Raw genomic sequence first — 56,469 nt, 5'->3', positions numbered from 1 at the left:
GGTAGAGGCAGCCCTACAACAGGAAGTAGTCCCATTACCATCCCCATATTGATAAAGGTGTGCCAGAAGAAAATACTCATAACTCCAATAATGGTGACGGACTCAAATATTCGGCTGACGTTAACGGAAAGCCAGACAAATCGGAAGAATAAAAAGAGATAGAGTCCGATGAGAAGGATGGCCCCAAAGAACCCATGTTCTTCGTTATAAATTGAGAAAACAAAGTCAGTGTGATTTTCTGGAAGATAGTTAAGAGAAGCCTGAGACGACTTTCTTAATCCTTTACCAAATATCTTTCCTGAACCGATTGCAATTTTTGATTGAATGGCATTATATCCAGTCCCCTTTGCATCAGCTGTCGGATTGATGAATGTTCTAATACGATTTCGTTGATATTCTTTTAGGCCAAACTGATACATCACACCCCCACTCACAAGGCCCACAAGAGCGAGAATAAGAAGAGTCTTCCACTTTAGTTTTCTAAAAAATACCATTGTAAAGAAGATCAGAAGGATTAGGAGCCCTGTTCCTAAGTCTGGTTGAACGATAATCAAAATCGTTGGGATAAAAGCTAGGATGGCAGGCTTAATTAAGTCTTTTAGTCCTAATTCATTATCTGGAGCATAATTTCTAAAGTATCTTGCTAAGACGAAGATCACTGATATCTTCATTAACTCAGAGGGCTGAAACCTAATAGGCCCAATCATTAGCCAGCGTCTTGCCCCCATCCCTTTATGACCAAGAACAATTACTAAGATGAGTAAAACGATATTAAATAGGTAGATAGGCCAAGCAAAGCGATAGAGGTTTTGAGGGTTAATAAAGCTAATAACAAAAGCAATTACAATTGAAAGAGCATACCAACCGATCTGCACCTTAAATAAATTAGCATGCGCAGTCGAAGCAGATGCGTGAGTTGCCGAATAGAGATTTAGAATTCCGAAGAAAAAGATAACCGTACTTAAAAGAAAGAACGAGAAATCATACCTTTTAAAAAATTCTTTAATATTAGATAAATCCATTAAGCTCTCACTTTTTAATCTTCCGTTTGACCTTCATCATCGCCGTCAGACTCTTCATTCTTTTTTTCTTTTTCAGCTTTTAGCCTTTCAGCTTCTTGTCTCTTCTTTCTTCTATCAGCAAAGAAGTCAGACATAATCTTACGATCTTCCTTAGCGTAAATCTTATGAAGATCTGGCATATACTTTTTCATATATGTTGTCAGGACATTACGAACAATTGGCCCTGCAGCACCTGAACCTGAACAACCGTGTTCAACAACGGCCGCAACTGCAACACGTGGATTCTCATAAGGAGCAAAGGCAACAAATAAACCGTGGTGTCTTTGATTATATGGCTTATCAGCACATCGAGAGAAAAGCTCAGTTGTACTCATTGAAATAACTTGTGACGTTCCAGACTTACCGGCCATCTTAACTCCAGTACCTCTTACCCACCAACCGGTACCTCTTGGATGGTTAGCAACTTCATAAAGTCCTTGCCTTACATCAATTAGAGTTTGTTCACTTACTTTGGCCGTTTGAACAAGGTCTTCTTTAAAGCTTTTAATAATATCACCTTTATTATTAAAAACTTCTCTTACGATTTGTGGTTTATAGACTTTCCCACCATTAGCAATGGCCGCATAAGAAACAGCTAACTGAAGAGGTGTCGTTAACATATAAGACTGACCGATTACACAACTTACAGTTTCACCGTCTTGCCACTTCTCTCCGAAACGTTTTTCTTTCCACTCACGAGTTGGAATTAATCCCGTTGTTTCTCTAGGGAGAGCAATTCCAGTTTTTTCACCAAGGCCAAACATTCTCGAGTATTTTGCAAGAATATCAATATCAAGCTCAACCGCAATCTTATAATAATAAACGTCTACAGATCTTCTTAAAGATTTATATAAGTCAGTAATTCCGTGACCTGATCTTTTCCAGTCATTATATGTACGACGGCCTAGGCGAAAGCGAGGGCCACACATAACTTCATCTTTGGCCTTAATAATGCCTTCTTCTAAAGCAGCAATTGCTGTAAAGACTTTAAATGTTGAACCTGGTGCATAGTGATCTTGAATCGTACGATCGCGAAGAGGACGATCAGGATTATTAATGAGAGAGTTCCAATACTCTGAAGTTAGACCTTTTGAGAATTGCCCTGGATCGAAAGAAGGACGTGAAACCATCGTAAGAACTTCACCATTTCTAACGTCCACGGCCACAACTCCACCAACTTTCCCCTCAAGAGACTTATAGGCCGTCTTCTGCATATCACGATCAATAGTCAGCCTTAAGTTATTTCCAGGCGTCGCCTTTTTATTTTCAATTCCGGCAAGAATATTACTTGTACCAATTGAGCGACGCATACGTCCTCTGGCATCAACTTCCATAATTTGATAACCATCTTCTCCACGTAGATCGCGATCAAATCTTTCCTCAACACCAGCTTGTCCGATAAAGTCTCCAAGCTTATAGTCGATATTATCTCTTTTGCGATAGCGTGGAAGCTGGTTTTGAGAAATCTCACCAATATACCCTAATAAGTGAGAGCCTACTTCCTTGTCTCGATATTCACGTGAAATAAATGTTTCAACCTGAACACCTGGAAGCTTTTCGTTTTCAGTCTCAATAATTGCAACTTCTTTATTAGAGATATTCTTCTTAATACGAACAGGACGATAGCGCGCTTGTCCACGATACTTTTTTAAAGTCGAATGAATTTCTTTCTCACTCATATCAAGAATCTTAGAAAGCTTTTTAATCGTCTCTTTTCTATTATCAAGATATTGAGGAATGATAACTAAGTCGAAGCGAGGAACGTTATCAACTAGTAGTTGATTATTACGAGAAAAAATCATTCCCCTAGGGGCCTTAACCGTTTCTTTTCTTAGTCGGTTTTGAATTGAATATTGATACAGAAGATCACCTTGGTAAATCTGTAAGTACCATAAACGTATTAAAATAACCGCGAATGCAAGTGTGATTAATGTAAATAGAATGTCGGCCCTAGTCTTATGGGACCGAACTACTTCTTCTTCAGCAAACATTAGACATTATTCCCCATGAGGCCTTCACTCTTCGTTCTCCATACCTTATCAAGTAGTGAGAAGAAAATTGGAGCTAATAAAGATAAGATAATACTCTCAGGAATAAAGCGCCAAAATTTCTGTACAATATAATCGAAGCTATCAAACTTTAAGTAAAGTAATGATGAACTAATTAAAAACCAAAGTACTTGGAAGAGAAAAACTGTAAGCATTGTAATAAAGCTACTTGTAAAATGTAGCAGGTCTCTTAAGTAACCAATAACAATACAAATCAGAATTCCTGAAATCGTTCCATACTCCCATCCCTCAATAGAGAATAGAGAGTGTGTTAACTGAAGAATTAAAATGATAATTGCAAGGTATGGAGTCTCTAATTTAAAACCAATATACAGAACAAGAAGTACATTAAATGGAATCATATATTTGTTAAGGCCAAATAGCGGTAAGAACGCACTGGCCAGAACTTCTAATACAATAAGGATTAATACAGTAATCAGTAATCGAATTGGGATATCTGAAGACTTAATCATCTCCCATCTCCTTGTTGGGCATTATTCTCTAGAGCTTCCCACTCCACTCGCTTCTTATCTTGATCCTCAGAAGGTACAAGAACAGCAACTTCTTCTAGTTTTGAAAAGTCGACAGTAGGAGTTACCTCAAGGTGTTGAGTAATCCCATAACTCTCTCTTTCAATCTTTGTGATAATCCCTACCGGAATTCCGCGCGGATAAATATTTCCAAGACCGGAAGTAATAACTAAATCATTTAGACGAACAGGGTCTGTACGAACCACATATTTCATCACAGTTCGCCAACCAGAATACCCTTCTAAGATACCGTATGAGCGTGTGCGATTTACAATGACATCAACGCGGTTACTTGGATCAAGAATTGTTAAAATATCTGCAAAGTGATCTGTGAGACGATAAACGTAACCAACAATCCCATCAGAAGTGACAACTGTTGATTGCAACTTGATCCCATCTTTAAAACCTTTATCGATACGAATAACTCTGAAGTCACTTGATGAATCCCACGCAACGACTTGGGCAGAAATCATCTCGTGTTTGATTTTTTTACCAAAATTTAAGATTTGACGCAGACGTTGATTTTCTTGCTCTAATTGCTTTAACGCAAAGACCTCTTGCTTAAGAGAACCAATTTGTTCTTTAAGAGAGACATTTTCTTTCGACGCATTAACATTGAGCATATAGTCTTCAAAGAATGATGCAACATTCTTGTATGCATTTGAAATACCTCTTTGAAGAGGGGCCAAGGTGTCCATCATAACATTTTCAAAAATAGAGGCTTCTTTATAAGGGGCCTTACGCTTTGACACGCCGTAAAATGCAAGTGATAGGACAACTAGGTTAATGATTAATTTGGTTCGAGATCCTTCCGATGCAATTAGCTTCATTCTAATCCTAAGTTGCTATTTTTTTTTATATTAAAAGAGTACACAGGATTATTTAAACTGCCAATATTCTTTACGGAGTAGCATATTTAAGTGATAATATCGAAAATTAAAATTACATGGAGTGGTAAAATGTCATCTAATTTTCAGAAAAAATCATCGCAGATATTCCTGACTCTTTTCATCGGAATTATCGTTATTTCATTCATGGTTTCAGGCCCTTTCTTCAACACAGGTACACCAGACTCAATTGGTAGTGTTGCCGGTCATGATATCAAGGTACGTGACTTCAATATGGAAGTTCAAAGACAATCAGATTTTTATTCTAAGTTTATTGGTGGAGGACAACCTCTTACTTCTCAACAAATGAGCCAGTACAAAGTTTACGACAACGCGATCAGAAATTTAGTATTCCAAAAACTAAGAGTTGTTCTTGCTGAAGACCTTGGTGTTCTTGTTTCAAAAGATGAAGTGATTAACGACATTAAAAATACTTCATACTTTCAAACTAATAAGCAATTTGACATCAATAAGTACAAGACTCTTCTTTCATACAATAAATTCACTCCAGAAAATTATGAAGAAGAAACAAAAGAAAGAATTGCACAAAGAAAACTTCAAAATATTGTTCAACATGTACCTGTTTCAAAGGCACTTACTGAAGAACTGAACAAATTATATAATGAAAAGAGAAATGCAAAGATTATCACAATCAAAAATGCAAACGTTAGAAAGCTTGTAACAATCTCTTCTTCAGATATCACTGAGTTCTTAAAAGAAGAAGCTAACAAGGCAAAAGTTGAGTCTCTATTTAAAGACAAACTTCCACTACTAAGCCAACAAGAAGAAGTAAAAACAAGACATATCTTAATTACTTTTGAAAATGGTAATGAAGCAGATGCACTAAAAAAAGCAAATAAAATTAGAAAAGAAGTTAATAAGAAGAACTTCGTAGCACTTGCAAAGAAGTACACGCAAGAGCCACAAGGAAAGGCCAACGGTGGAGACCTTAACTGGGTTAAGCGTGGTCAAATGGTTCCAGAGTTTGAAAAAGCAACTTTCACACTTAAGAAAGGTGAAATCTCTCAGCCAGTTAAAACTTCTTATGGTTACCACATTATCTACGCTGAAGATCGCAAAGAAGCTGTTACAGCAAAACTAGCGGATCACCAAAAAGATATTGCAAAAGAAATTCTTCAAAAAGAAAAAGATGTTGCTCCTCTAATGAAGAAAGCAATCACAGAAGTACAAAAAGCTGCTTCAAACTCAAAAGCACTAAGTGCACTTGAAAAGAAGTACGGACTTGGTATTAAAGAAATCAATATCAATAAACTTGAAGGTGCCGGGCCAACAGGTGAACTTGATGAAAAACAAGTTGCTGAAGTTTTCACAAAAGACTCAGGTCTATTTACTTTTGAAGATGCAACACAAACAACAATTGTTGCAACGACACCTGCTAAGTCAACAGATTCAAAGGGTTATGATGTAAATTCACTTACTAATATTAGTGCTCAACAAACTCTAAAAACTCTGCTAGATAAGTTAGGTAAAGAATATACTTTCAAGCAAAATAAATACGCACAATTACCACAGTAATTTTAAATAATTTGGAGAAGTGAGATGGCCGACAAAAGCGCAAAATTTGATCAAAATGTAGATGGAAAATTCTATGTTGATGACCAATGCATCGCCTGTGATGCTTGCGTTATGGAGGCCCCTCGCTTCTTTGAAATGAATGACGATGAAGGACACGCCTTCGTAAAACTTCAACCTTCAAACGATGCAGAACTTGAAGAATGTATGTCAGCTCTTGAGGCATGCCCAGTTGAAGCAATTGGTGAGGACGGTTAAGTCCTCAATTTCTTTGCAACAACCTCTCCTCTCACCTCCTCCTAAACCACTAAAATCACATTAAATTAAATCAAATTGAATTAAAGTTATCTGCCTAAATAACCGAGTAGTATAATATGGTTATGAGGTTAAAAACCCTATTTATTCTTACTAGCTTAAGCCTTAGTGCCGTTGCCAAAAATAGCAACGACAATGCGGAGGCACGCTACCTTCAAGTTCTAACAAGTCAAAACCCAATGTTTGAAAGTGCCATGAGTGTACCAGGCGTTCAAGATATGTACTCTGAATGCTATCGATTGGAATCTGAAAAGAACACCTTTAGTGGAGTTGATCTTGGTAATTGTCTTTGGGGAAGAATTCAGGCCGATGAGGGAACCCTTAAACAAATCAATAAATTAGTTGAAAAGCAAAGTGGTAAGAAAGGCTCTGGCCGTTACCGCACAACGATGGATACAACGAAAGGAACATCTAAGGGACTTGAAACCTTAAAACAATTTCTTATCGAAAAACTAGAAAAGGCACTCTACGGGGAATTTGATAGTACAAAAGGTAAGTTTGATAAAATTGCCAGCCAGAAAACTTTCTTTGAATTATACAAAACACAATTAGGTAAGAATATTATCTCAGCGGCCACAAGCTACTGTATCGAATCAAAGAACTATGGCTACCCTCTTATCTCTGAAGATGAAGCAGAAAGAGAAAGAATCAAAAATGAAAACCTTGCAGGCCTTAATCAAACAGTTGTTAAAACAGACCCAAACACAGGTGAGCAGAAACAAGTTCTTAAATCGGCCAGTAATTGGGAAGCTTGTATTGGAAATATTAATGCTGTCTGCTACGCAGGTGCGGCCGGAGGTGAATTCAAAGTCTTCAGCCCCGACCCAAGTAACGCTCAAGGTGGGCGCAAGGTCGTTCGTGCAGATATCGTCAATGAATGTGCCAAACATGTTAAAGGCAAAGACAGTGATGAAAAAGTTGATAAGTGTGATTCCCTCGTTCGCTACTCATACCCTAGAGCGTGTAATGTTATTCAATATATTGAGTTAGCAAGACAGAGTATTACGACAACTGATGGAATCGCAAAGAAGTTTGAAAAACTGCAAGGAGCAGACAGTTTATCAAACGTAAAAATGTACGACTCAAGAGAAAACTCTGACGAGAGTATTGATGCTCTCACAACAATCTCTTCTGGGGATGCGATGGAAGCAATGGCCAAAGGTCAAAAAGAAGAAATCGCAGCAATGGAAGAATGCTACAAAGACGGCAAAATTGTTGACGGCGAAGCTTGTCAGAAATTCCTTTCGTCAAATAGAGAAGAACAATACTCCTTACTTGGAGAGCTTAAGGTTCAAGAAGAAGTCACACTACAAAAACTTAAGGATATCGAAGATAATCCAGAAGAAGTTGCAAAGCTATTAATTGAAGAAGGTTACACTGAAGATGAAGCAAAGAATCTTGCTACAGTACAAGGTGTAAAGGATCAAATTGCCAAGCGCTACGAAGCGAAGAAAGATGCTATCCTTCAGTCACTAAGTGATGAAATAAAGAAGCATACAACAAAGGGTGATGAATTTAGCGAAATCGAAGACCTTGAGACAATAGCAGCACTTGCTGAAAAAACGCAAAAGAGAGCGGAGAATTTCTCAAAGCTCGTTCACTTCAATAATATTGTTTCTTCATACCTTGAAATTCGTAGTGGTGATGAGAACGAAGACACTCAACGAAACACTCGTGCACTTGCCATGGAAATGAAGAACTCAATTCTGTCAGAAGAAAATCGTGAAAAGTATCAAGAGATGGGAGTTGACCTAGGCTCAATTGGCTACTCTGCTGATGAGCTTAATGAAAAGTTTGCATCAACTGGTATGGATTATTCTGAATCTTCAAATGATGATGCCACACTTGATGTTGGTGACATTAACACTTATCTTTTAAGTTTATTTAAGGGTGAGTAGTTTAGGTTCCAGCAGACTTTTACGTAAGCACTGCGCTGTACCCTACTTCCAATTTAAATGGGGATTGTTGCTAACTTTCACTTCGTAAAAATGTCGCTTTTGGTTATATGAGAAGTTTTGTTGCTAACTTTAGCGAAGCTAAAGTGTCGCTAAGTACAAAGTTTTTTTCTCCTGAGACACATCCTGCGGCAAAAGTGCCCCAAAGGGCAGTTTTGAAGCAGAGATGAATGTGACCCAAGAAACAAAGAGCATAGCTCGCGTGTTTCGGTCATGTAAGAAAGATTGTTTGCTAACTTTCACTTCGTGAAAGTGTCGCTTTTTTTGCGACATCTTTCCCATTGCTCCTGAGACAACAAAGCCGGGCTTGAACCCGGCTTGTTGAAATAATTTTTTAGCTAAAGATTGGGGAGCTGGCGTAGCGTCCAATAGTTTGCCTGTGGGCAAACAATGACGCTACTCCTCATCCATAATAGCTTTAACAGATGACTTAGTTTCGAAAGCGATATCTTGATCGTCTTCTGCATCAATATCATCAACTTCGTCAAAGCTTTCATCCGCTTCGATATCCATCTCACGAAGAACATCAACGAATGACTTATCATCACTAAGATCTTTTAAGACCTCATCGATTACTTTTACAGGATATTTACCAATAATCTCTTTTACGTATTTCTGAAGCATTCCCTCTTCAAGAATAGAGATTTTGTTTTTGATCTCTTTCCAATACCCAATATAGTGAAGACGACAGAAACCAGCTGTTGTTGCAGGGTTATCACATCCCTTTGCTAAACACTCGTCTGTATCACCAAGGAAGTAGTCTAAAGTTTCAGCAAGTCTAAATACTTCTTCTACCTTCTCTTCTTCTGTCGATGGAAGTGGAGTCTTTTTAATAACAACTTCTTCTTCCTCTTCTTCAGGAACAACTTTTTCCTCAACCTCTTCGACTTCTTCAACTTCTTCTTCAAAAAGTTCAGGCTGAAGCTCAACAACTTCTTCTACTTCAACTACTTCTTCAACAATCTCTTCCTTCTTAGCTTTTGCTTTAGTTGGTTTCGTCGTTGCTTTCTTAGCAGTTGTTTTTGCAGCAGCTTTTTTAGTTGTTTTCTTTGCAACTTTCTTAGCAAGTGCTTTAGTCGCTTTCTTTGCTACTTTCTTTGCTGCAGCTTTTGTTGTTTTCTTGGCTACTTTCTTAGTCACTTTCTTAGCTGCCTTTTTTGTAACTTTCTTAGCTACTTTCTTTGCTGTTTTTGGGGCAGCTTTCTTAGTTGTTTTTTTGGCTACTTTTTTGGCCGCTTTCTTAGTTACTTTCTTTGCAGCTTTTTTAGCTGTCTTTTTCGTAACTTTCTTTGCTGCTTTCTTAGCTACTTTTTTTGCAGTCTTTTTAGCTGTTTTTGGAGCTGCTTTTGGAGCTGCTTTTTTAGTAGTTTTCTTAGTTGTCTTTTTTGCAACTTTCTTCGCAGCTTTTTTAGCTGTTTTCTTCTTAGTAGTTTTTTTGGCCATGCCTACTTTCTCCAAGATTTTCTTTAACATAACAAGTTAAAACCGTATCACTTCTCTTTCAATTGAACAACTATCTACTTTAAGCTCTTAAGCTCATTAGCAGCGATAACCACTCTTTGAATCTCTGAAGTCCCTTCATAAATTTCTGTAATTTTAGCATCACGGAAGAATCTCTCAACCGGATACTCTTTTGTATAACCATTACCACCACAAACTTGAATTGCTTGAGTTGTAATCCACATTGCAGATTCAGCAGCAAAAAGCTTAGCTTGAGCTGATTGTAGTGAGTATTCTTCACCATTATCTTTTCTGCGAGATGCTTCCCAAATCAGAAGACGAGATGCAGCAAGTTTTGTACTCATATCAGCAAGTTTAAACTGAATTGCTTGAAGAGCATGTAGAGGCTTTCCAAACTGAACTCTTTCATTTGAGTAGTGCTTAGCATAACGGAAAGCAGCTTCACCAATACCTAGGGCTTGAGCAGCAATACCAATACGTCCACCATCAAGAGTATTCATGGCAATTTTGAAACCTTTTTCATATTCACCAAGTAAATTCTCTTTTGGAACTCTTACTTTGTCGAATGCAATTTGAGCTGTAGAAGACCCTTTGATCCCAAGCTTTTCTTCACATTTCATAACTTCGAAACCTTCCGAGTCACACTCAACGATGAATGCAGAGATTCCTTTGTAGTTATCTGTCTTTGAAGTTTTTGCAAAAACAACTGCAATATTTGCTTCTTTACCATTTGTAATAAAGTTCTTAGTTCCAGTGATTTCATAGTAATCACCTTTATCTTCTGCATAAGTTGTTAATGAACCTGCATCTGTCCCAGCGTTTGGTTCAGATAGACAGAAACAACCAATATGCTCACCTGAAGCAAGTTTTGGAAGATATTTTTTCTTTTGCTCTTCATTACCAAAGTTTAAAATCGGGTAAACACAAAGAGATGTGTGAGCTGAAATTAAAACACCAGTTGAAGCACATGCGCGAGAGATCTCTTCAACGATAATTGAATATGAAACGTAGTCCATACCTGCTCCACCATACTCTTCTGGAACATATGAACCTAGGAAACCATTTTCACCAAGCTTACCAACAAGCTCAGTTGGAATCTTTTCATTCTTATCAATAGAAGCAGCAAGTGGTGCAACTTCACTGTCTGCAAATTTAGAAACGAGGTCTCTAAGTTCTTGGTAGTCACTTAACATCATTTATTATTCCCCTTTAAATACAGGTTTTCTTTTTTCAACAAAAGCCGCACTCCCTTCTTTCATATCGTAAGAAGAGAAAATATCACCAAAGTGGCGAGCTTCAATATCTAGACCTTGTTCAATAGTAAGGTCATTACCTTCATTCATAATTTGTTTAGAAATTGCGATAGCATTTGGTGAATTCTTAGCAATGCTTTCTAAAGTTTTCATTGCCTCATCAAGCATTTCTTGTTGTGTTTCAAAAGAGCGAACAACAAGACCAATTTCTTTTGCTTCATTAATATCTACATTACGTCCAGTGTAGATAATTTCTTTAGCACGATTGCGACCAATAAGCTTAGCAAGTCTTTGTGTTCCACCAAAACCAGGAACAAGACCTAACTTTACTTCAGGCTGACCAAATACTGCAGTATTTGTTGCATAGATAAAGTCACATGCCATGGCCATCTCGCAACCACCACCAAGTGCAAAACCATTTACACAAGCGATCACTGGAATATTTAAACCTTCAAATAGAAGCGTTACATCTTGACCAAGAGTTGAGAAGTCATGTCCTTCATCAACACTCATATCACTCATTTCTGCAATATCTGCACCAGCAATAAATGCCTTCTCACCTGCACCTGTAAAAATCATCCCCTTAAGGTCATGACCTTCACTTAGTGAAGATAGGAAATCCTTTAGCTCGTGAAGAACTTGAGAGTTAAGAGCATTATATTTCTTTTCACGGTTAACTTTTAAAACACCAAAGTCACCCATTTTTTCAAATGCGATTGTTTCGAAATTAGTATTCATAAACACCCTTTCCAACTTTACGCCCAAAACGGCCAGCTGTTACGTATTTCTTTAGAAGTGGACAAGGACGGTACTTAGTATCTCCTAGGCCATCGTGAAGAACTTCCATAATTGCTAAACAAGTATCAAGACCAATAAAGTCAGCTAACTCTAGTGGACCCATTGGCTGGTTACAACCAAGTTTCATGGCATCATCAATTCCCTTAGCTTCAGCCACGCCTTCATATAAAGTGTAGAAAGCTTCGTTAATCATTGGCATAAGAATTCTATTAACAGCAAATCCTGCTACATCGTCTGCACGTACAACAGTTTTTCCCATTTTAGTTGCAGCTTCTTCTACTGCATTAATTGTTTCAGCACTTGTCTCAAGTCCCGTGATTGTTTCAACAAGCTTCATTACTGGAACTGGATTCATAAAGTGCATTCCTGCTACTTTCGCTGGGCGAGAAGTTGCAGCAGCAATTTCAGTAATTGAAATTGAAGAAGTATTCGAAGCAAGAATCGCTTCCGGTTTTGCAATCTCATCTAATTGCTTAAAGATTTTAAATTTAATTTCTTTGTTTTCAGTTGCAGCTTCAATGAATAGGTCGCAATCTTTAAGATCGGCCATATCCGAAGTTGCTGTTAGGTTTGCAAGAGTTGTCTCAACATATGACTGCTCCCACTTTCCTTTAGTAACACCTTTGTCTAATTGCTTTTTGATAAAGTTGTAACCGAACTCAAGGCCCTCGGCCGAGATATCATACATAAAAACTTTATAGTCATTCATGGCGGCAACTTGAGCAATCCCACGCCCCATTTGCCCTGCTCCAATAACGGCAATTTGTTTAATCATTGTGTCTCCTTTGTATTGGCATTGAAAGTACCTAATTTATAAGGGATCGTCCATTAAATTACTGGTAAATAGGGCCTTATTTGGTCCTATGGACCACCCAGTGCATACAATAAATTATAGTGACTTATCGTGTAAATTTAACTTTTCCCTTGCAAAAGGGCCCTTGGCAGATTATAAAAAGGGGCTTATTAATTAGATGTTGAACAAGTTAAACGTAGGAGTCGATTGTGGCAAACCACAAATCTGCAAAGAAAAGATCTAGACAATCAATTGTTAGAAACGAAAGAAATACTGCAAGAAAAACTGCTGTTAAATCAGCTGTTAAGAACGTAAGAAACGCTATTGAAGCAGGTAAAAAAGAAGAAGCATCATCTCTTCTAGTAACTGCACAAAAGCTTCTTTCTCGTCTTTCTAAGCACGGTGTTATCAAAGGTAACGCTGCTGGTAGAAAAACGTCTAGACTAGCTAGCCAAATCAACAAACTTTAATCTTTTACGAAAGTTTGAATATATAAAAAGCGGAGAGACTTCTCCGCTTTTTGTGTTTGTGCTCATTTTTCAATATTCTTAATAAATTCTTATATTTCTAAAGACCTAAGTATTCTCTTCTTAGACAGTCTCTTAGCCAAAAGTCCTTAGACTTGGCCATAATCTCAAAGTTAATCATCTTTTGCTGAAAATCGATCAATTCGTTAAAGTCCCACTTGCGAGCAGCAAGTTGAATTCCTCTATCGTACTTGCTTGGCGACTTCTTAGCTGCCAAATACGAAGGATCAATAACTTTATTCACGTGTCCCTGAAAAGAACGGAAGAAATCGAGGTAGAGTCCAAAATCATCTTCAATTAGAAGTAGGTTTAAATAAAACCTTTTAAGATTTGATTGATTGAATAAATCGGCCTGATCAAAGAAGTCTAACTTCTTAACCTTAATTAATGACTTCGCCTTTTCAAGAGAGATTGCTCCCCTTTCATCAACATGGTGAGAAAGAATATGACAACAATTGAAATAGTCACTGGCATTATCTGGAACCGACTTCTCGATAAAGTTTTTAATTTGCGGTGAGATTTGAAAACCAAAGTACTTTGCGAATACATCGAGGTATTGGCCAAAGTGCCACGGCTTTGGAGCACTTAAGGAAAGTGCAGTTAAGTCATCTTTTGGAAAACCTTTTGGAAGCCTTCCCTTCGTTATAAAAATAATCGACTCATTAATTAAATGGCGATTATTATTAAAAGTTTCGAATGCATTTGCCTTAATATCTTGAGCATCAATAATGATGAATGGGCCAGAAGGGCCAAATAAACCACCTCCAGCTAAAAGCTCTTGCTCAATAAAGTCGAGACTAAACTCATGCGGCCAAAGTTTTTTTGCTTTCTTGGCCAAACTGTCACAAATAATTTTTGAGGTAAATTCATCTGGGACACTTAAGTGGTAGACACCTTCAAAAGCTTCCAAAATAGAAACAATCTTATCAATTCCGCTAAGTTCAAAGCTTTGCTTTTTAGAAGGCATAAAGAAGTACCTCTCTAAAATCTTCTCCAAAGTCCTTCGCATCATCTGCAAGAGACTTTTTAAATGTTCCCCTATTCTTAACACTTCTTAAAGGCGCAGAACTATCGATTCCTCCAACAGTGTTTTCAATGATATATGAACTATTGATAGAGAACTTCTTTGAGAAGATACTACGTGGAAATTGAGAATGATCTAATTTATAAAATGATTCATAGAATTTAATTTCTTCAAAATTTGGTTTTTTAAAGACACTAACTTCAACTTCAAAATTATAAGCACCTTCCGTTGAAAGATAGAAGGCATTCCTATTTCCACCAAGTTGATTCTTTTGATCATCACTCATCAGGGTATCACCCTGCTCTCTTACTTCCTTACCGGCCATTTTCTTACTTGTAATTTCCGCAAGTAAAATAGCATCACTGCGATAATTCTTTCCGGTACGAACTCTTAAGTTACTAAATGAAGATAATGTTTCAACGATTTGATCGGTATAGATTTGCGAAAGGCCAGTAATTCCCGTGTGATTCTTAACAACAAAAACTGTTACACTGTGAACACCTTGTGCCTCAAACGGATTACTTGAGTCACTAAAACGATACCCCGCACAAGAGCTCAATAAAACGACGCTGATAAGTATAAGAAACTTCATATTACTAATATGCCTAGGATTAATGGAATCGTCTATTACTTTGACTGTAAGAGCCTATTTAATATATGATGCATGCTGTGAAAAACCTCAAAGACATCCTCAAAGATATTGATACTGACGGGCAATTAGCACGTTACAAGAACTATGCTCCAAAGAAAAAAGGACTTGGAAGTGTGGATCTTTTTGACTTCCTCGATCTTTCAAATTCATGGGATAAAATTGTTGGTCCGAGGCTTTCACAATTTACAATTCCACTAAAGCTTAAGCACAAGTCACTGACAATTTTAACTTCTCACCCTGTCTATGCTCAACAACTAAAATATATGGAAACAGAAATTATCAAATCGATTGGTAATGTTCTGCCACAAACAAAAGGCCATATCACAAAAGTATTCTTCCAAGTTGATAATCAATATTTCACAAAGAAGAAGTCTGCAGTTGTTAAGAAAGAGCAAGTAAAGAAAGAAGTTGAAAATAGACTGCACCCTCAATCGCCCGAATACAAGGCCATTATGCAGGCAGCAGAGAATGAGTTTAGAGATATTGGTGACAAGGACCTTAAAGAATCGCTAAAGTCTTTATACTTTCAATTACGAACGAAGAAGTAAATAGATTGAAAAGGAACTGGCCTCACTTACCTTCTCAACTTGATACTTAAGTGAAAGCTCATCAATAACTTTGATACTGTCTTTATCCTCACGGCAAACAAAGAAGAATTTTCCATTAGCAGATAAAAGCTCAACACCTCTATTCAGAAGGCCCTTTAGTTGTCCATCTTTATACTCTCGGCAAATTCTTGCTCTTTCATCTTTTGGTGAACGGCCACTGGCGTGATGAAAGTATGGAGGATTCATTACAATTAGATCAAATCGATCTTGAGACTGTTCTAAGTTTTTTAGAATGTTACAAATATTGATATTGAAATCTGTATTAGGAAAGTATTCACTTACTTGGCCAATATTATTTTCAAGGTGCTTTCTGTAATCCTCTTGTAGTTCATAGAAATCAATAGAGCTCACCTTGAGAGAAGGGTCATCCATTAATTTTTGAATAATCTCAAGAGAGATAACACCACTGCCACAGCATAGGTCTGCAACTCTTCCAGGACTAATAGAGTTTTCAATAAAATAGTTAACGACGAGATTTGCTAGTTCAATTGAATCACGTGAAAAACGATAAAACTCAGGTTGAGAATAATTAGTAATTAATTCCATGCCTATCTAAAGTTTCGAGAATACTTTGAATATCCTCACCTTCACGAATAATCTTTGCACTAAGGCCAGAGATAAATACGATTGTTGAAGATTTACCACTTGGAACTAAAAACTCTGAACTAATGAAATTAGTTTCGGGACAATGTTTTTGCCAAAAAAGATTTGCCTCATCAGTATCACTAATTGGATCTTCTCCAGTTAGATTTAAACTCGTAGAAGTAATAAAGCCGGGAAAATCCTTTATGCATTCATCTATTATTTCATTTTGAATTACTCGAAAACATATATAATTTGTTTCATCAAATGGGCCTGATGGAAAACTAATCTTCAAACTGGCCTTAGGAATGCCTACCGTAATTTGATACTTAAAAAGCTCGTCAAATAATTCATCTAAGCTTTCAGATCCGCTAAAGCTTTCTACTAGGTTCTGTATATCATTTGTTAAGATACTTAAGGGCTTATTTATTGAAGTTCCCTTAATTTTAGCGATTAGCTCATAAGTCTCAATTTCAAATGGGTTTCCACCAATTCCCCATACTGTATCAGTGGGATAGATAAAGATATTTTTCATAGATCGACCATTATATTCTTAATTATATTTTCGTCCCTTTGACCTAGATATAGTAAATGAAACGCAATCCAGCTACTATTTTTTTCACTTAGCCTATTGGCCAAATATGTTCTTTCAATGCTAAATATTGGCCTTTCAAAAAATGAATCTTTCTTAACAAGCTCTCTTTTAAAAACAGGATTTCTTAGTCCCACCATTAACGCCATCATCTTCTCAAAATTATAGGACTTATATGAAGTTGCGACTTTATTAATTAAATCATCTCTCTTCTTACCAATATTGGGAATATTATATTCAAAAAGAATAATCCCATAATCATCGAAGCCTTGCATAGCTGGTGTATTAAAATAACGCTCAACAAGTTTCTGCTTCATCTTAAAGTCGTCAAGCTCTTGAACCCAAAATGGAGCGAGCTTAATTCCAAATTTATAACTTGATAGATCAAACTCCAGAGCAGATCCAAATGTTTGATTAAGAAGCTGTGTTAACTTTAATCGACTATCTCCTGTCGAGATATGAGTAAATTTTTTAAAAAGCATTAATTTATAAACTTCATCTATACTTGAGCTATTTACAATATCAAACACTCTCATCAGAGCGGCCTCATAACGAGCTCTGACCTGCTTTGGAATATTATCATTGATCCATACAGGGTAAAGTTCAATATTCCTCTTTAGGAGGTCAATGATGACTCCAGTGAGCCACTCTCCCTTATTAAGAGAAGACGCTATTACAATCTCTAGCACAAGCTGATGAAAATTACTTCTTTCTAATTTTTTTAAAAACTTTTGATGAGCAATATTCTTGCTATTAAATTTAATTTTGAGGGCCTTTTCTAACTCTTCGACCTGCTTAATTGAGCGGACCTCGCTCTTATTCTGCATAATAATATCAGAATAGAATAACTCCTGACATTTGGCCTGAAACTCAATCCACTGATTTGAAGACTGACCAGATGTTGTAAAGGCATAGATTAAATTAAATTCAAACTTTGAGATATTTGAACAATTAGCTGGCGGTGATTTTACAAACTCCGGTTTATATTCAACACCACTCAAAGATAAGTTGTAAGAAATATTAACGTAGTTTAAAAATATCTTTTTTTTTTATCTGCTTGAAACTCTTGTGCCAAAACTGTTGTTGTTGGCATCTTGAATTGCATCTGAGAGAAAAGGTCTTTCCCTACTAATTTCGAATAAAATTTTGAGATAAAGAAAAGTAAAATAATAAGAACACCAATGGCCACATAAACGAAGCTATAGTCACTTTTTCTTTTCTTCTTTTTGGATTTACCTGATTTTTTCTTAGTTTTCTTTTTCTTAGGTCGAGGCATTTCAACGGCCTTCATTGGCTGTATATCGTCCTCTTCTTCATTTAAAACGGGTGCTGACTTAGGTAGTTCGGCCAGTTTTTCGCTCTCAAGAGCAAGTCTAGCATCTTCAGCAATATCATCAAGGTCCGACTTAACTTCAGAATCTTTCTGCGCACTGGCCTCTGCTTCAGCTTCCGCTACTAAAAGATCAATTTGGCTACCAGTTGAAGCCTCTTCTTTAACAAGAGAAATTGTAGATTGAGTGCTACCAATATCAGGAAAATCGAGATCATCATCACTTGGTAGAACAATTTCTTCTTCCTCTTCAACATTCATGGCCTGGGCGACCTCTGACATACTTACGCCAGTGTCCATATCCTTTAGAGGACTTGTGCTTGCAGGAGCTGCAGGAACGTCATGCTGTGGAAGAGTGTTATTGCTATAATCAATTGGCTCAGGAAAATCGAGATCACCATCTTCAGGTAATACAATCTCTTCACCATCTTCATTTGTATTAATTGAAATTATTCCACTCGCAGAAGTTTCAACTTCTGGAGTTGAAGGAGTCGCTGGAATTACCTCTTCTGAGTCTTTCATTTTATCAACGATACCAGTGGTCTTTACTAGCTTTGTTACACTAGAGGCCACTTTCGTCTTTGCTTCAGAAACTGGATTGAAATTCTGCTCTTCTTCGCCAAATAAGTAACGATTCAATAAGTCGTCTTCTTTAATCCAAAACCAATAACCATTCCCACTACAGATTTCATCTTCGTCTGTAAGTGTTCCGTCTTGAACAAATTCGATAACTTTTTGTTTCGAAAGTGGGCCAAGAATCTTATTTGATTTTGTGCGAATTAGCCAATTTCTATTGTCCATCATCATCTATTTACTACATCCTATAGAAAAATTCCTATGAATCCTTTTAAGTCCTCGTCATTAAACTTTAGCCCAAGACTGTAAACCGCATGTGGGTCATTAATTAAATCCTCACCTTCGATTTTACCATAAAGTACGTTCCAAAGTTGTAAATCTAGACCAACACGAATATTTGGCCCTACATCTTCACGATAATCAAAAACTTCTAGTGTCGATACCAGACCATAATCATCAAAATTATAATCCACAGCAAATCCACCATAAGATTCAATTAGACCACCACGGAACGTCCAATTATCAATTCGACGTCCAAGCTGAAGGTTAAGAAGAACATCATTATACTTTCTCTTCTTCTCATCAACGGTAGTTGTTGTTCCACCAACTGTTGTTTCCGTAACTTTTCTTCTCTCTGGCCCAAACTCAGCCGTTGTTACACCAAGTAAGTAGAAGCGACCAGGTGAAGGAAAGATTCTAAGTTCAGCAGTTGTGTCAGTTTGCCCTGTCCCTGTATTTGCACCAGTGTAAACAGAGAATTGAGTGCGGATACTATCAACACGTCCAATAACTTTTTGAACACTTGCTAGAGTTGTTTTAACTTCATCAGCAATCTCTTCTTCAACTAAGAGCTTACCAACAGTCCCCTTTCCATCTTTAATATCTCTTACAAGATCTTGGAGGTCGGCCATCATGCGATCTGTTTTCTTTAAGATTTCCTTCACGTCTGCTACAGCACTTTCTGGCTCATTAGCATCTGTTTGAAAAGCAATCTGATCAGAGAAGGCTTCTAAGTTATTAACAATATTTTGAATTTTTTCATTATTGCGTCCAACGATATCATTTAGCTTGGCCGTCATCTCACGAGTATTTTCTAGAGTAAGTTGAACATCGCGAATGATCTTCTTCATGGCCGGCTCGCCACCTTCAGGAACAAATGACTCTTTGATACTACCAACAAGAGTCTTCACATCATGCATAACTTCAGTTGCATCTTTTAAGAGAGTTTCAATCCCCGCTTTTTCTTCTGCAATAATCTCTGAACCATCTGGAAGTATTTCTTTTGAGTTTTCAATATAAATCTCTAGATACTTATCACCAAGGAAACCAACAGAACGAATCTTAAGCTTTGATCCTCTTGTAATCCCTACTCTTGAAAGAACTTCAAAAGTAATTTCTGCTTTATTTCCAATAAGGCGGATATCCTTGATACGACCGGCATTAATACCGGCAACCTTAATTGGTGTTTTTGGAAAAATACCAGATGCATCGCTAACTGTTGTGTAGTACTCATTATATGTTCCAAATCCCGATTGATTTGAAGTTACAACAAGTGACATGACAACAACTGCTATCATGGCAGTTAGGGCCATCAGCCCTACTTTAAATTCATTCATTTTAACCCTCTTCCCTAGGCTTAGTACTTACAGATTAATAAACTCTTGCACGAGTGGGTGCTTTGAATTTCTAAACTCTTTTGCAGGTAAGTACTCAACAATATTACCACGATTTAGGAAGGCAACGTAGTCGGAAATTTCCAGCGTTGCTTTTACATCGTGAGAAATAATAATTGACGTTAATCCTATATCTTTATGTTTATGGCTTGTATCGACGATTAAGTCGTTGACCATTTTTGTCGTAATTGGATCCAGACCAGTAGTTGGTTCATCATAGAGCATTACTTGTGGACTCAAGGCAAGTGCTCTTGCAAGACCTACCCTTTTCCTCATCCCACCTGAAAGCTCACTTGGTAATTTATCAAATGAAATTTCTTGAAGGCCCACTGATTTAAGTAAACCAAATACCTTCTCTTCAATTTCCTTAGGACTCATTTTTGTGAACTCTTCTAATGGAAAGGCTACATTTTCATAAGTAGTCTTAGAATCAAATAAGGCCGCATATTGAAAAAGCATTCCGTAATTTTGGCGAAACTTTCTGAGCTCATCTTCTTCTAAGAGAGAAAGGTCTTTACCTAAAACTTCAATCTTTCCAGAAGTTGGATGATGGAGTCCTAGGATATGTTTTAAAAGAGTCGACTTACCAGCTCCTGAGAATCCCAGAATTGTTGTAATACTTCCTCTTTCAATATCAAAGCTAAGATCATTTAAAACTGTATGCTTTCCAAAAGTCTTAGTTAAGTTAGATATTTTTACTGACGAATCTTTAAAGTGTAACATTTTACATCACCTGCACTAAAAAGCTCGTTAAGAAATAGTCAAGAACGAGTACGGAGATCATTCCCCAAACAACAGCTAAGTTTGTTCCCTTACCTACACCTTGGGCCCCTTTCGTAACAGAGAAGCCAAAGTATGTTCCAATAACAGAAATAACAAAACCAAATACAGTTGCTTTAATAACTCCTTGGAAAATGTCTGAGACATACATGAACTGACCAAGCTTTGAGAGATAAATTGCATCATCAATTTTTAGCGCAATTGTTCCGACGATATAAGAACCAATATTTCCAACGAGTAAAAAGAAAATCGAAAGAAGCGGAAGAGAAAGTGTTCCTGCAACGATTCTTGGAACCGCAAGAAATTGAACACTACTAATTCCCATAACCTCAAGAGCATCAATTTGTTCTGTTACCTTCATCGTTCCAATCTGTGCGGCCATTGCGGCTCCAGCACGTCCTGCAACGATGAGCCCTGTTAAAACAGGTGCAAGCTCTTTTGCTAAAGTAATAGCAACAACCGGTCCAACTAATGAATCAACATTAATTAACTTGAAACCGAAATAGGTCTGATAGGCCATAACCATTCCTGTAAATGATCCGGCCAAGAAAATAATGAATAAACTTTTATTGCCAATGAAGTCCATCTGCTCAAAAAATAATTTAAAGCGATAAGGCCTTCTTGTTGCCCAATAGAAAAAGCTAACGATAAAATTCATTATCGTACCAAGGCCCGCTATATTTTTAATAAAGATGCGACCTAAGTTTTCATTAAAGATTACAAAACTTCTAAGTAAATAATTCATTACTGAAATTTTAAAGGAAAAAGAGTGAAACTGCTACTTACTGTCGATAAATTTTGGGAATTCTTTCTGTTAAGTGAATGAACACTTCATAAGGAATTGTCTTAGACTCAAGGCAAATATTAGAGAAGTTCTCACCTTCCTGATCCCAAACCACAAACCTCTCCCCATTTTTTATTTCGAGGTCTTGATTATTAAACAAAATTTGTCCCATATCCATATTCACTCGTCCCACAATCTGGCCGACTTCACTACCGTGTCTTAGGTGAACATTTTGATAACGAGTTGAGAACCCATCACCATAACCGAGGGCAAATATTCCGACGACCCCATCCGTTGGACATGGAGTTGCTCCATAGCCTATTGGGGTTCCACGATCAACTTTAAAGCTATTAATAAAAGTTGTTTCGAGCCTTGAAATTAACTTTCCTTGCCAACAGCTTAAATGACTATATTGAGGAAGAAGTGAAGTTGGCCCATACATCATAAGCCCTGGTCTTACATGAGTTTCTTCTAGACCTACTTTCTGCTCGATTGCACCAGAGTTTGCTAGTGAGGACTTATCGATTTCAATTCCTGCGGCAGTTAATTGAGATTTTAATTCTCGCCAATTTTCCTTCTGCGCAAGATTTCTCTTATTCTTTATCATTGATAAACTTGAACTCGAGAAGTGAGACATTAAATGATAAATACTTTTTCTTCCGGATGCTTTAATTAGTTTAACCACTTCATCAACTCGATCAAGCCTTAAACCAAGACGATTCATTCCCGTGTTAAATTTTAAACACAGTGGAAAGTATCTAAAGTCTTCCTGCTCTAAGAAGTACTTCAAGTTTGATTCATTAGATAAAACTGGAATGATGCGGTTATTGAGATATATATCAGCTGCTTCTTGAAGATCGAGATTCACGTCAGAGAAGACGTAAACTTCAAACTCTCCGTTTGGTATTTCTTCACGAAGCCTTAAGGCTTCACCAATACTAGCACAACCAAATTCTTTTATTCCCAATTCAAAGTATGCAAATTTAACGATAGGAACCATTCCGTGGCCATAGGCATTTGCCTTAACCATAAAAAGGGCCTCATTACTTGGACAAATTTCTTTTAGTAGTTGATAGTTACTTGCAAGATTTGAGACGTTAATCTCCATGCAACTTTTTATTCTCATAACGTGCTTTCTTGAAACGATCTCTTAGTTTTCAATTTCCTTGCAGTTGTTACCATTGAGTATTGAGAATATGGAACTTCAAAAACATTTAAAGACATTGAAAGAATTAAACTCTTATCTTTACCTGAGAAATACTTTGCTAAACGGATATTCTTACAAAGATCCTTCGTTGCCGCAAAGCTCTCATCAAAGAAGTCATTTTCAACATCTAAAATAATTGATTCAAAAGAGATATTATAAATATTTGATAAATTAGTTACCTGCGATAAGTTAATCTTCATATCGCGCCAAAATGTTTCCCAATCAAAATCAAAGTCAGATCTTAATTCTAGAAGGTCTGTAATTTCAGACGTATCGACTGCAATTAAGTTTCTCCCATGAGTTGTTTGAGAAATTTGCCCTAATAGCTCAAATGGCCCTTGAGCACTTGCGACTGCTGCCGAGTGAGTATTTGCATTCACGAGTTGAGAATAAACGCCACTTAACAGAGACTCCACCACTTGCCAGTTAAAATTAAATAAATAATCGCGGTCCACTTCAAGTGCGACAACAGTTGTAATATCTTCAGCGTTAGCAGACATTGCAAGAGTGACAACAGGATTATGAACAAGGTTAGAAACAATATTCTTAACCATATTCATTCCATTCTCATTAACACCGTTTAGTTTAATATGACCTAGCCAGATATCTGGGACATTAATATTTTTCATCCCATCGTACTTAACAGCACATAATTTATTTGTTTTACGATTAAGATCAAAGACAGTAATGCTTGTTACGAATTCTTGTGGTTCAAATACATTTGCAACTAATGATTTAAAGTCACTATTATCCTTATTAAAGTTTATCGAATCACAAACTTCAAAAAAGTCCTTTCCGTATAGAGTCTTTGTTCTTTCACTTTCAAGACTAGCAACTAATGCTTCTTGCTTATGACGATACTTATCGTGGAAAGTTTCAAATTGACTCACCTGTCTCATTAGTGCTGTTTTGCGATTGTATTGATCGAGAACACCACGAACCTGAACAAGCAGATCGAGTTCTGTAAAAATTGAGCCAAGACTTTCAATTTTTGCAACAGACTTAAGGTCAGAATTTGAGGCTACGATGAACACCCTTTGAACTTTCTTTAGCTCTGGGCGATCAAATAGAGATTGGCCTTCATAGTCCACATCTTGAGCGCGCACTAAAACTAAGTCATATTCTCTTTGAATATGAGATATTAGAAATGCATTAGCATCATCAAATGAATCGATAAGAATATTAATATTTTTAAAGATTTTAGAAAATCCCTTACAATCTTCAATCATTGAAGAAAGAATGGCTACTTTTGGACTAATCATTGTCATGGCGCAAAAACTCCTTCTAAGGACATAACATCGTCTAAAATCGTATCAAAATACAAGGCTTATAGCAATTTTAAGAGCTCTTCTACTGTATTTATTTCTTGAATTTGGGCCTGAGTTAGAAATAGATCACTTTTTTCATAGCGTGGAATTCGTTTTTCATAAAGATCCTTCATGAAATCCATACCATTCTTTGCCAATGGGCGATTACCATCTTTTTTAAGCCTCTCCCAGCACTCTTCAAAAGTACTTTGAATATAAACAAGTTTTCCGCCAATTTCAGAGATAAAATCAACAACATCTTGCTCATCAAGTGCACCGGCCCCTAGTGAGATAAGGTAGTCATCTTTCATATTCTGGTGAAGAAGCTTAATCATATCAATTTCGTCTTTGCGAAATTCATCGATTCCAATGTCTTGGATATACTCAGCTAGTGAGTCATACCCAGTCCCCATGCGATTAAAGATTTCCTCATCTAAGTCAAATACTTGAAATTGATCATCCTTAGATAATTTCTCACCAAATGTTGTTTTGCCGGCTCCAGAAAAGCCCGTTAGAAAGATTCTCATAAGTAAAAAAGTACACGATTACGTTCATAATGTCCTAATTTTCTTGCCTTTTGGCCCTTCGCAATATAAACAGAGAGTTCAAATGACAGAGGATAAAATGCAAATCGTAAATAAAGATAATACATTCTTGAAAGACTCAACGATTCTTATCTCTCGTGTTGGTGACGAGTTTGAAACTTACCAACTAACTGATAAGAATAATGAATGGGTAAAATCAATTCTTGATGGCATCACAAAGGACTTCGATCCGGAAGTTAAGCCTGAAGGCTTTGAGCACTTAAATGTTGAGCTTCAACTAAAGAATGCTCGTGACTATACTTTTGGAGAGCACCTTATTGTAAAAGGAAAAGCTTCTGGAGCCTATACAGCAACTTGTGTTCGCTGTTTACTAGACACTCCACAAGAGTTTGAAACTGAATTTACATGTGCTTTCATTAATAAGAGATATGAAGACGACCCAGAGTATGAAGAAATCGACGAAATTTATATTTCAGATGAAACGGCCGATATGTTTTTTCATGACAGAGGTAAGGCAGATTTGAGAGAAGCAGTAGCTGAAAACTGCTTTTTGGCCATAAATCACTACCCAGTTCATGACGCAGATTGCAAAGGTCTTTGCCAAACTTGTGGAGTCGACCTAAATACAGACAGTTGCGGACATAGCAATTAATTTGGCCTAACTTTTAGGCTTGTAATAATGAAGTGAGTAAGGTAATAAAGTAAGCTCATAATTGTAGTTAAAAATTGAAGTTGAATATAACGGAGTAGAAAATGGCAGTACCTAAGAAGAAGACAAGTGTTTCAAGAAAAGGCCTAAGAAGAGCTGGACAAACACACAAGCTTTACGCGAACAATGTAGTTGTAGCTGATTCAACAACTGGTGAACTAACGAAGAAAGGATGTATCTCTCCATCTGGTTATTGGAAAGGTAAGAAAGTCTTCGCTACGAAAGCAGATAGAGAAGAAGTAGAAGAATAAGATAATTTATTATTTTTCATATAAGAAAGCCCACTCGTCGAGTGGGCTTTTTGTGTTTTTACAGGGTTCCAGCAGACTTTTACGTAAGCGATGCGTTGTCTCAATAATGCCGTGCTTACGTAAAAGTCTGCTGGAACCTAATAAAAATCAGTTTGACCCATCAAACTTTCTTTTAGTATAAACTAACTACACAAACTAAGAGAGAGACACATGAGATTACTTTTAACAATTGCATTCGTTTTTAATACATTTGCACTATCACCTCTAGATGAAGCACTTTCCAAGCTCATCAAAAAACACAACTTAACTTCCCTACCTGAATCACAATTACAAAATCAAAATGAAGTGATTCTAGGTTCAAGATTATTTGCAGAGGTTCGCCTTAGTGGAAATAAAGATATTACATGCATGCATTGTCATCATCCAATGCTGGGAACAGGAGACAATATTCCATTCTCGATTGGTACAGGTGGTGCAGGACTTGGAAAAAGTCGCATTCAAGACGGTAAAGGCCTCATTATCAAGCGCCATGCACCAGCATTAATCAATCTTGGCTACGATGAAATCACAGATATGTTTTGGGATGGAAGAGTTCATGTTGACTGGACTAAGGGAGAATTCAAAACTCCAAGTAAGGAACTTAATGCTAAGACAGAATTAAATAAGAAAATTCGCAATGCTCTGGCCGCGCAAGTTATCTTTCCACTTCTTTCAGTTGAAGAGATGTTAGGAAAGAATAATGAAATCGCTTCTCAAAAAGGTGACCTTGCAAAATGGGATGCATATGTTGATCGTCTTTTAAATGGCTCTAAGAATGCCATGTACCAAAACCTTTTTAAGAGAGCATATCCGAAAGACTTCAAGGCCGGTAAAATTGATATCTCACACGTCGCCAACGCACTTGCGGCCTTCATCACAAGAAACTTCAATCTTGTTGATACGCCTTATGATGAATACTTAAATGGTGATCTTAGTGCATTAAATGATTCTGAAAAAAGAGGGCTTAAAACTTTCTTGGATAAAGGCGCTTGTATCAATTGCCACAGTGGCCAGCATTTAACAGACTGGGATTATAAATCAATTGGGTTGCCTCAGATTGGGCCAATTAGCGCAACGTCCACTCTAAATGACAAAGGACGATTTGAAGTAACAGGCAATAAAGCGGATCAATATAATTTCAGGACACCACCCCTTAGAAATATACACTTATCTGCTCCATATATGCACAACGGTGTTTACGAGACCCTAGAAGAGGTTGTTGATCACTATAATCACACTCGCCCAGCAATAAAAAACTATATTGTTAACGAAGTAACTCAAGGTCATTACGAAGAAAAAATCGTTAAAGATGAAAATTTTATTAACAATAAATTGCGATATCAGTTAATAAGCGATGACGATATTAGGCGTCCTCTACAGCTAACGGAGGATGAGAAGGCAGATCTTGTTCAATTCCTAAAGACAGGATTGTCTTCACGCCGTCTACAAAGGCTTGAAGAAGCTTCCAAACTTTTAAAATGAACATAGGGCCACAAACGTGGCCTTTTTTTGTAAAATTGACCGAAAAACACACAGTGTCAAATAATAACGCCCCTGCCCTTCCCCATCATTGTTATACTCAATAAAATAGGCGCAATTTTTTATTACCAAGATTAGGAATTTAAATGGATATTAAAGTAAAAATTAAAGGAACTGGAATCTACGCTCCAAAAGAAGTTAGAACAAATGTCGATCTAGAAAGTATGGTCGAAACAAGTGATGAATGGATTTATGAAAGAACGGGAATTCGTCAACGTCATATTTGCTCAACAGAAGGCGGCGAGTGGCCAAGTGATATGGCCTACCATGCAACTCAAGATGCATTAAAAGCAGCAAACCTTGAACCGAATGATATTGATATGATTATCTTCGCTTCAGTTACTCCAGATTATAAACTTCCAAATACAGCTTGTATTCTTCAACAAAAATTAGGAATCACAAATAAGTGTGCGGCAATTGATATCGCAGCAGCTTGTTCTGGATTTGTTTACGGTTTAAATATGGTAACAGGACTGATTCGCATGGGTGCAATTAAGAATGCACTTGTTGTTGGCTCTGAAATGCTATCAAGAGAAGTTAACTGGGAAGATCGTAACACTTGTATTCTTTTTGGAGATGGTTGTGGTGTTGCTATTGTTGGTGCAAATGAAGATGGTGATGATTCAGATATCCTATCACTTGAACTAGGTGCAGATGGTGCAGGGAAAGAATTCTTTGACCAACCAGTTGGTGGAGCAGTTGATCCAATCACAGCTCAACACTTAAACGAGAGAACTCACTATATGCAAATGAAAGGTAAAGAAATGTTCCGTGTAGCAACGAGAACTCTTGCCGAAAATGCAAAGAAAGTTTTAGAAAAAGCAGGTAAAGACCTTGAAGAAGTTGATTGGTTAATTCCTCACCAAGCAAACGTGAGAATTATCGAAACAACTGGAAAGCTTCTAGGAATTAATCCTGAAAAAGTTATTGTTAATATTGATAAATATGCAAATACATCAGCTGCAACTGTTCCAATCGCAATGCACGAAGCAATTGTTGATGGAAGAATCAAGCGTGGTCAGCTATTATTGCTAGATGCATTTGGTGCAGGTTTAACTAGTGGAGCAACTCTACTTAGGTATTAATTAAGGTTTTATATTATGAAAAAAGTTGTTTTGATTTTCCCTGGTCAGGGATCACAATACGTAGGAATGGGAAAGAGTCTTGAAGGACACCCATCATTTGAATTACTTGAAAAAGCAAACAGTGCTCTTGGCTACAATCTTTCAAAGATTATGCTTGAAGGCCCTGAACAAGAGCTTACACTTACTCAAAATACACAACCAGCAATCCTAACTTACTCAATTGGTCTTTTTCAAAAAGCTAAAGAGATTTTAGATGAAGCTGGCGTTGAGGTTTCATGTGTACTTGGACACTCTGTTGGTGAGTACCCTGCTCTTGTTGCAGCAGGTGCGCTAAGCTTTGAAGATGCTCTAAGATCTGTTCACAATCGTGGAAAGTACATGCAAGAAGCTGTTCCTGCGGGAATGGGAAAAATGTATGCCGTTATGAGAGTTCCTGCTGAAATCGTTGAAAAGGCATGCAAAGAAGTTTCAACAGAAGGTAACGAAGTTATGCCTGCCAACTTTAATGAGCCAGGGCAAATCGTTATTTCAGGACATGCAGATGCCTGTGACAAGGCCGTTGCTTGGATCTCAGAAAACTTCTCAGACCCACATAAGACAGTTGAATTAAAAGTTAGTGCACCATTTCACTCTAGCCTAATGAAGCCGGCCAGAGAGAATATGGCAGCATTTTTTAATGACGTAACTTTTAATAAAACGACAATTCCTTATATTGCCAATATTGACGCCAAAAAGTATCAAATTGGTACAGACGGTGAAGTTGTAAAAGAGAACCTGATCAAGCAAATTGATGGTTCAGTTCTTTGGACTCAAAGTTTTGCAAGCCTAGACGATGACACTCTTTGTGTTGAGGTTGGGCCAGGACGAGTTCTAATGGGACTAGCAAGAAAGATTAACCGTAACATCAAAGTTATCTCACTTGATAAAGAAGGTGCTTTTGATGAGCTTAAGGAAGCTTTAAACTCATAGGAGCAAATATGATTGCAACTTATAATGATTTAAAAAATAAAAGAGTATTAGTAACTGGCGCAAGCCGTGGTATCGGGCTAGATATTGCAAAATCACTAGCTGCCCAAGGTGCTCACGTAATCTTCAACTACCGTGAAGGGAAAGAAGATGTAGCTAAAGAAGTAGAGTCTCAACTTAAAGAGCTTGGTGCTTCAAATGTAACGGGACTAATGTTTGATCTTAATAATGAAGAACAAATGAAAACTGCCGTAAATGACTTCGTAAAAGAGTTTGGTCCAGTTGAAGGTCTTGTAAACAACGCTGGTGTTTCAAAAGACACTCTTCTTCTAAGAACAAGAAAAGCAGATCTTGACGCAGTAATTGATACAAACCTTAAGGGTGCAATCATGCTAACAAGTATCTGTTCACGTGGATTCTTAAAAGCTGAAAATGTATCGATTGTTAATATGAGCTCAGTTGTTGGTCTTATGGGAAATGTTTCTCAAACGGCCTATGCAGCATCTAAGGCAGGTTTAATTGGCGCAACGAAGTCAATTGCGAAAGAATTAGCTAGCCGCAACATTCGTTGTAACGCAATCTGTCCAGGTTTTATTCAAACTGATATGACTGATGCCCTTGAAGAAAAAGCGAAAGAAGCCTATATTGCTTCGATTCCAACTTCACGCTTTGGGTCAACTGAAGATGTATCAAATCTTGTGTGCTTTCTACTTAGCCAAGCGTCAGGATATATTACTGGTGAAGTTATTAAAATTGACGGTGGACTTTATATCTAGAAAAATATTAATATACTAAAATTAAATTTTTATATAAGAGAGAGAAATTGAGTTTATAACTTAATATATTTATTAGGAGACAAATATGGAACAAAAAGTAATTCAACTAGTAGCGGATCAAACAAAAATCGATATCGCAAAAATCAATGCTACAACTTCATTCGTAGACGATCTAAACCTAGACTCACTAGACATCGTTGAACTTATGATGAAAATGGAAGACGAATTTGATATTCAAATTCCAGAAGAAGATGCAGAAGGTCTTAAGTCTGTTCAAGACGTTGTTAAGTACCTAGAGTCTAAGCAATAATCAAAAATTAATTCTTAGATAAAAAAAGCCTGCATATTGCAGGCTTTCTTTTTATAAATTTTTACAACTTTTAATCTGAAAAGTTTTGTAATCGTACTTAATCTCAACCTTCTCTTTTGACTTAATTGCCTTTTGAAAGCACTTCGCATCTTTTTTACTCGCTCGGTAAAAGGGAGCACTCTCCACGAAGCTAACAGTAATTTCATCTTTCTCTAACTTAAAAGTTGAGACATGGTATTGTGATGTGGCCAGATTGGCCGCATAAGTAGATACAAAGCTTAGTAATGTACAAAGAATTATTTTTTTCATTTTACTTATTCCTAAAGAATTCTCTTCTCATAATTTGCTAGTAGTTCCTTAGCTGCCTTTGATCTTGCTTCACGGCTCATCATATTGGCCGCAGTTTGTGGGTGATATGATTCCCTACTAGCAATTCCAAAAGCAGTCTTACCTACACTCACAGCATCTAAACTTGGAGGAAAGCCCACATGATCGACCTTAGAAGCATCTGCTCCCATTGTCTCTAGCCACTCATTAACATGAATCGGTTTTGAAGCAATAGCAGGATCAATGATCATCTTTGAAACTCCGCCTCTTCCATTATCAACATAAACAACAGGTGCCGTATGATAACTCCAGTAAGGATATTGCTGATTAGGAATTTTAAGTTTTCCTGATGCCCAGGCCTTATCTGCGATAACACCTTCTTCTTCAAACATATTAACCATAAGTTCTGAACGAGCATAGCATCCGTCTTGTACGTACTGCCAGGCCATCCCTTCCATTGCACGGGCCTTCTTAAAAAGCTCATTTGCTTTTTGAATCGAGATAACACCACTAGCACGTGGACGATAGTCTTGAACTTTTTCATATGAATCAGCAGCATAGTAACTATCACCATCGCGACAGCTATTCTTTGGTAAGAACTGGCGATTGATATACTGGCTATTGATATTTCCGTTTACGACATCAACAAGATGAACGAAGTCTAAATTATCTCTTTCGCGCACCGATTGCCTTCCAAGGCCGATAATATCTCCCTGAATAGCTTTTGGACAATGAGGAAGAACTGTTTTTAGGTAGTCGCTAAATCCAGCATCCTGCATGCTGAAGAAAGTTGTGGAGTTGTGCCCCATCGCTTCAGGTGCCTTTCTTTGAACAGTAAGACGTGACTTCTCATACTCTTCATTTCTCTCAATAACAGCACCACCAAGAGTACGAGCATACTTGATATAACTATCGTTCTTAGTGAACTGAGCATTACCTCTCGTATCGCGAGAGTAATTGATAGGCATATACACATTACGAGCTGGATCAAAGATTATGTAGTGATTATCGCCACACTTTTTAATAGTACACTTAGTGGCCATCTCACACTGATGATTTTTGTTATTATTATCTTGGACCCACATCTTTGTGTATGCTTGAGTCACCTTTTCATTTTGATTTTCAATATCGTCTTCAACACCTTCTAAGATATTCTGTAGGCTATCCCTAATTTCTTCTTGGGAAGGATCAATATTTCTAATAAGTGAGAAGATAGATTTTTGGGCCTCATCCATTGCTTGGATACGAGCGGCCGGTGTATCAAATTCTTGTACTGCTCTTTGAGAAACAAATTGCTTACTATTGGCATTATGAAAAATAATTTCTTTTCCATCGCTAATCGTCCTAACAGGAAAAAGCTCAGTTTCCTTGGTGCTTCCATTGCGATAAATCCCAAATAGGTGACCACTTTGATTTCGCTGAAGAACGACCTGCGAGTCACCATCTTCACAAATGACAACCGGAACTTCTGCGGGAGCATTACAGCTGTCAAAGCGCATATCATTGGCAAATTCAACGGAAACCTTTGCGCCAAAAGTGTAAACAGATAAAATTGATAAAATTAATAGGTTAATCTTTTTCATGGCAGTCTTATCGTATAAGTCGTTAAAAATATTAAGTTATTAATGATAAAAATAGATATAGCGTTCAACCTATTGAAATTGCGTTAAATATTAAACAGTAATCCTTGAAAAGCGTAAAAATTAAGACCCTCTACGCCTTGTCAAAATGCCTGCAAAATTATCAAATACTAGGAAAAAAACTTAGAAGAATTGAATAAAAAATAAAGGAAGATAAAGGAATATATATGAGTAACAGAAGTAATAAACGTGTTGTTATCACAGGCCTTGGAACAATTTGTGGTTTAGGTCAAAACACGCAAGAAGTTTGGAATGGTTTAATCGAAGGTAAGTCAGGAATCTCAGAAGCTGAAAGCTTCCCTATTCCAGACCTTGCAATCAAGATTGCCGGTGAAGTTAAGAACTTCGAATTAGATGAAAGTATCATGGAAGCTCGTGAGGCAAAGAAATATGACCGCTTCATTCACTTTGCACTTCATGCCACAGAAGAAGCGCTAAAAGACTCAGGTGCAAACCTAGAAGATTTTGATAAGTACAAAGTTGGTGCAATCCTAGGTGTTGGTATTGGTGGTTTCCCAATCACAGAAGAAACAGCGAAGACATTTGTTGAGCGCGGCCCACGTCGTATCTCACCTTTCTTCATTCCAGCAATTATTCCAAATATGGCATCAGGTGTTCTAAGTATTAGACACGGCTTTATGGGAGTTAACTACACAGTTTCTTCAGCATGTGCATCTTCATGTCACGCTATTTCAAATGCAGTTGAGGAGATTCGCTCAGGACGTCACGACCTGATGATTACAGGTGGTACTGAGGCTGTTATCTGTAACCTTGGAATGGGTGGCTTCATTAATATGAAAGCTTTCTCAAAGCGTACAGACGAGCCAACAAAAGCTTCTCGTCCATTTGATATAGATCGTGATGGTTTTGTTATGGGTGAAGGTGCTGGTGTTCTAATTCTTGAAGACTATGATAGTGCCGTTAAACGTGGTGCTAAGATCTATGCTGAGATCGTAGGTCATGGTGCAACTTCTGATGCTCACCATATTACAGCTCCACATCCAGAGGGAGACGGCGCTTATGGTTGTATGAAAAAAGCAATCGAAGACGCTGGGATAAGACCGGAAGATATTGATTACGTAAATGCACACGGAACTTCGACTCCACTTGGAGATGTTGCTGAAACTGGTGCAATTAAAAGAGTTCTTGGAGAAGAACACGCTAAAAAAATTAATGTCTCTTCAACTAAGTCAATGACAGGTCACCTTCTTGGTGCAGCAGGTGGTGTTGAAACTGTTTTCACAGCTCTTGCCCTTCACCACGGGATCATCCCTCCAACAATTAACTTAGACAATCAAGATCCAAAATGTGATCTTAACTACACTGCAAACACTGCAGTTAAGAAAGATATTAAATACGCCCTAAATAACTCATTCGGTTTTGGGTCGACTAACTCTTCACTAGTTCTGAAGAAAATTGAGGATTAATAAATGTTTCATAAAAACGCCAATAGCTTAGAAAAAATGGATGAGGAAATTTTCTCATTAACAAATAAAGAATTAGCAAGACAAGAAGAAGGATTAGAGTTAATCGCTTCTGAAAACTATACATCAAAAGCTGTCATGGAAGCACAAGGTTCTGTGCTAACAAATAAGTATGCTGAAGGTTTACCAAATAAGCGCTACTACGGTGGTTGTGAAGTTGTTGACTCTGTTGAGCAACTTGCAATTAATCGCCTTTGTGAGTTATTTGGATGTAAGTTTGCCAACGTACAACCACACTCTGGTTCTAGTGCGAATATGGCCGCATATTTTTCAATCATTGCGCCAGGAGATAAAATTCTTGGAATGGATCTTTCTGAAGGTGGCCACTTAACTCATGGCTCACCTGTTAACTTCTCAGGAAAATATTTTGACGTGAAGTTTTATGGATTAAATCCTGAAACAGAAATGATCGATTACGATGACGTAAGAAGAGCTGCTAAAGAGCATCAACCAAAAGTAATCGTTGCTGGTGCATCAGCATACCCAAGAACAATTGACTTCGCTAAGTTTAGAGAAATTGCAGATGAAGTTGGAGCATACCTAATGGTCGATATGGCACACATTGCAGGACTTGTTGCTGCTGGCCTTCACCCTTCACCATTTCCACATGCCCATATTGTGACATCAACAACTCACAAAACATTACGTGGACCACGTGGTGGGATCATCCTGACAAATGATGAAGAACTTGCAAAGAAGATTAACTTTAATGTATTCCCAGGAATTCAAGGTGGACCTCTTGAGCATGTTATTGCAGCAAAAGCAGTTTCATTCAAAGAAGCACTTGATCCACAATATAAGGATTACCAAAAGCAAGTTATTACTAATGCTCAAGCACTAGCAAAGCAACTTACTGATCTTGGAATGGAGATTGTTTCTGGCGGTACTGACAACCACCTAATCCTAATGAAGACAGACCCTGCCGGTGTAACTGGTAAGGTTGCTGAAAAGGCCCTAGAAGAAGCTGGGATTACTTGTAATAAGAATATGATTCCAGGTGACAAGAGATCTCCATTTGTAACAAGTGGGATTCGTCTTGGAACACCAGCTCTTACAACTCGTGGAATGGGTGTAGAACAAATGAAACAAATTGGAACTTGGATTGTTGAGGCACTTAAAAATGCAGAAAATGAAGCTGCCCTAAAAGACATCAAAGGCCAAGTTGAAAAACTTTGTAAAGAGTTTCCTGTTTACTAATTTCAATACTTTATGGAGGGTAGTTTCCTGCTATCCTCCTATATTAAAAAAATCTTACTAATCTTCCGATAACTAAATGTGATTTAGTATATGGGGATATTGTGAGAAAGTTTCATTCAAAATTTATTTCGGCCATTTTAGTTTCAACTCTTTTGTCGTCTTGTGCTTCAACAGTCGATCAAATTGAAATGGCGTACGATCAATACTCTGCCGCAGTTTCTCGCTATATCGCTTCAACGACAACAGATTACAATCCATCTAAGTTTGAAATCAACAAAGACAACTTGTACAAGCTACAAGAATCTGTTGAAAAGAATCTCGTGTGGCGTATGGAATTTGCTAAGGCCGAGAAGAAGAAAGGGCAGAACTCCTTAAAATTTATCTCTCCATACTTCGATTCAAATCAAAAGATCACTGCTGAACTTAATACATTTTTAAAAAATATTTCATGGGTAACTGATCCTACAACTCGCTTTGAGATTCGTACAAATCAAATGACTCAAGTTGAGCAACGTCGTGAAATTTATTTCACAGGAAATCGTAAACTAAAAAGACGTGAACGCGATGTGGACTATGCCATTGTTAACCCTTACGACCTTAAAGGGAGTGAGATCATCAAGGCCTTAAAAGTTGGTTATATTGCTAATATTGCAATCTATGAAAATCATCTTCTTTTAAAAAATAAAATTCGTGAAACACTTAAAAACGAAAAAGATATAACATTACATAAAGAATTAGGTGATTATCATAAGCGTCTCGTTCAAAAACTTGTTAAGTCCCCTTCTCATAAAAGGCTTGCTAGACTTGCAACAATTTATCGAGATATTAAAATTTTTGAAGAAGTAAAAAATAAAACGAGAATTTCTTATTATATCAATCCGCTTATTGAAGAAACACTTGTCTATAATGAATTGATTAAGGCCTATAATAAAAAGAAGAGATGGAATGAAATACAACCTTCAATCCAAAACACAATTTCTTCAATGGCCCTAAAAGATAAGAGCTACTATGTGGGTTATTTTAACAAGGCCATTAAATTTGAGAATTTAAAAGGTGGCCAGGTAACTTACATTGGAAAAACAGAGAAGGCACACTTGGCCTATCAGCTGCGACCAATGGATATTGTCTTTACCCATAATAAGAATAGCTTTAATAACGCTGTTGTAGATCGTTTTTGGGATAATGTTGGTATTTGGATTGGCTCTTGGGATGAAATTGTAAAGCTTGGCCTATCTAAACATCCCCTCGTCATCAAATATCGAAAAGAGATTCAATCTAAGAAGCTTAATTTTATTACGACAACACGAGAAGGCATTAAACTTAAAAGCATCGATTCAATGTATAACCAAGATGACCTTGCAGTTATCAGAAAGAGAAAGCTCTCTTATCAGGAAACAACACAAGGTATTGTTTTGGCCCTGAGTAATATTGGCAAGCCATATGACTACAAGATGAATCCAGCAGATACAAGTCGCGTCTCTTTTGCGCAGCTCGTCTTTGAGTCCTTTCCACAGATTAAATGGGATAAGTCTCATGCCTATAAACAAGAAGCTGTTTCTCCATATAAAATTACACAGCGCACAGGAGAGAATCAAGACTTCTTCACTGTTATGTTGTATCGCGACGGTATCGAGGTACTAGAAGATCTTGAAGATAACTTTAGGCAGATCTCTTCCCTGCAGTAATTATTCACACCTCTAAAATGAGAATATGCAATGCATTCATAATATGCTAGAAATAGATATGTATTGCCCAAGTTGCCAAACACCAAACACAAAAGTTATTGACTCGAGACACCTTTCCGATGGACTGGCAGTTCGTCGTCGTAGAGCATGTCTTAACTGTGACTTTCGTTATACGACTTATGAGAAGCTCCAGCTTCAAGTACCGGCACTTGTAAAGAACGATAAAAGACGTGAGCCTTATAACCGCGAAAAAATTTCGAAAGGGATCAACAAGGCCTGTCAAAAAAGACCTTTAACTACGGCGCAAATCAACCGATTAATTGACGATGTCGAAATGACTCTTTCGCAAATGAACAATATTGAAGTTCCTGCTAAGATCGTTGGTGAAGTTGTTATGGAAAAGCTCTATGAGTTAGACCCAGTTGCCTACGTTAGATATGCTTCTTTCTATTGGAACTTCAAAGATATTGATGGATTCATTGAGAGTTTACAAAAGAGCATCGGTCAATTTGGAAATTTAAAAGAAAAGTTTTTATTAAATAAGGATTCAACTAGTGAAAAACCAAGCATTCAACAATAAGTCAGCAGCACGTCGTTTTGCTTTTAAATTTATCTATAAATTATTTTTAAAGGACTTCAAAGCAGAGCTTGAAGAGTACAAAAATGATATTGGAAAACTGAAAGCCGATATTGAAATGTTTGAAGAATCTTATATGAAAGAAGATGAAGAACACCATGACAATGATATCAACCCAAGTGTTCAAAACTTTGGTAACAAACTTATCACTGGTGTTATTAAAAACTTTCCAGAGATCAAGGAAACTGCTTCAACTTACATTCTAAAAAGAAGCTTTGACTCTGTTGATGCTATTGAAAGAGCTATTCTTTGCCTTGGTACTTACGAAATCAAATTTGAAGAAACTCCAAATAACGTAGCAATTAATGAGTATATCAATCTTGTTAAGAGTTACGGGAAAGAAGAATCAAAAAGCTTTGTTAACGGTATCCTAGATAAGATCAGTAAAGCGCAATAACAATGGCATTGAAACACGAACTCTTCACATTGATAAATGAAAGGATTGGCGCAGTCATTTGCCTTTATGATCAACAACAAGAGAGTTCGTCCCAAGTCCTTGAGGCCATGAATCACCTCGTTGATGGCACACTAGAAGAAAGAATCTTAAAATCAAAGAATAAGGACCTAATTAAAGATGGGGCAAGTCACTTCTTCTTTTCAAAGAACTATGGTGAGCAACTCAATATCATCTTTAGCTCAATCCCTAACACTCCATCTCAAAACGAGTTAAAGCAATTTATTAGTGTGCTAGATGCTCAGAAAAAAACTCATATTGAGGAAAAAGAGATTGTCGTGATAAAACCAAAAGGACACGCCTTTAAGTTTCATCACCCATCATTTCAAGTAAATCATTTTGAATACTAGCGAATAACAACTGTCGCTTGAGAGATCTTAGACCAGAAACGCTTCTTTTCTTTAAGGTTACCATTTGGTGCTTTTCGGCCAGTAATCTTCTCTAGAGTTTCAGAAATTTCTCTGTGAATATCAGAATACTTATCTTTTTGAATCATTGATAAAAGAGGCTTCTTAGCTTTTTCAAATTTTAAATCCCCTATTGTCGTAATAATCTCTTTTACAATATGGGCCCTCTTAGTCGATTTAAGCTTTTCATTAATATGATAATTTCTCTTATCATATAACATTGCCCAAATATTTGGAGCAAGATCAGTAAGGTTCATTCTCTTCACATTCTCAAGTGCTTGATAGCGAACGATTAGAGAATTATCTTTTAAAGACTGCTTGTACACATCTTTATAGTCAGTTTGGTTTAATGCTAGAAGTGACTTTAATGCGGCCATTCTCATGACCCAATTAGGGTGCTTTGCAAACTTAGAAATAAAAGGTGCTGACTTCTTGCCCATAACTCTACCAAGTAAGAAAGTGGCCATCCAACGATTCTTCTCAGGATACTTTTCGTCTTTCATTACATTGATAAGGGCAGCAACAGACTTACCTTTAAGCTTTAGAACTTGCTTCTTAAGCTTGTCCATATCAGCTGATTTTAAATTGTATTTGAATTGTCTTTCGAGTTTCTGCGTTAGCACCGCTTGATGCGCTTTATGATTAACAGCAGAAAACGAGTTAAAACTAACAATTAATGTTGCAATAAGAAGTAGTTTTTTCAAAAGACATCCTTGTCTAAGTTATTCTATTTTTTTAAAGATTAATTTTAACCAAGCATTTTTTCAAATTCGCTCAATAGCTCTTCTGCCGACTTTTGCTCTGCCGCTTCATTTTCAGGAGCTTTCTCCCCTGCAACTTCAGCTGCAGCCGGTACAGGAGCAGGAGCCTCTGCTTCTTCAATTGGCTCAGGTGCTGCTTCCATTGTCGCTTCTTCAATTGGCTCTTCAAAGAACTCAGGAGCTTCGTCCATTAAATTTTCAGGCGCAGGTTCTGGAACCTCAACAGGTTCAGGAGCTTCAACTGGTGCTTCATCAGGAGCAACAACTTCTTCTGGTTCAGGAGAAAGATCGACTTCAGGTTCAGTATCAGGAGTTAAGTCAATTTCAGGAGCTGGCGTCGATGGAGTTCCTCCACCTTCTGCTAATTGTGCCTTAAGTTGTTCGTTTTCTTGTTTAAACTTTCTTAGGTCAGCAAGATCACCTTCAATCATTTCATATTCTTTGAGTCTTGCCAGTAGCTCATCTCTTTCAGATGAAAGAGCAGATAATTCTGCACTACTATCACCTGCTGATGCACTTGCAGCTTTCAATGTATCAACTTGCGACTTAAGCTGGGCAATTTCAGAATTTAGATTCGTTATGATCTGAGCAGAGTCAGAATTATCTCCCGATTGCTCAACTGCACCTAGTTGTGCTTCAAGATCTCTAATAAGAGAATCTTTATTTGCGATCTGTCCATTTAGTGCAGCGATTTCAGCATTCTTACTTGCTAACTGAGCACCATCAACATTACCAGTTGGTAGGCTTCCACCAGGAACAACAGAAGGAATCCCCTCTCCTGTCTCAAGTCCACCACCTCTAAACAGAGAAGACTTTAATGCATTAGAGTTTTGAATAACTGAGTCGAGATAGCTTTTTAAAACATTCGCTGGAATTTGATGTTGTAATTCCTGCATACGTTTTCTTGTATAAAACCAATAAACGACGATGACACAAATTAAAAGTATAAGAATAGAGAATAAAATATAAAAAACGTTGTCACTAACGTACATCATTTCTCTTGATAATCTCGTGATAGAATTCGTCACTTTTTAATCCTTTTAATATATAAACCTTTGATTATTTTAACATAATCAGCGCCATTTAAAAGATATGAAAAAATAGCAAAAATGAACCTATAATGTAGGAAATAAATAGAGTCTTTTAGTCGGAAACCATTTCATTTAGCTTCTCATAAAGTGGATTTCTGCCCACAATAATTGTCTTTGAGAAGATATTATGATCATGACCATTATACTCAGTTACTTTAGCACCTGCTTCTGAACAAATGATTTTTCCTGCAGCAACATCCCAAGGAGCAAGTCCCTTTTCCCAGAAGCCATCAAAAACCCCACGAGCGACATAGCACAGATCAATCGCCGCCGAACCTAGTCTACGAACAGCAGAGATATTAACCATGACTTTTTTAAATTTTTTGAACTCATCATTGAATGGCTTTCCCTTTTCGGTAGCAAAGCCTGTTGCTAAGAGAAAACCACGGTCTCTCGAACGAGTTTTCTTAAGTCGAGTTTTTTCTTTCCCTTTAATGAGATAAGCCCCATTACCCTTTGTTGCGCAGTAGAACTCCCCTTTTTCAGGAATATAGATGACACCAACAACAGGTTGTAACTTGTAAGTTAGAGAAAGGCATACACAGTAGTGCTCTAATCCGTGGACAAAATTATTTGTTCCATCTAGTGGATCAATAACCCAAAGGTAGTCACTATCTTGATATTCTTTAAGGTGCTTATAATCACCTTGGTACTTATGGTAGAAGTCTTCTTCGGCCAGCACAGGAATATCCGCTCGAAGTTTATAGAGTTGATTAATAATATAGCCTTCTGACGCATGATCAGCTGCTGAGACTGCTCCTTGAGCATCTTTGTAGCTAATCGAAAGATTTGAAAGATCTTTTTGAAAAGGTTTTAAAATTCTTCCGGCACCACGTGCAATTTTTATTAATTCGCCTTCAATGGCAATAAGTTCACTCTTAGTAATCTTCTTCATCCTGTCTCTTTTTAATGACGGCCTCTAAGTCAGACTCAGAAAGAGGCTCCTGACTAGCAACGGTATAATTTTCTGTAAGCCACATTCCTAAATCAACCATCTTACATTTTTCACTACAAAATGGGCGGAACTCACTTGAATAATAATCAAACTCTTTTGAGCATTCAGGACATTTAACCTTTAAAACTTTTGTCACCAAATTTCTCCGTAAAACTCATTAACTAATTTTTTAATCTCTATATCTTCAGTATATGCTACTTCGTTGATAGTTGAAATATGCCTAATGCCATTAAATGAACTTGTAGTGAAACAACTATCAAACTCATGTAACTCGGCCGCATGAACACGCATCTCTTTTAGGGGGCGTCCTAGCTTTTCTAGCATGAATTTTACCCTCTCAAGAGAGATTCCATCAAGTACACCAAACTCCGCAATTGGAGTTATATAATCATCCCCTTTCTTGAGAATGATATTGGCCGTCGGAAGTTCCAAGATATAAGACTCAGGATCAAGCAAGAGGACATCATCATAGCCTTGTGCAAGACTCTCCCTTCTTAACTGAAATTGGTATTGATAATTACTGCGTTTTAAAAAGTCGGGAAAGTTTTGATCTGGATAATAGCAATGGGAATTCAACTTTAATGAACTTTTAAGCTGATCCTTTTCAACGGCCCATATCCAAAACTGTATTGCTCCAGAAAGCTCTCGATAGAAAGTAATCCTTAAGTAGGCATAAGGGATTGAACTGAAGTCTCCAAGTATTTTTGCCGTGGCAAGCTGAACTTCATCAATAATTGAGCTATCAAAATCTTTAGGCCAACAATATTGAAATGACTTTTCCAGTCTTTGACGATGCTGATCCCAAAAAATCGCCTTGCCACCTTTAACAAGAATTGTCGTAAAGAAAGAATTCCCCCAAAGATTTCCCTCATTAATTAATGCATCACGTGCAGTTAAACCTTTCTTAGAAAAATAGATTACTTCCTGTGCCATAACTTCCCTTATTGTTTCAATCCATGATATCTAATTTTTATGATGAAAAATAGTAGCGATAATATTTCTAATGATATTTTAATTATTGGTTTTGGCTCTCAAGCAAAGTCTTGGTCATTAAACCTTAGAGACTCTGGTAGAGAAGTTACTATCGGCCTACGCCAAAATAGTAGCTCAATTTCTTTAGCAAATAAAATGGGTCTACCAACAATTGATATTACAAATAGCAAAATTGCTAATTTCAAATTTATCATCATCCTTACACCAGATGATACCCATGAAGAAATCTTAACTTCTCTTCAATTCTCTGATACGAATTTTAAGCAAAGATTGGTTTACGGTCACGGCTATAGTGTTATGTACCAAGGCCTACGATCAAAGCTTCCTACACATGAGCACTTTCTTTTGGCCCCAAAGGCCATTGCAAGTGAACTAAGATTTGGTTATGAAACGAAGGCCCCTCTAACAGCAGTTGTAAATTGTGATGATGAGAGCCTCTTAGATCTTGCAAAGGATCTAGGGATTTCTGTTGGCCCAATCGTGAGTAGTTTTGAAGAAGAAACAATCTGTGATCTCTTCTCTGAGCAATCAATTCTATGCTCGGTTATTCCACAGGCCGCAAGACTGTCTTTTGAGACTCTTGTAGATAAAGGCCATTCGCCAGAGATTGCCTATATTGAATGCTGGCATGAAGTTAAACTCATTGCCGATGCCATGATTAAATTTGGACCTACAGAGTTTATGAAACTAATCTCTCCAAATGCCTTCATGGGTGGTGAAATGGCCAAGTCATTGATATTTGATGACGAGTATCAGAACAAGCTCAATAAAATCTATGAAAATATTAAAAATGGCTCATTCGCACGTGAAATTCTTCATACTGATTTCCAAAAGCAGCTCTCTCAGGTTATAAGTGAGTGGAATAACTTAGATATCACCAAAGTTTACAATAGCTTTGGAAAGAAATTGGTTCATGGGAATGAAGAAGCTAACAACTCGAAAAATTAGAAAATCAAAACTTTCTGAAACAAGAAAGTCACTTCAAGTTCTTACTTGTTACGATTATCAAACTGCTCAAATGTTAAATGAAACACAACTTGATATGATTCTTGTTGGCGACAGCCTTGGTAATGTTGTTCTTGGTTACGATACGACAGTTCAAGTTAGCCTAACAGAGATGGCCATCTTTGGAGCAGCAGTAAGAAGAGGTGCACCAAATAAATTTGTGATTGTTGATATGCCTTTTGGTACTTATACAACTTTTGACAAGGCCCTTGAGAATGCGACTAAGCTCTTCCAAGACACTCAGGCCGAGGCCCTTAAACTTGAAGGAGCCTACCCTCATCAACTTGATATCATCAAAAGATTAACTCAATCTGGAATTCCAGTCATGGGACATATTGGTCTGACTCCTCAAAGTGTTCACGAGCAAGGTGGCTACTACACTCATGGCAAAGATGACTCAGATAAAGCAAGGCTATTAGCAGAAGCAAAGCTTTTAGAAGAGGCCGGCTGCTTCTCGATCGTTCTAGAATGTGTAACAGATGAGATTGCCACAATCATTACAAGAGAGCTTTCAATCCCGACAATTGGAATTGGCGCAGGAAAGAATACTGATGGACAAGTTCTAGTTATCAATGACCTTCTGAAAATGGGGCCTGGAAAATATCCAAATTTCTGTACACCTATTGCTAATTTCTTTGATCAAAAGCTTAAGCTAATAAGTGAATATATTTTAAAGAATAAGAACGCGGATAATACAGACGATGCTGACCTACACCATTGATAGTGGTAACACATTTTTAAAAATTGGTGTATTTCAAAACAACACTCTTACAGATGTTAAGAAGTTAAGCATTCATAATTTCGATTTTACCTTTAAAGAGAATTCTTCTGTCATCTATTCAAATGTTTCTAAAGAAATAAACCAGCTTCTTCCATTATGTGCAATTAATGCAAACGATCTAATTAAAGATTTCAAAACATCTTATGATCCAAAAAAACTAGGAATTGACCGTAAAGTTATTTCTTACTTTCTTCAAAAGAGGTTTCCAAATGAGAAGCTACTTCTTGTTGATATGGGAAGCTTTATCACATTTGATGAAATTAATAATGGAACTCACCTTGGTGGCCCAATTTTTCTAGGTTTGAATAATTACTTAAAGTCATATCCTAAATTTTCTGCCAATCTACCACTACTTAACGAGATCAAACTAGAAGATATCGCCAATACAGAGCAGGCCATTTCACATGCCTATGTAGCCTATAGTGAAATGATTATCACTCAAGTGAAAAAATATAATCAACATCGAATTATTCTCACGGGTGGAGACTCTGAAAAACTAAAAGACTACGGTGAAATTCAGAATAATCTCATTCATCAAGCTCTATTTAGCCTACAAAATTCTTTTTAAAATTAGCTGGAATTTCAATGGCACGATACTTCTTACCATTAGATAGACGTAGCCAATAACCTTCCTTAACATCGCCATCCATCACGATATTAATAGGCTTCATCGACACGATATGATCGTAATTTATGTAGATTAGTTCTAGTGTATCACCTAGTGCTTGAACGTCACGTTGTGAGATGATTGAGAACTTACCAAATTTCATAAACTTACCTTTGTTACTTATTACATAGGCCTTCCGAATACCTTCAGATATTTCAAATTCAATGGCCTAAATCCTTAAAAACATATATAAGATAGACACATAGTATTAACAACCAGAAAGTTAAATATATGAAAATATTAGTAGGTGTATGTGGCTCAGTTTCCGCTTACAAGTCAATTGAATTTGTAAGAGGACTGGTAAAGAAAGGCCACGAGGTAAAGGTTATCTTAACAGGCGGAGCAACGAAATTTGTTCAGGCAGACCTCTATACTTACTTAGGTGCAAATGAAGTTTATAGTGCTCAGTCTGATTTCAGTGGCAGTGTGGAAACAAAGTCAGTTCTTCATATTGAACTAGCGAAATGGGCCGACTCTCTTCATATCTACCCAGCAAGTGCTAATACTATTGCAAACCTTGCCATGGGAAAAGCCGATGATCTACTAACATCTGTTTTCTTAGCTGGATGGGATAAGTTTCAAACTGTTATTTATCCGGCCATGAACACATCGATGTGGACCAATCCAATTACGCAAGAAAATATTGACCTTCTTGGACGTTTAAATAAGCAAAGTAATATCTTTATCTATCCTCCAGCTTCTGGAGAACTCGCTTGTGGAGATATTGGAGCTGGAAAGATACCAGCGGTTGAAGAGGTCTTAGCAAATTTTGATGCTATCAACCCTTCAATTAATCAAGAATCAAAACACGTAGTGATTACAGCGGGTGCAACAGTTGCCCCAATCGATCCCGTTCGTTTTGTCACGAACCCATCATCTGGAAAAACAGGATATGAGATTGCGAAAGAATCCCTTCGCTTAGGATATCAAACCACAATCTTACTTGGGCAAAACTCTTGTCCGGAGTTTCAATACCTAAGAAGTCTACCAGGAGTTAAGATTATCTCTGTTCGTACAACAGATGAAATGTATGAAGCAGTTCTTGCTCTTGATAATCAATTTGATACTTATATCTCTACGGCGGCCATTAGTGACCTTAAATTTAAAACAGCAGAAGGTAAGCTTAAGAAAGAGGCACTCTCTTCAAGTCTCGAGTTTGAAAAGGCCCAGGACATTCTTGCACATGTTGTTGCCAATAAAGAGGATCACCAAACGATCGTAGGGTTTGCCGCAGAGACAGATCTTTCAAAAGAAATTTTAGAATCAAAGTATAATCGCAAGCCAACAAAGCTCTTAGTGGGTACACATGTAAATAGTGGCCTTTGTAAAAGCGCAAGAAAAGGCTTCGGAAATAATGAAGCTAACTACACAATCCTTAACGATGGTGAAATTGCCTTTACTGGTGAGCTATCAAAAATCGAGTTAGCAAAAGAAATATTTAAAAGGATTAAAGCTTGAAGTTAATTCAAACGCGATCAGATTTAATAGCAACAATGAAGGAAGTGTCTCACGATTCACTTGGCCTTGTTGCGACAATGGGTAACCTCCATGCAGGCCATATGAGCCTCCTGACAAATGCTCTTGAAACTTGTGAAAAAGTTGTTGTGACAATCTTTGTTAACCCAAAGCAATTTGGAGAAAACGAAGACCTCGATAGCTACCCTCGTACCCCGGAACAAGACCTTGAACTGATTAGAGAAACTGCTGGCGATCGTGTTAACGACATCATGGTTTTTCTTCCAAAAGATAATAGTGAAGTTTATCCAACAGGTTTTAATACGACTGTAACTGTTGAAGGAATTACCCAGAAGCTTTGTGGACAAAGTCGCCCTACTCACTTTAGTGGCGTAACGACTGTTGTTTACCAACTCTTCACTTTAATAAAACCAAGCCAGGCCTTCTTTGGGCAAAAAGATTACCAACAAGTTTGTGTCATTAGAAAAATGGCCCATGACTTAAACCTTGAAATTGATATTAAAACCGTACCAATTAAGCGTGAAGAAAGTGGCCTCGCCCTTTCATCTCGTAATGGTTACTTAACAATAGAAGAAAAAGAATACGCTCTTCTTCTTCCTAATAAACTTGATGAATTAGAAAATCTTCTAATGAGAACAACTTGGGTCGATGCTCAAGCTCAGTTAAATGAAATCCTTGAAGAAACACTAAAGGATTCTAAATGGGACTATCTTGAAGTTCTCGATAGCGCCAATCTAGAAGATGTTGAATCAAATACAAAAGAAGTTGTTATCGCAGGTGCTTACTTTGTAGGAAGTAAACCAACACGTCTCATCGATAACAGATTAGTGGAAATTACTTATGCTTGATAATGAATTTTTTATTTCACGTGAGGCAAAGGCCTCTCTCGTCTCATTAGTTTGTCCAAAGTTCAAAGAACATGCGACAGAAAAAGATACTCTCCGCTCACTTGGAGAGCTTAGAGAACTAATGCGTACACTGGATATTGAAACTGGTGAACAGTATATTCAAAACAAGAAGACTGTTGATCCTGGAACAATCCTTGGAACAGGTAAACTTGAAGAAATCGCAATGGATGCAAAGGCAGAAGGCTCAACGCTACTCGTTTTTGACTGCGAATTAACTTCATCTCAAATTAGAAATATTAAGAAGCTAACTGGAATGTCAGTAGTTGATCGTTGCCATATTATTCTTGAAATTTTCTCTGAACATGCACGAACGAAAGAAGCTCGTATTCAAATTGAAATCTCACGTCTCCAATATATTCTTCCACGCCTTGCTGGTTTCTGGTCTCACCTTGGCCGTCAAAAAGGTGGTATTGGTGTTCGCGGTGGTGAGGGTGAGCAACAGATTGAGCTTGACCGTCGTATCATTCGCGAGCGCATTGAGTTCTACAAGAAAGAACTTAAGGAAGTTGAAAAGTCTCGTATTGAGCAAAAGAAAAAACGCTCAAAGAAGGCAATTACAACGGCCCTCGTTGGTTATACCAATGCTGGAAAGTCGTCTCTTATGAATCGTCTATGCCGTGTAAATGTACTTGAAGAAGATAAGTTATTTGCCACTCTTGATTCAACATTTAGAATGCTAAACCCAGATACGAAGCCACCAATGATCCTTATCGATACGGTAGGTTTCTTATCAAACCTTCCAAACACTCTTATTGATGGTTTCAAGACAACTCTTGAATCAGCACTTGAGGCGGATCTACTTATTATCACTTGTGATATCAGTGATCCTAATTACGAAAAGCATCTTGAAGTAACAAATAACGTACTTGATGAACTAGGCCTAAGTGATAAAGAGCGTTTCATTGTCTTTAATAAGAAAGATAAATTAAATGATAAAATCACAGAAACGATTATTAAGAGAAAGCATCCAAATAGCTTTGTGATCTCAAGCTTTAATACAGAAGAGATCGATGAATTACGTGAATATATCGTTAACTTCTTCCTTGAAAAGCAAAATAACTACGATCTCTTTATTCCATATGATGCAGGAGCGGCCCACTCAATTGTCGTTTCAAAAACTAACGTCATTAGAACAAGTAATCACGAAAAAGGGATCTACTATCAAGTAAGAGTACCTGACTTTATTTATAACCCATTAGGGTTACAAAAATTCGAACTAGGACCTCACGATCCCCTTCTAGACGAAGTCTAAGTAAAAAATTAAATATAAATTTTACTATTCCGAAGAGCGAGTATGAACAAAATCATACTCGCACTAATTCTATCTATGTTATCTTGGTCTGCTCTTGCTGGAGTAAAAACGATCGACGTTGAAGCTTACTTTAAAACAGATATGGACTTCATGTTTTCCATTAAAAATAAGAGTTACGATAAAGTTATTCTCGACTGTCAGGGTTTTATCAATGGGCTAAATCTTTACAGCTCTCGCGGACATGATATTTTTACACTTCCAGGTTATGGGCATTGCATGGCCATTCATAATGAAATTATTAAGAATATCAAAAATGAGAAAAAGTCTTGTTTGGTATTAAATGATAAGGAAGGGCAAATTGTTGTTCTGGACAACAAGTGCCCAGAACAAAAATAGAAGACGCTTAAGAAATTCTCTTAATTAGGTGGTAACCAAATTGCGTGCGAACAACTGGAGAAAGCTCTCCTACTTCTAGAGCAAATACAGCTTTTTCAAATGGTGCCACCATCATCCCCTTACCGAATTCACCAAGATCTCCACCCTGCTGACCTGAAGGACAATTCGAAAAGTCTTTTGCAAGCTCTTCAAAAGTTTTTCCATCTTCTAACTTCTTTAATAAATCTTTCGCTTCATACTCTTGATCAACAAGAATGTGAGCACAACGAATCTTAGACATAGTTTTTCCTTTGAATATATTTTTTAAGAATGAAATCGCCAATAGTATGTTCCTATGATTACGAGAAGTATGATGGCCAGGCCAAGATACATGTATAACTCATCCCTCTCCATTAAAGTCTCCACAAATTCGATCAAGATTTGAAAGAAGATTTGCAATATCGAGAGGTGCCTCAATAACACGCTGAGCTCCCTCTTCTCCTTTTGTCACAAGCTGAACCACAGGAATATTCTGACAGAATTCTGATTCAATTTTCCCTATTGTATCGGCCGTAATTGTTGAAAGATCCACGAGAATGACTTCAGGCACAATATCTCTAATAAAGTGAAAGGCCTCTTCTTCATTAGAAAGAGTGAAGAAATCTCCGCCAACTTCCTTACCTAACGCCTCGATAGCTGTGATCATCATTTGGTTATTAGACAAAAAGAATAGTTTTTTAATTTTCACGATTAAGCCTTCATATGTTACATTTAATCAATAAGAGTAATGGGAGTCCACATGTCTAGCCGCATTAAAATTATTGATAACCTATCCAATTCTACCTTATATGAGTTTTCAATGGAAGACGCAGATCGTGCTTATCAAAAATCTGAAGAGCTAGAAGAGATGGGGCTTGATATCAAGCTAGTTATCCCTTCTGTATCACAGACTCTTATCGAATCCCTTGGCGCCTCAAGTGAAACAATTGAGAAATTAAAAGAAATGATGGATGAAGAAATTGCCTCTCATATCAACGAAGAAGATGGTGGTTGCTCAATTTGTCTTCCCGATGGAAAGATCCACCAATAAAGATCGTCTAAAATTCTTCGTTTAGAAGCGCTTCCATCTTCTTTGTGCTCTCTTGCAGAGACTTAAGAGATTCCATTGCCTTTTTTAGCTCAGGATTATTATCCACGGCCTTGTTAATATCTTCTTGTGATATTGCCTGCCCTGTTTTTTGAGCGGCCTCATTAATTGAGTCTTCAAACGCTTTATTGTAATCACTCTTCGTCGACAATTCATTATTTACGGACTCTGAGCTGGTCTCTTTAGAACCATCATTATTAGAACCTGAAGTGGAATTAGAACTAGCTGTTTCAGAAGAGCTTGAAGAGGTATTCATAAATGGAATCTTAGGAAGATATAACCCTCCAAGAACTCCACAGTCTTCAACTCGATTTGAGTCATTAACAAAGAGATCAACTTCAAAGCGTTTAATGATAGTCTTTCCACCATATGCATTATCACTCATACGACTAAGTTCAAGATTTAACTTAAGCTCTGCACGATGGAAGTCTTGTCCCTCAACTTTATTCACATAGAAATTTGTAATATACATTGATGAAAGAACGAAACTCGTTGAGCTAATCTTATCCCCTATTGTGTACTTGGCCTTACCATCAGGTCTTACAATCTCATCCAAGATAAGGTCATTCTCTAACTTACCTAGCTTAGCTAGAGACCTCTTACAGGTCCCAGGTTTTCCCATATAGGCCTTAATAGCATTGGCATAATTATTTAACTCTGTTTGATTAATTGCTGTTTTTGTCGACTTCATTTGAGTCTTCATGAAACGTGCGAAACCAAGGGCAATGATGGCCAAGAGGCCTGCGGCCATAACAATTTCAAGCAGGGTAAAACCAGAGTTATTTTTAGTTAATTTATGCATAAATATATTTTAGGGGAATACCGGATTTAATGGAAGAATGAATATTAGTCCGTATTAGGCGTGTGTTTTCGAGGGGTTGGCGTATCCGCGACTGGGTTTGGTTCGTTGACCTGTGCCTTCTTTCGGAAGTTTCCGCGATCGGCTGCGCCTACGCGGGCTATTTTTGAGAGTTGCTTACCGCGATCGGCTGCGCCTACGCGGATTATTTTTGAGAATTGCTTACCGCGATCGGCTGCGCCTACGCGGGCTATTTTTGAGAGTTGCTTACCGCGATCGGCTGCGCCTACGCGGGTTATTTTTGAGAATTGCTTACCGCGATCGGCTGCGCCTACGCGGATTATTTTTGAGAGTTGCTTACCGCGATCGGCTTCGCCTACGCGGGTTATTTTTGAGAGTTGCTTACCGCGATCGGCTGCGCCTACGCGGGTTATTTACCACAAACAAAAAAGGCTACCTTTCGGTAGCCTTATATATCTCTAATTTAAGATATTCTTTTTGCAACCACTTCGTGATTGCGGTGCTCCTGTTGCGAACCGCTCGGGCCTGAACCCTCGCTCTCGACACCAATCTCTAGCTAAAGAGATGGGGAGCTAGCATAGCGTCCAATAGTTTGCCTGTGGGCAAACAATGACGCTATTCTTTACCTAGGTTGAAGCCCTTAAGAACGTCACCAAGAGTTGCAGACTTAACTACTTCTTGTTGCATTCCCTGAGTATCAGAGTTTAGAGCAGACTTCATAGAAAGAGCGATTTTCTTCGCATCTTTATCTAGAGAGATAACCATAGCTTTAACTACGTCACCTTTCTTAACTACGTCTTCTGGCTTCTCAACTCTATCTTCAGATAGTTCAGAAATGTGAACTAGACCTTCGATACCAGTTTCAAGTTCAACGAAAGCACCAAAATCAGTTACTCTAACGATTTGAGCTTCAACGATTGTACCAACTGGAAGTCTTGTTTCAATTTTCTTCCAAGGATCTTCTTTAAGTTGTTTAACACCTAGACAGAATTTTTGGTTTTCTTTATCAACTGAAACTACAGCAGCTTCAATCTCGTCACCAACTTTATAATCGTCGTTTAGGTTGATATTTTTCTTAGTCCAAGAGAAATCAGATACGTGAATTAGAGCATCAACTTCTTCACCAAGGTCAACGAAGATACCAAATTCTACGATTGATTTAACTTTACCAGTAACTTTTGAACCTACAGGGAACTTAGCTTCTAGAGCATCCCATGGGTTTTCTTGAAGTTGCTTGATACCAAGAGAGATTCTCTTGTTTTCTACGTCAACTTCTAGTACTTGAGCTTCAACGATTTCACCTACAGTGAAGTGCTTCGTTGGGTTCTTGATAGAGTTTGTCCAAGACATTTCAGAAACGTGGATTAGACCTTCGATTCCGTCGTCAAGTTCAATGAAGATACCGTAATCTTTAACAGATACGATTTCACCTTTAACTTTTGTACCAGCAACATACTTCTCGTGTGCAGCTTCCCAAGGGTTTTCTTGAACTTGCTTAAGACCAAGAGATACTCTTTCTTTTTCTTTATCAAACTTAAGGATCTTAACTTCGATTTCGTCACCAAGAGTAAGGATATTTGATGGGTGCTTAACACGTCCCCATGACATATCAGTGATGTGTAGAAGACCGTCAATTCCACCTAGATCGATGAATGCACCGTAATCAGTGATGTTTTTAACGATACCTTTAACAACCATTCCTTCTTCAATTTGAGAAAGAACTTCACCACGTAGTTTACCTCTTTCTTCTTGAAGAATAGCTCTTCTAGAAAGAACGATGTTTCCACGTTTCTTGTTGAATTTGATAACTTTGAATTCCATCTTTTTACCGATGAACTTATCAAGGTTTCTAGTTGGTCTAACATCAATTTGTGAACCAGGTAAGAATGCCTTAACACCGATATCAACAGAAAGACCACCCTTAACTTTTGCTACAACTGTACCAGTAACTGGAGTACCGTCTTCACATGCTTCAGAAATTTTATCCCAAGCTTTAAGGATTTGAGCTTTGTCCATTGAAAGAACTAGGTTACCTAGGTGAGACTCTAGTTTATCAAGATAAACTTCAATTTCGTCACCAAGTGCAACTTTTAGAGAACCATCGTAGTTAGTGAATTCTCTTTTTGGAACAAGACCTTCTTGCTTGTATCCAATGTCAACAAGTACGTAATCAGGTGAGATGTTTACAATTTTACCTTTGAAAACTTCACCTTCTGTAAATGTTGGAGTTTCTGTCGAATCTAATAGCTTCGAAAACTCTGTTTCATCTCTTGTCTCAACGTCTTCGCCAAGAACAACTTCGTAACCTTGCATCCAAGATTGTTTTAGATTGTTTAAATCTGTCATAATTTACCTCACGGCAGACAACTGAAAGTGTCCAATCAGTGCCTTAATTTTTGATATCTAAAGGCAAGGCCTTTAGTGTAAATCTCTTCTACTGAAGACAATTTACTTTAAAATGATTTTGCGCATCTTATTATTTACGGGGCCCTACGTCAACAATAAAAACTTATTAATTATAGAACCTTAGGCGTTTATTCAGGTGTTTCTCGTACAGTTTAAATAGGTTATATTTATAACCATCGATACCGTGCTCATTCCAAAGCTCATCACGAGACTTTAGACATGATTCCTTGTACTTAGCATTGTTTTGGACAATATCCTTAACCTTGGCCCTTAGCTCTCTGGCGTCACCCTGGCGATAGGTAGCAAGTGAGCCATGATAGATACGGTGTAACTCTTCGGTTGTGGCATTTCTTGGCACGGCCGTAGGAATTCCCTTTAAGATTGCAAGAAGTGCATAATCCTCAATTGGCGACTTTGATGTGTATGAAATCCAAATATCAGAGCGAACTTCATAAATATTGTCGTGCTCATGAAATTCAACATAGTTTTCAAGTTTGTACTCAGCAATTCTATCCTTAATAGGATTATAGAGGATATTTCTCTCCCATTTTCGATTTGAGAAAATATGCAGCTTAAACCTCTTTGGTAGCTCATTATCTAGATTTAGCGCCCACAAAGATTCTAAGCATACAGAGAGGTCGTTTAATTCAACTTCATGATCGTTTACCCAACAAGAAAGGTGAATGAGATTCTCTTCATCAAAAGTATATTTTTTTTCAAAATTAATCTTATCCACACCAAGTCCTGAAGAATAAATCTTGCGAATAGGAACATCCATATGAGTGTTGATAGAGTCGATCATCTCTCTAAAAGGAATGAAGATGAGATCAATCCTTCCTATCAGACGGCGATACCAAAATTGCTTGTAGAATTTGCTAACTTCAAAGTTGATAGTGAAAAAGAGCGCAGTTAGGTTTCTCTTTCTTAAAAAAGAGGCCAGAGGCCATAAGAAATTAAGTTGGTAGCAGTGTACGATATTAATATCGTAACGCTTTATTATGCCTCTAAGCTTTGAAAGCTTGTACCAATTCCATACACGAAGCTTTGTTGTCCCTGTATGAAAGATACAATCTATACCGGCCTTCTTACATTCACGATGAAGGAATGAATCCTTTAGGCAGTAGATAAAGATATTATGGCCTATTTCTTTTAACAAAATACTATCTCTTAAAAGCATACGCTCCTTCGAACCTGAACTATAGGTTGGAGAAACGTAGAGAATATTCTGTTGTTTTCTAAAAATATTAACCATTAATTTTACTTACCAGTATCCTTTCCTGCTTTATGAGAGATTAGCTCTCCTTTAACTGTTCCAATTTTAACCTTTGCAGAGAACTTAAGTACAGTTCTACTTTCATCTGTTGAGATCCAAAAGTTAATATCTCCCGACTTCTTTAAAACACCAGGAAATTCAGTTTGTGCCGTAATCTTATAAGCCTTATATGATTTTCCCATCACTGTAATATTTTCGATCTCGTCAACAGTTGCCTTAAGAAGCCAGGCCTTACCTCTTGTGATAATTGGAAAGTCAAAACTTGTTCCAATTTCCATAGGAATACCACGAATAAAATAAAGGGCCGAAAAAGAATCAGTAAAGTAACGTGGTAGATACTCAACTTTTTTTACTTTTTTAGTCTTCCCTTTCTTTAATCGGTTATAGAAGAAATACGTCTTTAATTCATCGTGATCAAATAGCTGAAGATCATCAACAATTTGACCAGACTCGCGTTGCTTCATCTCATATTTCAAAGAAGAAAACTTCCCCTTATCAGCATCAACATAGACATCAAGAGTGTCTTTAAGTTTATAAATTCCTTCAAAATATTCAGCAGATTCTAAAAGTGCATTTACATGAAGAACATCTTTATCACCAATCTTTGCCATTGGTTGCGTACTAATTGTCGCAATACCGGCCTTAAAGATTGACCAACTAATTTCATATTTAAATTCTTCACCGACAAAGAAGATAGGCTGGTAAGTGTCCCAGTACTTTTTAGATTCTTTATCGAAATTTAAAAAAACTGTTGGGTAGTCTTCACTTTCTTGAGGGTTAACCTTTTTCTTTGGAATCTCTTTGACTATAGGCTTAGCTTTAACGACCTTTTCTTTTTTCTTTTCAACTCTCTCAATTTTCTTCTCTTCAATGGAAGAAGAAAATGGAGGTGGCGTAGGCTTCACCTCTTTAGCTTCGGTAGTTTTAAATTTATCTAGGGTCTCACTTTCTTCAGAAGAGAAGATCTCCACAAGATCCACATCGTCACTATCACTTTTCATGAGTGCACCTGCACAACCGAAAAGGAGTAAGGCAATAAGACTTAAAGAAAAAATATTTTTCACTCTAACCTCTAACAACCGAGTTGATTTTATCTTTTACAAATTGCTCGCCTTTTATAAATTCGATACCAATTTGTAGGTAGTGAATTTTATCACTACTTGAACACCTCTTCATTTTAACAATATCTTTCTCAGTTGTAAGAATGATGGCATCCTTTTCTTGTGCTAATTCGACAAGTCCATCTAACTCACTAACTTTATAGAGGTGGTGGTCAGGGAAATTAAAATCGTCAACTATATTTGCATCAAGTTGCTTAACTAATTTTAAGAATGCTTCAGGAGAAGCAAGTCCAGAAACGCAGATTACACTTTTTCCCTTTAGGTCAGTCAAAGCATAGTCTTCTTCGTGAAGAAGATTCTTAATTGCACTAGGTGCATATTTAAAAAATCCACTTGGTGTATTTGCTTTACAATTATCTAAAATATATGACTCAAGAGTATCAAGTTTTTCTTCGCTAACAAGATCGGCCCTACCGAATAAAACAATATCAGCTTCTCTTAATGCACTTACACCTTCTCTTAAATATCCTCTAGGGGGACAGTGATACTTTGACATTGGTAGAAGAGAATCAAAGAGTACAATATTTAGATTGCGGTTAATCTTTAAATGCTGAAAGCCATCATCTAAAAGAACAACATCCGCCTTTTCTTCTTCATAGTATCTTCTTAAGTTATCACTTCGATCTGCACCAACGACAACACTTGCATTCTTTAAGTTACGGCTCAGAACTAGGGCCTCATCACCAAAGACAAATGGATTCTCGCTGATCTTCTTACCTGTTTTAATTATTCCACTCGATTTCTCAAGCTCACCTTTGTATCCTCTTGTTAAAACCATCGTCTTCTTATTTAGAATATCATTCAAATAATTTCCGATCCAAAGAGTAAAAGGAGTCTTACCCGTACCACCAAGAGAGAGGTTTCCAATACTAATGATAGGAACTTCAAATGATGACGATTTCAAAATACCCATCTTAAATGCAAATCTTCTTAGGCGATAGATCCACTCCCATAGAAAACTAATTGGAGTAAGGGCCACAGAAAAAAAGTTAATGAGTTTTATATTAATATTATTCATGATTCCTCATTATAAATAAGCACTTTTAATTTTTTCGAGAAGATATTGAGAAACTTCGATATCCTCACCTTCCGTTAAGTCTCTTAGCTTCTG

The 56,469-nt window shown here is 37.3% G+C and carries 63 protein-coding genes (2 of these 63 cut by a window edge); 26 read left to right on the top strand and 37 right to left on the bottom strand.

Going from position 1 to position 56,469, the window contains the following annotated elements:
- The 4 genes in view from rodA to mreC are tightly spaced (at most 14 nt apart) and all read right to left on the bottom strand, a layout consistent with a single transcriptional unit that may run on beyond the window.
- A protein-coding gene (gene rodA, locus ABMA78_RS07445; RefSeq protein WP_392858542.1) for a rod shape-determining protein RodA crosses the window boundary here: on the bottom strand, window positions 1-1,022 show its 5' portion. It extends 91 nt beyond the left edge of the window; 1,022 of the gene's 1,113 nt are visible here — the first part of the coding sequence; the start codon lies at window positions 1,020-1,022; the stop codon falls past the left edge of the window.
- A 14-nt stretch (window positions 1,023-1,036) separates the two neighbouring features.
- On the bottom strand, window positions 1,037-3,052 hold the full coding sequence (gene mrdA / locus ABMA78_RS07440; RefSeq protein ID WP_392858541.1) for a penicillin-binding protein 2: 2,016 nt from the start codon (window positions 3,050-3,052) through the stop codon (window positions 1,037-1,039).
- Window positions 3,052-3,582 (bottom strand): hypothetical protein, encoded by a 531-nt coding sequence (locus ABMA78_RS07435; RefSeq protein WP_021268664.1) that lies wholly within the window; start codon window positions 3,580-3,582, stop codon window positions 3,052-3,054. The genes mrdA and ABMA78_RS07435 overlap by 1 nt, the downstream gene beginning before the upstream one ends.
- On the bottom strand, window positions 3,579-4,469 hold the full coding sequence (mreC, locus tag ABMA78_RS07430) for a rod shape-determining protein MreC (RefSeq protein ID WP_392858539.1): 891 nt from the start codon (window positions 4,467-4,469) through the stop codon (window positions 3,579-3,581). The genes ABMA78_RS07435 and mreC overlap by 4 nt, the downstream gene beginning before the upstream one ends.
- Before the next feature lie 129 nt (window positions 4,470-4,598).
- On the opposite strand from mreC, the gene ABMA78_RS07425 reads away from it, so the two are divergent.
- The 3 genes from ABMA78_RS07425 to ABMA78_RS07415 all read left to right on the top strand — a co-directional run bounded on the left by ABMA78_RS07425 (window position 4,599) and on the right by ABMA78_RS07415 (window position 8,272).
- Entirely contained in the window at window positions 4,599-6,062 is a 1,464-nt protein-coding gene (locus ABMA78_RS07425) for a SurA N-terminal domain-containing protein (RefSeq protein ID WP_392858537.1), read from the top strand.
- Window positions 6,063-6,086: 24 nt separating this feature from the next.
- Window positions 6,087-6,317 (top strand): ferredoxin, encoded by a 231-nt coding sequence (locus tag ABMA78_RS07420; protein WP_021268351.1) that lies wholly within the window; start codon window positions 6,087-6,089, stop codon window positions 6,315-6,317.
- 122 nt (window positions 6,318-6,439) lie between these two features.
- Entirely contained in the window at window positions 6,440-8,272 is a 1,833-nt protein-coding gene (locus tag ABMA78_RS07415; protein ID WP_392858534.1) for a hypothetical protein, read from the top strand.
- Window positions 8,273-8,410: 138 nt separating this feature from the next.
- On the opposite strand, the gene ABMA78_RS07410 is transcribed toward ABMA78_RS07415, so the two are convergent.
- The 5 genes from ABMA78_RS07410 to ABMA78_RS07390 all read right to left on the bottom strand — a co-directional run bounded on the left by ABMA78_RS07410 (window position 8,411) and on the right by ABMA78_RS07390 (window position 12,616).
- Window positions 8,411-8,698 (bottom strand): hypothetical protein, encoded by a 288-nt coding sequence (locus ABMA78_RS07410; RefSeq protein ID WP_392858533.1) that lies wholly within the window; start codon window positions 8,696-8,698, stop codon window positions 8,411-8,413.
- Between the two features lie 27 nt (window positions 8,699-8,725).
- Entirely contained in the window at window positions 8,726-9,772 is a 1,047-nt protein-coding gene (locus ABMA78_RS07405) for a hypothetical protein (protein WP_392858531.1), read from the bottom strand.
- 74 nt (window positions 9,773-9,846) lie between these two features.
- Window positions 9,847-10,986 (bottom strand): acyl-CoA dehydrogenase, encoded by a 1,140-nt coding sequence (locus ABMA78_RS07400; RefSeq protein ID WP_392858529.1) that lies wholly within the window; start codon window positions 10,984-10,986, stop codon window positions 9,847-9,849.
- Window positions 10,987-10,989: 3 nt separating this feature from the next.
- The gene (locus ABMA78_RS07395) at window positions 10,990-11,781 is read right to left on the bottom strand and encodes an enoyl-CoA hydratase-related protein (RefSeq protein ID WP_392858528.1); all 792 of its coding nucleotides are present in this window, start codon (window positions 11,779-11,781) and stop codon (window positions 10,990-10,992) included.
- Window positions 11,771-12,616 (bottom strand): 3-hydroxybutyryl-CoA dehydrogenase, encoded by an 846-nt coding sequence (locus ABMA78_RS07390; RefSeq protein WP_392858526.1) that lies wholly within the window; start codon window positions 12,614-12,616, stop codon window positions 11,771-11,773. The genes ABMA78_RS07395 and ABMA78_RS07390 overlap by 11 nt, the downstream gene beginning before the upstream one ends.
- 227 nt (window positions 12,617-12,843) lie before the next feature.
- On the opposite strand from ABMA78_RS07390, the gene rpsT reads away from it, so the two are divergent.
- Window positions 12,844-13,104, top strand: coding sequence for a 30S ribosomal protein S20 (gene rpsT / locus ABMA78_RS07385; RefSeq protein WP_021268462.1), 261 nt, complete (start codon window positions 12,844-12,846; stop codon window positions 13,102-13,104).
- 97 nt (window positions 13,105-13,201) lie between these two features.
- Here rpsT and ABMA78_RS07380 read toward each other — a convergent pair whose 3' ends face one another.
- Both ABMA78_RS07380 and ABMA78_RS07375 read right to left on the bottom strand, forming a co-directional pair.
- A complete protein-coding gene (locus tag ABMA78_RS07380; RefSeq protein WP_392858525.1) occupies window positions 13,202-14,158 on the bottom strand; it encodes a hypothetical protein in 957 nt (318 codons plus the stop codon).
- The gene (locus ABMA78_RS07375; protein ID WP_392858522.1) at window positions 14,118-14,777 is read right to left on the bottom strand and encodes a hypothetical protein; all 660 of its coding nucleotides are present in this window, start codon (window positions 14,775-14,777) and stop codon (window positions 14,118-14,120) included. The genes ABMA78_RS07380 and ABMA78_RS07375 overlap by 41 nt, the downstream gene beginning before the upstream one ends.
- 77 nt (window positions 14,778-14,854) lie before the next feature.
- On the opposite strand from ABMA78_RS07375, the gene ABMA78_RS07370 reads away from it, so the two are divergent.
- Window positions 14,855-15,385: a DUF721 domain-containing protein gene (locus ABMA78_RS07370; protein WP_198011897.1), complete on the top strand. Its 531-nt coding sequence runs from the start codon at window positions 14,855-14,857 to the stop codon at window positions 15,383-15,385.
- Here the strand turns inward: ABMA78_RS07370 and ABMA78_RS07365 are convergent.
- The 10 genes from ABMA78_RS07365 to ABMA78_RS07320 are packed head-to-tail and all read right to left on the bottom strand — an operon-like array spanning window position 15,368 to window position 24,803.
- Complete coding sequence (locus ABMA78_RS07365; protein WP_392858519.1) at window positions 15,368-15,991, bottom strand: methyltransferase; 624 nt, start codon at window positions 15,989-15,991, stop codon at window positions 15,368-15,370. The genes ABMA78_RS07370 and ABMA78_RS07365 overlap by 18 nt on opposite strands.
- Window positions 15,975-16,562: an L-threonylcarbamoyladenylate synthase gene (locus ABMA78_RS07360; protein WP_392858517.1), complete on the bottom strand. Its 588-nt coding sequence runs from the start codon at window positions 16,560-16,562 to the stop codon at window positions 15,975-15,977. The genes ABMA78_RS07365 and ABMA78_RS07360 overlap by 17 nt, the downstream gene beginning before the upstream one ends.
- On the bottom strand, window positions 16,559-17,620 hold the full coding sequence (locus ABMA78_RS07355; protein WP_392858514.1) for a hypothetical protein: 1,062 nt from the start codon (window positions 17,618-17,620) through the stop codon (window positions 16,559-16,561). The genes ABMA78_RS07360 and ABMA78_RS07355 overlap by 4 nt, the downstream gene beginning before the upstream one ends.
- Before the next feature lie 29 nt (window positions 17,621-17,649).
- Entirely contained in the window at window positions 17,650-18,756 is a 1,107-nt protein-coding gene (locus tag ABMA78_RS07350; RefSeq protein WP_392858511.1) for a hypothetical protein, read from the bottom strand.
- Between the two features lie 14 nt (window positions 18,757-18,770).
- A complete protein-coding gene (locus ABMA78_RS07345; RefSeq protein WP_392858510.1) occupies window positions 18,771-20,141 on the bottom strand; it encodes an MlaD family protein in 1,371 nt (456 codons plus the stop codon).
- Window positions 20,142-20,168: 27 nt separating this feature from the next.
- Window positions 20,169-20,921, bottom strand: a complete 753-nt coding sequence (locus ABMA78_RS07340; protein WP_392858509.1) for an ABC transporter ATP-binding protein — start codon at window positions 20,919-20,921, stop codon at window positions 20,169-20,171.
- 1 nt (window position 20,922) lies between these two features.
- Window positions 20,923-21,723, bottom strand: a complete 801-nt coding sequence (locus ABMA78_RS07335; protein ID WP_392858507.1) for an MlaE family ABC transporter permease — start codon at window positions 21,721-21,723, stop codon at window positions 20,923-20,925.
- A 37-nt stretch (window positions 21,724-21,760) separates the two neighbouring features.
- On the bottom strand, window positions 21,761-22,888 hold the full coding sequence (gene alr, locus ABMA78_RS07330) for an alanine racemase (protein WP_392858505.1): 1,128 nt from the start codon (window positions 22,886-22,888) through the stop codon (window positions 21,761-21,763).
- On the bottom strand, window positions 22,885-24,237 hold the full coding sequence (locus tag ABMA78_RS07325; protein ID WP_392858503.1) for a hypothetical protein: 1,353 nt from the start codon (window positions 24,235-24,237) through the stop codon (window positions 22,885-22,887). Before ABMA78_RS07325 ends, alr begins: the two co-directional genes overlap by 4 nt.
- 59 nt (window positions 24,238-24,296) lie before the next feature.
- Entirely contained in the window at window positions 24,297-24,803 is a 507-nt protein-coding gene (locus ABMA78_RS07320; RefSeq protein ID WP_392858501.1) for a shikimate kinase, read from the bottom strand.
- A gap of 82 nt (window positions 24,804-24,885) precedes the next feature.
- Between ABMA78_RS07320 and ABMA78_RS07315 the strand changes: the two genes are divergently transcribed.
- From ABMA78_RS07315 to acpP, 7 genes are all read left to right on the top strand, one after another.
- Complete coding sequence (locus tag ABMA78_RS07315; protein ID WP_392858499.1) at window positions 24,886-25,473, top strand: YceD family protein; 588 nt, start codon at window positions 24,886-24,888, stop codon at window positions 25,471-25,473.
- A 101-nt stretch (window positions 25,474-25,574) separates the two neighbouring features.
- The gene (gene rpmF / locus ABMA78_RS07310; RefSeq protein ID WP_103217831.1) at window positions 25,575-25,781 is read left to right on the top strand and encodes a 50S ribosomal protein L32; all 207 of its coding nucleotides are present in this window, start codon (window positions 25,575-25,577) and stop codon (window positions 25,779-25,781) included.
- Between the two features lie 210 nt (window positions 25,782-25,991).
- A complete protein-coding gene (locus ABMA78_RS07305; protein WP_392858497.1) occupies window positions 25,992-27,302 on the top strand; it encodes a cytochrome-c peroxidase in 1,311 nt (436 codons plus the stop codon).
- Window positions 27,303-27,445: 143 nt separating this feature from the next.
- Window positions 27,446-28,444, top strand: a complete 999-nt coding sequence (locus ABMA78_RS07300) for a beta-ketoacyl-ACP synthase III (protein WP_392858494.1) — start codon at window positions 27,446-27,448, stop codon at window positions 28,442-28,444.
- Window positions 28,445-28,459: 15 nt separating this feature from the next.
- Window positions 28,460-29,413 carry an ACP S-malonyltransferase gene (fabD, locus tag ABMA78_RS07295; protein WP_392858493.1) on the top strand — a complete coding sequence of 318 codons (954 nt, stop codon included), beginning with the start codon at window positions 28,460-28,462 and terminating at the stop codon, window positions 29,411-29,413.
- Between the two features lie 8 nt (window positions 29,414-29,421).
- Window positions 29,422-30,186 carry a 3-oxoacyl-ACP reductase FabG gene (fabG, locus tag ABMA78_RS07290; protein WP_392858491.1) on the top strand — a complete coding sequence of 255 codons (765 nt, stop codon included), beginning with the start codon at window positions 29,422-29,424 and terminating at the stop codon, window positions 30,184-30,186.
- A gap of 85 nt (window positions 30,187-30,271) precedes the next feature.
- Window positions 30,272-30,496, top strand: coding sequence for an acyl carrier protein (gene acpP / locus ABMA78_RS07285; protein WP_021268262.1), 225 nt, complete (start codon window positions 30,272-30,274; stop codon window positions 30,494-30,496).
- A gap of 51 nt (window positions 30,497-30,547) precedes the next feature.
- On the opposite strand, the gene ABMA78_RS07280 is transcribed toward acpP, so the two are convergent.
- Both ABMA78_RS07280 and ABMA78_RS07275 read right to left on the bottom strand, forming a co-directional pair.
- Window positions 30,548-30,805: a hypothetical protein gene (locus ABMA78_RS07280; protein WP_392858489.1), complete on the bottom strand. Its 258-nt coding sequence runs from the start codon at window positions 30,803-30,805 to the stop codon at window positions 30,548-30,550.
- An 11-nt stretch (window positions 30,806-30,816) separates the two neighbouring features.
- Window positions 30,817-32,406 (bottom strand): protein-glutamine glutaminase family protein, encoded by a 1,590-nt coding sequence (locus ABMA78_RS07275; protein WP_392858487.1) that lies wholly within the window; start codon window positions 32,404-32,406, stop codon window positions 30,817-30,819.
- A gap of 224 nt (window positions 32,407-32,630) precedes the next feature.
- On the opposite strand from ABMA78_RS07275, the gene fabF reads away from it, so the two are divergent.
- From fabF to ABMA78_RS07245, 6 genes are all read left to right on the top strand, one after another.
- The gene (gene fabF, locus ABMA78_RS07270) at window positions 32,631-33,890 is read left to right on the top strand and encodes a beta-ketoacyl-ACP synthase II (RefSeq protein ID WP_392858485.1); all 1,260 of its coding nucleotides are present in this window, start codon (window positions 32,631-32,633) and stop codon (window positions 33,888-33,890) included.
- A gap of 3 nt (window positions 33,891-33,893) precedes the next feature.
- Window positions 33,894-35,144, top strand: coding sequence for a serine hydroxymethyltransferase (gene glyA / locus ABMA78_RS07265; RefSeq protein ID WP_392858484.1), 1,251 nt, complete (start codon window positions 33,894-33,896; stop codon window positions 35,142-35,144).
- Between the two features lie 101 nt (window positions 35,145-35,245).
- Window positions 35,246-36,829, top strand: a complete 1,584-nt coding sequence (locus ABMA78_RS07260; protein ID WP_392858483.1) for a YiiX/YebB-like N1pC/P60 family cysteine hydrolase — start codon at window positions 35,246-35,248, stop codon at window positions 36,827-36,829.
- Between the two features lie 25 nt (window positions 36,830-36,854).
- Window positions 36,855-37,409 carry a transcriptional regulator NrdR gene (gene nrdR, locus ABMA78_RS07255; RefSeq protein ID WP_392858482.1) on the top strand — a complete coding sequence of 185 codons (555 nt, stop codon included), beginning with the start codon at window positions 36,855-36,857 and terminating at the stop codon, window positions 37,407-37,409.
- The gene (nusB, locus tag ABMA78_RS07250; protein ID WP_392858481.1) at window positions 37,384-37,863 is read left to right on the top strand and encodes a transcription antitermination factor NusB; all 480 of its coding nucleotides are present in this window, start codon (window positions 37,384-37,386) and stop codon (window positions 37,861-37,863) included. Before nrdR ends, nusB begins: the two co-directional genes overlap by 26 nt.
- A 2-nt stretch (window positions 37,864-37,865) precedes the next feature.
- Entirely contained in the window at window positions 37,866-38,270 is a 405-nt protein-coding gene (locus tag ABMA78_RS07245; RefSeq protein WP_392858478.1) for a hypothetical protein, read from the top strand.
- On the opposite strand, the gene ABMA78_RS07240 is transcribed toward ABMA78_RS07245, so the two are convergent.
- The 5 genes from ABMA78_RS07240 to ABMA78_RS07220 form a co-directional block, all read right to left on the bottom strand.
- Window positions 38,267-39,031, bottom strand: coding sequence for a HEAT repeat domain-containing protein (locus tag ABMA78_RS07240; RefSeq protein ID WP_392858477.1), 765 nt, complete (start codon window positions 39,029-39,031; stop codon window positions 38,267-38,269). The genes ABMA78_RS07245 and ABMA78_RS07240 overlap by 4 nt on opposite strands.
- Before the next feature lie 44 nt (window positions 39,032-39,075).
- On the bottom strand, window positions 39,076-40,116 hold the full coding sequence (locus ABMA78_RS07235; protein WP_392858474.1) for a hypothetical protein: 1,041 nt from the start codon (window positions 40,114-40,116) through the stop codon (window positions 39,076-39,078).
- 115 nt (window positions 40,117-40,231) lie between these two features.
- Window positions 40,232-41,074, bottom strand: a complete 843-nt coding sequence (locus ABMA78_RS07230) for an inositol monophosphatase family protein (RefSeq protein ID WP_392858472.1) — start codon at window positions 41,072-41,074, stop codon at window positions 40,232-40,234.
- Entirely contained in the window at window positions 41,058-41,270 is a 213-nt protein-coding gene (locus ABMA78_RS07225; RefSeq protein ID WP_392858471.1) for a DNA gyrase inhibitor YacG, read from the bottom strand. The genes ABMA78_RS07230 and ABMA78_RS07225 overlap by 17 nt, the downstream gene beginning before the upstream one ends.
- Window positions 41,267-42,067: an aminotransferase class IV gene (locus ABMA78_RS07220; protein ID WP_392858470.1), complete on the bottom strand. Its 801-nt coding sequence runs from the start codon at window positions 42,065-42,067 to the stop codon at window positions 41,267-41,269. Before ABMA78_RS07220 ends, ABMA78_RS07225 begins: the two co-directional genes overlap by 4 nt.
- Window positions 42,068-42,106: 39 nt before the next feature.
- Here ABMA78_RS07220 and ABMA78_RS07215 point away from each other — a divergent pair, with 39 nt between their 5' ends.
- The 3 genes from ABMA78_RS07215 to ABMA78_RS07205 are packed head-to-tail and all read left to right on the top strand — an operon-like array spanning window position 42,107 to window position 44,481.
- A complete protein-coding gene (locus ABMA78_RS07215) occupies window positions 42,107-43,075 on the top strand; it encodes an NAD(P)-binding domain-containing protein (RefSeq protein ID WP_392858469.1) in 969 nt (322 codons plus the stop codon).
- Window positions 43,047-43,853, top strand: coding sequence for a 3-methyl-2-oxobutanoate hydroxymethyltransferase (gene panB / locus ABMA78_RS07210; protein WP_392858467.1), 807 nt, complete (start codon window positions 43,047-43,049; stop codon window positions 43,851-43,853). Before ABMA78_RS07215 ends, panB begins: the two co-directional genes overlap by 29 nt.
- Complete coding sequence (locus ABMA78_RS07205) at window positions 43,834-44,481, top strand: type III pantothenate kinase (protein ID WP_392858465.1); 648 nt, start codon at window positions 43,834-43,836, stop codon at window positions 44,479-44,481. The genes panB and ABMA78_RS07205 overlap by 20 nt, the downstream gene beginning before the upstream one ends.
- Here ABMA78_RS07205 and ABMA78_RS07200 read toward each other — a convergent pair.
- Entirely contained in the window at window positions 44,459-44,683 is a 225-nt protein-coding gene (locus ABMA78_RS07200) for a hypothetical protein (RefSeq protein WP_021268407.1), read from the bottom strand. The two genes, ABMA78_RS07205 and ABMA78_RS07200, sit on opposite strands and share 23 nt — an antisense overlap.
- A 128-nt stretch (window positions 44,684-44,811) precedes the next feature.
- On the opposite strand from ABMA78_RS07200, the gene coaBC reads away from it, so the two are divergent.
- Genes coaBC through ABMA78_RS07180 form a run of 4 tightly spaced genes read left to right on the top strand, consistent with a single transcriptional unit; the run spans window position 44,812 to window position 48,612 of the window.
- Entirely contained in the window at window positions 44,812-46,038 is a 1,227-nt protein-coding gene (gene coaBC / locus ABMA78_RS07195; RefSeq protein ID WP_392858463.1) for a bifunctional phosphopantothenoylcysteine decarboxylase/phosphopantothenate--cysteine ligase CoaBC, read from the top strand.
- Complete coding sequence (gene panC / locus ABMA78_RS07190) at window positions 46,035-46,904, top strand: pantoate--beta-alanine ligase (protein WP_392858462.1); 870 nt, start codon at window positions 46,035-46,037, stop codon at window positions 46,902-46,904. The genes coaBC and panC overlap by 4 nt, the downstream gene beginning before the upstream one ends.
- Window positions 46,897-48,216: a GTPase HflX gene (gene hflX / locus ABMA78_RS07185; protein WP_392858460.1), complete on the top strand. Its 1,320-nt coding sequence runs from the start codon at window positions 46,897-46,899 to the stop codon at window positions 48,214-48,216. The genes panC and hflX overlap by 8 nt, the downstream gene beginning before the upstream one ends.
- Window positions 48,217-48,258: 42 nt before the next feature.
- The gene (locus tag ABMA78_RS07180; protein WP_392858459.1) at window positions 48,259-48,612 is read left to right on the top strand and encodes a hypothetical protein; all 354 of its coding nucleotides are present in this window, start codon (window positions 48,259-48,261) and stop codon (window positions 48,610-48,612) included.
- A 7-nt stretch (window positions 48,613-48,619) separates the two neighbouring features.
- On the opposite strand, the gene ABMA78_RS07175 is transcribed toward ABMA78_RS07180, so the two are convergent.
- Entirely contained in the window at window positions 48,620-48,892 is a 273-nt protein-coding gene (locus ABMA78_RS07175; RefSeq protein WP_392858458.1) for a peptidylprolyl isomerase, read from the bottom strand.
- Window positions 48,893-48,991: 99 nt separating this feature from the next.
- Complete coding sequence (locus ABMA78_RS07170; RefSeq protein WP_392858456.1) at window positions 48,992-49,339, bottom strand: hypothetical protein; 348 nt, start codon at window positions 49,337-49,339, stop codon at window positions 48,992-48,994.
- A gap of 51 nt (window positions 49,340-49,390) precedes the next feature.
- Between ABMA78_RS07170 and ABMA78_RS07165 the strand changes: the two genes are divergently transcribed.
- Complete coding sequence (locus ABMA78_RS07165) at window positions 49,391-49,681, top strand: hypothetical protein (RefSeq protein WP_392858454.1); 291 nt, start codon at window positions 49,391-49,393, stop codon at window positions 49,679-49,681.
- A 7-nt stretch (window positions 49,682-49,688) separates the two neighbouring features.
- On the opposite strand, the gene ABMA78_RS07160 is transcribed toward ABMA78_RS07165, so the two are convergent.
- The 6 genes from ABMA78_RS07160 to lpxB form a co-directional block, all read right to left on the bottom strand.
- Window positions 49,689-50,540 (bottom strand): prepilin-type N-terminal cleavage/methylation domain-containing protein, encoded by an 852-nt coding sequence (locus ABMA78_RS07160; RefSeq protein WP_392858452.1) that lies wholly within the window; start codon window positions 50,538-50,540, stop codon window positions 49,689-49,691.
- Between the two features lie 633 nt (window positions 50,541-51,173).
- On the bottom strand, window positions 51,174-52,904 hold the full coding sequence (locus ABMA78_RS07155; RefSeq protein ID WP_392858450.1) for a 30S ribosomal protein S1: 1,731 nt from the start codon (window positions 52,902-52,904) through the stop codon (window positions 51,174-51,176).
- A gap of 166 nt (window positions 52,905-53,070) precedes the next feature.
- Window positions 53,071-54,216, bottom strand: coding sequence for a hypothetical protein (locus ABMA78_RS07150; RefSeq protein ID WP_392858447.1), 1,146 nt, complete (start codon window positions 54,214-54,216; stop codon window positions 53,071-53,073).
- A gap of 5 nt (window positions 54,217-54,221) precedes the next feature.
- Window positions 54,222-55,301 (bottom strand): DUF3108 domain-containing protein, encoded by a 1,080-nt coding sequence (locus tag ABMA78_RS07145; protein ID WP_392858445.1) that lies wholly within the window; start codon window positions 55,299-55,301, stop codon window positions 54,222-54,224.
- A gap of 1 nt (window position 55,302) precedes the next feature.
- Entirely contained in the window at window positions 55,303-56,376 is a 1,074-nt protein-coding gene (gene lpxK, locus ABMA78_RS07140; RefSeq protein WP_392858443.1) for a tetraacyldisaccharide 4'-kinase, read from the bottom strand.
- Window positions 56,377-56,385: 9 nt separating this feature from the next.
- Window positions 56,386-56,469, bottom strand: the 3' end of a protein-coding gene (lpxB, locus tag ABMA78_RS07135) for a lipid-A-disaccharide synthase (RefSeq protein WP_392858441.1). Its footprint extends 1,047 nt past the window's final position; only the last 84 of its 1,131 coding nucleotides appear in the window; the start codon falls outside the window, past its right edge — the gene reads right to left on this strand; it ends in the stop codon at window positions 56,386-56,388.

The organism is Halobacteriovorax sp. RZ-2 (assembly GCF_043196685.1).
Lineage (GTDB): Bacteria > Bdellovibrionota > Bacteriovoracia > Bacteriovoracales > Bacteriovoracaceae > Halobacteriovorax_A.
This window is presented reverse-complemented; position numbering and strand designations above follow the sequence as displayed.

What these genes read in the sequence shown, in the direction of transcription:
- ABMA78_RS07245 (WP_392858478.1), top strand. Translation starts at nt 37,866, where the DNA reads ATGGCATTGAAACACGAACTCTTCACATTGATAAATGAAAGGATTGGC.
- ABMA78_RS07345 (WP_392858510.1), bottom strand. Translation starts at nt 20,141, where the DNA reads ATGAATGAATTTAAAGTAGGGCTGATGGCCCTAACTGCCATGATAGCA.
- fabF (WP_392858485.1), top strand. Translation starts at nt 32,631, where the DNA reads ATGAGTAACAGAAGTAATAAACGTGTTGTTATCACAGGCCTTGGAACA.
- ABMA78_RS07325 (WP_392858503.1), bottom strand. Translation starts at nt 24,237, where the DNA reads ATGACAATGATTAGTCCAAAAGTAGCCATTCTTTCTTCAATGATTGAA.
- ABMA78_RS07275 (WP_392858487.1), bottom strand. Translation starts at nt 32,406, where the DNA reads ATGAAAAAGATTAACCTATTAATTTTATCAATTTTATCTGTTTACACT.
- mreC (WP_392858539.1), bottom strand. Translation starts at nt 4,469, where the DNA reads ATGAAGCTAATTGCATCGGAAGGATCTCGAACCAAATTAATCATTAAC.
- ABMA78_RS07305 (WP_392858497.1), top strand. Translation starts at nt 25,992, where the DNA reads ATGAGATTACTTTTAACAATTGCATTCGTTTTTAATACATTTGCACTA.
- ABMA78_RS07175 (WP_392858458.1), bottom strand. Translation starts at nt 48,892, where the DNA reads ATGTCTAAGATTCGTTGTGCTCACATTCTTGTTGATCAAGAGTATGAA.
- coaBC (WP_392858463.1), top strand. Translation starts at nt 44,812, where the DNA reads ATGAAAATATTAGTAGGTGTATGTGGCTCAGTTTCCGCTTACAAGTCA.
- ABMA78_RS07340 (WP_392858509.1), bottom strand. Translation starts at nt 20,921, where the DNA reads ATGTTACACTTTAAAGATTCGTCAGTAAAAATATCTAACTTAACTAAG.
- ABMA78_RS07230 (WP_392858472.1), bottom strand. Translation starts at nt 41,074, where the DNA reads ATGAAGAAGATTACTAAGAGTGAACTTATTGCCATTGAAGGCGAATTA.
- ABMA78_RS07425 (WP_392858537.1), top strand. Translation starts at nt 4,599, where the DNA reads ATGTCATCTAATTTTCAGAAAAAATCATCGCAGATATTCCTGACTCTT.
- ABMA78_RS07400 (WP_392858529.1), bottom strand. Translation starts at nt 10,986, where the DNA reads ATGATGTTAAGTGACTACCAAGAACTTAGAGACCTCGTTTCTAAATTT.
- ABMA78_RS07395 (WP_392858528.1), bottom strand. Translation starts at nt 11,781, where the DNA reads ATGAATACTAATTTCGAAACAATCGCATTTGAAAAAATGGGTGACTTT.
- ABMA78_RS07160 (WP_392858452.1), bottom strand. Translation starts at nt 50,540, where the DNA reads ATGCATAAATTAACTAAAAATAACTCTGGTTTTACCCTGCTTGAAATT.
- panB (WP_392858467.1), top strand. Translation starts at nt 43,047, where the DNA reads ATGAAGAAGCTAACAACTCGAAAAATTAGAAAATCAAAACTTTCTGAA.
- alr (WP_392858505.1), bottom strand. Translation starts at nt 22,888, where the DNA reads ATGAGAATAAAAAGTTGCATGGAGATTAACGTCTCAAATCTTGCAAGT.
- ABMA78_RS07350 (WP_392858511.1), bottom strand. Translation starts at nt 18,756, where the DNA reads ATGATGATGGACAATAGAAATTGGCTAATTCGCACAAAATCAAATAAG.
- ABMA78_RS07205 (WP_392858465.1), top strand. Translation starts at nt 43,834, where the DNA reads ATGCTGACCTACACCATTGATAGTGGTAACACATTTTTAAAAATTGGT.
- ABMA78_RS07165 (WP_392858454.1), top strand. Translation starts at nt 49,391, where the DNA reads ATGTCTAGCCGCATTAAAATTATTGATAACCTATCCAATTCTACCTTA.
- mrdA (WP_392858541.1), bottom strand. Translation starts at nt 3,052, where the DNA reads ATGTTTGCTGAAGAAGAAGTAGTTCGGTCCCATAAGACTAGGGCCGAC.
- fabG (WP_392858491.1), top strand. Translation starts at nt 29,422, where the DNA reads ATGATTGCAACTTATAATGATTTAAAAAATAAAAGAGTATTAGTAACT.
- ABMA78_RS07365 (WP_392858519.1), bottom strand. Translation starts at nt 15,991, where the DNA reads ATGGAATTAATTACTAATTATTCTCAACCTGAGTTTTATCGTTTTTCA.
- ABMA78_RS07420 (WP_021268351.1), top strand. Translation starts at nt 6,087, where the DNA reads ATGGCCGACAAAAGCGCAAAATTTGATCAAAATGTAGATGGAAAATTC.
- ABMA78_RS07320 (WP_392858501.1), bottom strand. Translation starts at nt 24,803, where the DNA reads ATGAGAATCTTTCTAACGGGCTTTTCTGGAGCCGGCAAAACAACATTT.
- ABMA78_RS07360 (WP_392858517.1), bottom strand. Translation starts at nt 16,562, where the DNA reads ATGAAAAATATCTTTATCTATCCCACTGATACAGTATGGGGAATTGGT.
- ABMA78_RS07405 (WP_392858531.1), bottom strand. Translation starts at nt 9,772, where the DNA reads ATGGCCAAAAAAACTACTAAGAAGAAAACAGCTAAAAAAGCTGCGAAG.
- glyA (WP_392858484.1), top strand. Translation starts at nt 33,894, where the DNA reads ATGTTTCATAAAAACGCCAATAGCTTAGAAAAAATGGATGAGGAAATT.
- ABMA78_RS07300 (WP_392858494.1), top strand. Translation starts at nt 27,446, where the DNA reads ATGGATATTAAAGTAAAAATTAAAGGAACTGGAATCTACGCTCCAAAA.
- ABMA78_RS07180 (WP_392858459.1), top strand. Translation starts at nt 48,259, where the DNA reads ATGAACAAAATCATACTCGCACTAATTCTATCTATGTTATCTTGGTCT.
- lpxK (WP_392858443.1), bottom strand. Translation starts at nt 56,376, where the DNA reads ATGAATAATATTAATATAAAACTCATTAACTTTTTTTCTGTGGCCCTT.
- ABMA78_RS07280 (WP_392858489.1), bottom strand. Translation starts at nt 30,805, where the DNA reads ATGAAAAAAATAATTCTTTGTACATTACTAAGCTTTGTATCTACTTAT.
- nrdR (WP_392858482.1), top strand. Translation starts at nt 36,855, where the DNA reads ATGCAATGCATTCATAATATGCTAGAAATAGATATGTATTGCCCAAGT.
- ABMA78_RS07215 (WP_392858469.1), top strand. Translation starts at nt 42,107, where the DNA reads ATGATGAAAAATAGTAGCGATAATATTTCTAATGATATTTTAATTATT.
- ABMA78_RS07435 (WP_021268664.1), bottom strand. Translation starts at nt 3,582, where the DNA reads ATGATTAAGTCTTCAGATATCCCAATTCGATTACTGATTACTGTATTA.
- ABMA78_RS07335 (WP_392858507.1), bottom strand. Translation starts at nt 21,723, where the DNA reads ATGAATTATTTACTTAGAAGTTTTGTAATCTTTAATGAAAACTTAGGT.
- fabD (WP_392858493.1), top strand. Translation starts at nt 28,460, where the DNA reads ATGAAAAAAGTTGTTTTGATTTTCCCTGGTCAGGGATCACAATACGTA.
- rpmF (WP_103217831.1), top strand. Translation starts at nt 25,575, where the DNA reads ATGGCAGTACCTAAGAAGAAGACAAGTGTTTCAAGAAAAGGCCTAAGA.
- ABMA78_RS07150 (WP_392858447.1), bottom strand. Translation starts at nt 54,216, where the DNA reads ATGGTTAATATTTTTAGAAAACAACAGAATATTCTCTACGTTTCTCCA.
- ABMA78_RS07375 (WP_392858522.1), bottom strand. Translation starts at nt 14,777, where the DNA reads ATGAAGTTTCTTATACTTATCAGCGTCGTTTTATTGAGCTCTTGTGCG.
- ABMA78_RS07315 (WP_392858499.1), top strand. Translation starts at nt 24,886, where the DNA reads ATGACAGAGGATAAAATGCAAATCGTAAATAAAGATAATACATTCTTG.
- ABMA78_RS07200 (WP_021268407.1), bottom strand. Translation starts at nt 44,683, where the DNA reads ATGAAATTTGGTAAGTTCTCAATCATCTCACAACGTGACGTTCAAGCA.
- ABMA78_RS07390 (WP_392858526.1), bottom strand. Translation starts at nt 12,616, where the DNA reads ATGATTAAACAAATTGCCGTTATTGGAGCAGGGCAAATGGGGCGTGGG.
- hflX (WP_392858460.1), top strand. Translation starts at nt 46,897, where the DNA reads ATGCTTGATAATGAATTTTTTATTTCACGTGAGGCAAAGGCCTCTCTC.
- acpP (WP_021268262.1), top strand. Translation starts at nt 30,272, where the DNA reads ATGGAACAAAAAGTAATTCAACTAGTAGCGGATCAAACAAAAATCGAT.
- ABMA78_RS07415 (WP_392858534.1), top strand. Translation starts at nt 6,440, where the DNA reads ATGAGGTTAAAAACCCTATTTATTCTTACTAGCTTAAGCCTTAGTGCC.
- ABMA78_RS07220 (WP_392858470.1), bottom strand. Translation starts at nt 42,067, where the DNA reads ATGGCACAGGAAGTAATCTATTTTTCTAAGAAAGGTTTAACTGCACGT.
- ABMA78_RS07155 (WP_392858450.1), bottom strand. Translation starts at nt 52,904, where the DNA reads ATGACAGATTTAAACAATCTAAAACAATCTTGGATGCAAGGTTACGAA.